This is a genomic window from Erwinia oleae (assembly GCF_000770305.1).
Taxonomy (GTDB): domain Bacteria; phylum Pseudomonadota; class Gammaproteobacteria; order Enterobacterales; family Enterobacteriaceae; genus Erwinia; species Erwinia oleae.
This window is the reverse complement of record NZ_JNVB01000042.1, coordinates 1-44,347: the sequence shown is the minus strand read 5'-3', so window position 1 is coordinate 44,347 and position 44,347 is coordinate 1. Positions and strand designations below refer to the sequence as shown.

Genomic DNA, 44,347 nt, shown 5'->3' with positions numbered 1-44,347 from the left:
CGCCCTGCGTGCGCCCAATTTCCCGGTGCAGGCTGTCGCGCGTGAACTCCGTCACCGTCAGGCCGTCCAGCGCAATGCCCAGCAGATGCCCGCTGCCGTAGTACAGCTGGCGCAGCGTCCGCCCGTCCGGCAGCGTGGTGCCCGTGCGGTTACCCAGGGCGTCACGACGGTACGCCACCGTGCCCCGGTCGCCCGTCTCCTGAATCAGCTGCCCCTGTTCGTCGTACTGAAACGTCACCACCTGCGCCGCCGCGTCCGTCACCTCGCCGGCCGCCGCCGGGTGGAACGCTGCCCGCAGCAGCTGCCCCGTCGCCGACCAGGCAAAGCGCGTCTCTCCGTCCGGCGTGCCTTTGCCGGTCACCAGGCTGCGCGCGTCGTAGCGAAAGACGTGGCTGAAGGCCGCAGGCGTGTCGGCGGCAAAGGTCCGGCGGACCACGCGCCCGACGGCGTCATACGCGTAGCGGGTCAGCCCACCGTCCAGGCCGCGCTCTTCCAGCAGCAGCGCGTCCGCGCCCCAGGTGAAGCCGTAGCGCTCGCCGTTTTCATTTATCAGGCCGGTTAACCGGCTGCGGCTGTCATATTCCCGCCGCACCTCGTCGCCCTGCGGATTACGCGTGACCACCAGCCGGCCCGCCGCATCATAACGGAACCGGCTTTCCCGCCCGTCCGCGCCACGGTGCGCCGCAGGCTGGCCCCGCTCGTTCCAGTGCAGCGACTCTTCCCAGCCCTCCGCACGCTCAAGCCTCACCGGCCGCCCGGCCGCATCGCAGGTGTGGCGCGTCGTTTCGCCGTCCGCCGCCACCTCTTCCGCCAGCCAGCCCAGCGGATGATACGCATAGCGGGTGGTGAAGCCGGAGCAGTCCGTGGCCGCCACCACCTGGCCCGCGCGGTTATAGTCGTAGCGGCTGACGCCCCCGGCCGCATCGGTGCGGCTGATGACCTGGCCGTGCTCATCACGCGCCAGCGCCTCCACGCACCCGCCCGCTGAAAACACCTGCGCCAGACCGTAGCGTTCGTCATAGATAAAGCGGGTGGCGGCCCCACCGGCGTCGGTAATGCACACGGGCAGCGCCCGCGTTTCCAGCCACTGCGTGGTGCGCACGTGACCGGCGGCATCCCGCTCTTCCACCCGGTTGCCGGCGTCATCGTAGCGAAACGACACCGCGTTGCCGGACGGATCGACCGCCCGCGTGAGCTGCTGGTTCTCGTCCCAGTCGTACAGCCAGCTGCCGCCGCGCTCATCCACATAGCGGGTGACCAGCGCCTGCGCATTCCAGACGTGCTGATGCTGACGGCCATCGGCGTGCGTCACCGTGGTCTGCCCCGCCGCCAGGTCGTAATGCAGGGTACAGCTGTCGCCCGCGCTGTCGCGGGCGGCCACCACCCGCCACGCATCAAAATACTGCCAGCGATATTCGCAGAGCATGCCGCCGGGCAGGCGGTGCGCGGTCATCAGCGCCTGCTCGTTATAGCTGAATTCGCGTGTGACGATCCCGGCCGCGTCGGTGACCTGCGCAAGCTGGCCCGAGTCGGCATAGGAATAGGTCATTAACGGCCAGGTGGTGGTGCCGTCGTAATGGCTGAGGGCGGTGACGCGTTGTGGAAAGTGCGGATCGGCATAGTCAATCTGCACGTCAATGGCGCCCGGCGCGTCATGAATTCGGACGAGGCGCCCCTGTTCGTCATAGCCCGTCTCCAGCATGTTGCCGTACTCATCGCTGAGCGAAGCCAGTCGCAGCTGCTGCGGGTTCGCGCGCAGGGGACGGTAAAGGCGCCAGACGCTGCCGTCATCATCCGCTATCGCCAGTTCGCCACCCGGACCACGACGGAAAATGAGCCCGTCGGCGGGACTGTAAAGCGGTTCGTTTTCGGCGGGCATGCTGAAGCGAAGTTCACGGCCGGACTCGTCGAACCACAGACAGTCACTGCCGGTCACTTCCAGGCGGGTATCAAAAACGGTGGTCCAGCCGGTGCCAAACAGGCCTTCTGTCGTTGAGCGACTGTTATAGTTGCGTTGCCAGGCCAGCGGGAAACGACCGGGCAGCGTAAAATCGAGATCGTTCTCATCATTAAGCACCTTGACGCCGGTGGCGGCGTGAACAGGATGGGATGATGAAAACAGGGCGTTGACCAGCATATCGGCCGCCATACCGCCAATCGCGCCTGAGACCACGCAGGGCAGGTTGCGCATGACCTGGCCGGGACGGCCGCGCAGTAAAGGTAAAACCATCATGGCCAGCGCCAGTCCGGGCGTTTTACCGCTTTTTATTTCGCGCACCACCACGCTTTCACCGCCGATAATCACGTCCGGCGAGACGTTATCGGCCACGGTGGCTTCACAGGTGGTACGGTCGCCCGCCCTGATGGCCGGCTGACCGTTTATCAGCACCGATGACGATCCCTCTGCCATAAACTGCGGGCCGGAATGTTTTTCACAGGCGGCGGTATCCTGCTGGCAGGTTTCGGTATTCTCTGCCGGGCCCGCGACAGACGGCTGCCAGAAAGCGTTGGCGATCTGCTCCAGACTGTTTAACAGTTTACGGCCGTAGTCCAGAAAGCTCAGCGGAGACTGCTCCTCCGGCGTGTCGGTTCCGGCCGGAAGCTGTTTACCGGCGGCGCGGGCCGCCATTTTTTGATTGGTCAGGACGTTGCCCGATCCGCTGGAAATTTTTCCGCTGACGGAAGGCGGAAACAGAAAATCGCCGACGCCGCTGGCGAAATGGGAAATATCGTCGGTAATGCCCGCCACATTTGCCAGCACGCCGCCAATGATGCCGCTGAGTACGCAGCTCGATCCTATCGCCGTCAACCCTGCCGCCGCGACTCCTGCACCGGCCAGCGGTGCCACCGCCGTGGCCGCCACGCCCACCGCCGCGCCAATGGCCGCATAGGCGGCGCCCTCGACGATGATACTGGTGATATCTGCAAAAATACTGGAGTGGATGAGATCGTCATCCTTTCGTGCTGCCGGTTTATTACTCATTACTCAGGCATCCTGTCCCGGATTATGAAGCATTAAGGTGTTTTTCAGTTGTTCCCAACGTACCGCATCCTCATCGGTAAAAGGGCGCAGCGCGGAAAACGTGAAGACCATCAGTGTCGGTTTTCCTTCCGCCTGTACGGCAAGCTGATGTTGATACAGCGTCTGACCGTTACGCTCGAAATGGCTGCTTACCTGTACGCCGCGAATTTGCTGGCGCTCGCCCACGTTGACGCGGACAAAGTCAGACTGTTGCAGGCCCGTCATCTGCGTGCGCAGCGTATCCCACTGGCGATGAAACTCCTGCTCGAAATCGGTGCCGTCCGGAATCGGGCCACGGCTGACCACGATCGTAATGCCATGCGCATCATCCCGCAGCACGTTCATGCTGTTGTCCAGCCAACTGCTGTTATGCAGCGAAAAAGATCCTTCATTAAGATGATATTGCATAGGTATTACCTGATTAGTGATATATGAGAAATTTCGATAGGTATAATTGATGAATTATTCAGCTTACTTATTTTTATTATTTGAAAAGAAATTGGCTCTTTCCATTGTCATTTTAAGATAACAGCTGCCTCCCAAAACCGGTCCCAGCGTACCCTTTCCTTATAAAAAACCTCCTTTAGAAAATCAGTTTATTAAAAAAACTTAAACTAATGCAGAGGGTGAAAAACCCCATCTTTCGAATCTTTATCCGTCAGCAAAGAATAGTCTTTACGACTTACTTTAAAGCTGAATAAATTAAATGAGATATTGTAATCACCTTTACAGATAGTGTCTGTATTGATCTCACGCACTCTGACAATGAAATAGTGAATATCAGAAATATCGTCAAAATCATAAGCAATACAATGATCGTTTAGCGTGGAGAGATTATATTTCTTAACCGCCTGATAAACGGCCATTACAGCGCGATCCTCATGATTTTCATGCTGCCTGACAGTTTTAACTTGTTGATACGCTTTACTTTGACAGACAGGACTTAAAAGAAACACAATAACAAAACACAGACAAAACACATTTAATTTCCCGGACATAATAAAATCATCACTTTCCCGGAGAGGGATCAATCTGTTATCAAAATAGTTACCCGGAGCATGTTAAATTTACCATCCGGCATTAATAACAAGAGCCGTTGCACTTTCAAGTGCGTAACTCGCTGAGTCAGCAGTTTATTGAGTATTAGATTCTACTTATTACCATAAGACCAGCTACCTTTTTCATCGAGCAGAACTATGCCCTTTTTATCAATAACCATCAAAGAGGACAGGTGAGTATCCAGTAGATAAACCGTACCATTGTTAACAAACCGATAAGAGTTTACAGGGCAAATATCTTTTTCACAGCGAGATCTTATTGCTTTACCTTTTAGCATCAATGTTGCGCCATCGGAACGCCGCTTCCCCTCATATAATACACTATTGCAACCAGAATCTTCTTCAGAGCAGATTAAGGTGAGGTTAATAGTGAATTTCTGACTATCGAAATGGCGAACTAACGGTTCCTCACTTATCTGATTTGAAGTATATTTTTTCTCATCAAATGAAACATTGCTGAATCGCTCCGCCCAATCTTTTATATATGAATTAACTGCTCTGCCAGATTTAACGTTAGTGCGATATTCAATCTTTCCATTCTCAGGAATCAACCAGGCCACGTATATTCCCCCGTTGGGTTCAACAACCATGGCTGAAGCATTTTCCATTCGTAGATCTTGCATCCAACCTTCGGTAAAAAAACCACCTGATGGCGTTAACTTTGGCTCACCATAAATCTCGAAATTATTGATAAAATCACTATAACACCCACCCAGTAATATTTTCATCTTCCTGTTTAACTCTTTATCTTTAAATATTAACTCCGGATTATCGGGTAAAGAAAACTGACGCACCTCGCCCACAGAGGACGCATTAAAGCTCAGAAGAAAATATAATATCAAGATTGTAATTTTTGCCAAACCCTTCATATTACATTCCCATTGTTTGACAAATTAAAAACTCATAATTTTTCATATCGCTTAACCAGACCTTTTCAATAAACATCCATCAGTTTGATGTGGTGCCATCAGGTGCTTACGATGGAGGACTAAATTATATATTATATACCAGAAAGCAGCCGTATAATATTACACCTGAATAAGCGAAAGTGTTATTTAAACCTGAATCAGATTGAATCGAAGATCACTCTTTTAAGACAATCGGGATTTCTCTCGGCAAAACTGAAGGTAAGCGTCATGCCATTAGCATCAGGTACAGTTGTGTAACTGGTTGTTTCATCCAGTGACCTACCACCAGGTGTACCTGTCAGGCTTAAATCAGGATATTTTTCTTTTACATCCGATTTAGAAATGCACTTACCTGACACCTCGAAAGATAAGAAAGCAGGTTGGACGTTTTTCCCTTTACTGACCCTGAGATCCACGTTATTAATGGCGATCTGGTCTTTTAACATCAGTGCCTGTCCAGTAAAATAAACTGTATTATTTGTTTCTCGTTGTAATTTAAAAGAAAGGCCAGCAGAGTCAATTATTTTACTTTGAGATTGCTGCAAGGTTATTTGCACAGTTTTAATAAATTCCCAAATATTTTCATTTTTCATTTCCATCCCCCAGGTTGTATTAATGTTTATTAAAAACAGAACCAGAAAAACGAATATTTTATTTGTTCGGGTAAGTTTTATCATACCAACCTCCATAATATTTTTCGTAACTGTCACCAGTAGTCGATGTAACTTCCCCTTTCCCGAAGATCCGACCAATTTGCTCTTCAGCCGTTTTTCTTCCTATTGATTTACTCACCATTTTATCGTAAATCATATTGTAGCTATCCTTATTTGCGGAGTTTCCTGCAATACCGATATCATTACCACCATTCTTTAATATTTCTCTTTGCACTTCAATATTCTTTAAAGTGGCGGCACCCTCATCGCTCAATGCACTATTGAGATATGCCTCTTTCGACGTTAAGTCTGTTTCAGGCGTATAGAGCGCATGTCCGATCTCATGTGATAAAGCCTGCACAGCCCGTTCAGGTTGTGTAAGCTCATTACTATCGATATTGACAGACTTATTACTTCTGTCAGCAAAAGTGCCTTTCCCTGCCGGACCTTCCCTAATCACCCATCTCCTTTTATCCAGTGTATCCAGATCCCTGCTCAAAGTTGGTGATTTACTCACCAAACTATCAACTTGTTTGCCAAATGGCGTAAGTTTGGGAGGATTTGCTAATGTCTGCTCCGCTTGTGAAGAGCCTGTAGCAGGCAACATCCTTTCATTCTTTTTTGCCGGAAACAGCGCCTCCAGTGCGCTGACAATATCTTTTTTATGTCCTGCCCCCGGCGCGACGTTCGCCGCGGCCGTGCCGTCGTTCAGGTTCAGCTTACCGTCTCTGGTATTGATGTAGCCGTGCCCCTCCACAAATATATTAAAACCTTTCCCGGTCATGTTTATCTGCCCGGCCGCCGTCAGCTCAATGGCGCTTTCACCACACACCAGCCGCAGCGTGGTGCCCGATGCCAGCACGTACTCATCAACCGCGGCATCGCTTTTTCTACTGCCGGTCAGCACCGTTTCATTCGCCTTCACCCCCTGAATGCGACCGCCCGCCACCCGGTGCGCTTCATTTTCACCCACGTAATGCGTGTGGTTCTTTCCCACCGACCGGCTGGCGTCCGCCTTCACGTTCACCTCCATGTCTTTCTGCGCCTGCACCCACAGCTGCTCCTCGCCCGCTTTGTCCTCAAAGCGCAGCGCGTTGGCGCTCTCCGCCGAACCGTCCTTCGAGCGGCTGAGAAAACCCATCTGCGTCGCCGCCGCCGGCAGCGCCCACGGCGGCATGCTCGCCTCGTTATAGACGCGGCCGGTCACTATCGGCCGGTCCGGGTCGCCGTTGATGAAGTCCACCACCACCTCATCGCCCACGCGCGGTATCTGCACCCCGCCGAACCCCTGGCCCGCCCACGCGCTGGACACCCGTACCCAGCACGAGCTGGTGTCGTCGCCTTTCGCTTCACGGTCCCAGTGGAATTTCACCTTAATGCGGCCGTATTTGTCGGTCCAGATGGACTCGCCCGCCGGGCCTGTCACCTTCGCCGTCTGCGGGCCGTGCGTGCGCGGCCACGGCTTGTCATACACCGGCCGGAAGGTCACCGCCGCCGGTATCACCGTGATGTCGGTGTGATGCGTGCTGTCGCCGCCGCCGCTGGCGTAGCTGTTCTCCTCAAACGCGTAGGTCGCCGACAGGATAAGGTAGTCGCCGTTGTCGGCCGGGTGCGGCGCCTTCGTCAGCGTGAAGGTGTGCCCGGGCGCCAGGCCCGACGCGGTGCCGCCGGCGCTGATGCGGCGGTGCTCTGCCTGCCACGCCTGCTGGCGGATGCGCGCGTAGGCCTCGCCGTGGTCGTGGTCGACGAAGTGCCCCGGCCAGTCATAGACGTCAATCTGCCCCGGCGAGGGCGACGCCGGGTTCTGCCGCGCATGCAGCAGCCACGCGTTCGGCTTGCGGAAGTCGTAGTCGTCGGTGCTGTAAAGCCCCGGCGTCACGCGCTCCGTGGCGAACCAGCCGGTGAGACCTTCCTCCGACGTGCTGCCGCCGGAGGCCGTGAGGTGGTACGGGATGCTTTCATAACCGGGGAAGGGTTTATGCTGCTCAGCGCTGTCCGCCAGCACCAGCGTGTGGCTGTCTGCCGCATGGCGGAAGTACCAGTAAATGCCTTCCAGCGCCATCAGGCGGCTGATGAAGTCAACGCTGTTTTCCTGGTACTGCACGCAGTATTCCCAGACGCGGTAGCGCCCGCTCAGCTGGTCCTCCACCGTCACCCCGTAGCCGCCCAGCACCGTTTTCACCATCTGCGGCACCGTCTGTCCCTGAAAAATGCGCTGGTTTTTATCGCGGGTCAGCGGCCACAGGTCGGACTCCACGATGAGGGTGTAAACGGCGTAGCGCGTGTCGTTCAGCGCCTGGCTGCCGACCGAGACGGCGGTGATTTTTCCGTTGAAATAACGTGGCGCGGTGACCAGGCCCGGCAGGGGAACGGTGACGGTGACCGGTTTGCCGAGGAGCGTCCGGCCGTCAACGCGGGCGTCCTCGCCCAGCAGTTGCAGCGTGAAACTGAAAGCGGTGGAGAGGGCCTCGCTGCCGCCGAATTTCCAGAAGCGCAGGCCCTCCACCGGCAGCTGCGCGGTAATGCGATCAAACATAATAAACTCCCTGTAGGGGTGGGCGGAAAAAGGTTAACTTTGCGGGTCGAGCAGCCAGACGCCTTCACGATCGACGTTGATGCTTTGATCGCGCGTTTTACCACTGTTGCTGATGCTGAAGCGGTAGTTGCCTGGCGGTAGCTGCAACAGCGCGAAGCCGTTCGGTGACGGCACCAGCGCCTGCGGATCGCCATTCATGGCGACTTTGTCGCCCGGCAGCAGCTTGATGTAAACCTGTGCAATCGGCTCCGGCGGCGGCGGCGGGCTGACCGGTTTTTCTACTGGTTTGGTGGTTTCAACCGGCACGGCAACGCTCGCCGTTTCAGAGGGCACCACAGGCGCGGCCGCATCGGCGCGGACAGTCGCGGTCGGCGGCGGCGGGTTGCTGTCGCCGCCGGCAATCATCGCGCCGACGCCAATGCCGACCAGCACGCCAGCAGCAATCAGTCCGGGTACGATAAAACGCTTCAGCGTCGCGCTTTTCGGCGGCACCTCTGGCTCTGCCTCAACCGGCACCAACATGGTGCCTGGCCCGCTGATTTTCACCTCGTGTATCTCATTGATATCGGTTGGCGATAGTTCCATCAGCGCGGCCAGATCGTCCACGGTTTGCGGACGATCTTCCGGCTGTAGCGCCAGCGCACGATCGATTGCGTTCAGCAACGACAGCGAATACCCCGCCGGCCGCAGCGTCATCAGCGGCTGATAGCTGTCTTCAATGCTGCGCACCACGCTGACCGGCGGCGGCGCACCCACCACCAGCGTATGCAGCACCGCGCCCAGTGCATAAATATCAGTCCAGGTGCCCTGCTCGCTTTCGTTGTCGTCGCTGTACTGCTCAATAGGCGCAAAGCCAGGCTTGAGCATGGTTTCCGTTTCGTCAGAAAGGTTGCCAATCGCCTTGCGCGCGGAGCCAAAATCCAGCAGCACCGGCACGCCGTTCTCCTGAATCTGGATATTGTCCAGCGAGATATCGCGATGCAGATAGCCTTCCTGATGGATGGTGTTAATGGCCCCGAACAGCGGCGGCAGCAGCGTGCGTATCCACGCATCGCTCACCATTTCGGGCCGTTTACTGTGCAGTTGAGAAAGTGTGGTGCCGGTATAAAAAGCGGTGCCCATATAGGCGGTATCGTTCTGCACCCAGAAGCGCAGCACATGCAGCAGATTGGGGTGATTAAAGCGGGCCAGCAGCCGCGCTTCCTGAATAAAGCTGTTCAAACCGGCAAGAAAGGTTTTGCTGAAGCGATCGCTGCGCAGCACCAGCGTTAAATCGTCATTACGCACCGCCAGCGAGGCAGGCATGAACTCTTTAATGGCGATGGTACGTTCAAGTTGGTGATCCCAGGCGCGATAGACAATGCCAAAGCCGCCGCCGCCAATCACTTCCTTGATTTCAAACTCGTTAAAGCGGTAGCCCACCGGTAAGGCCTTCGGGACTGCGTGCGGATTATCGTGTTCTGACATAATGGACAACTCTCTGAGTGTTAAGGGCTTACGCCTCAAACTGGCAGGTAAATTCGCCCTGTTCCAGGGTTACGCGCAGGCGGCGATAGCGTTCATCGCGCGCGCTGGCGGAAAGCAATATCTGGCTCATCTGCGGCAGAAGGGTATTAGTGAGAATCGCATCGACCATGCGTCCGCCGGACTCGACTTCGGTACAGCGCTGCACAATTTGCGCAATCACGCTCTCATCCACCTCGGAAACAATGCCGTGATTCTGCTCCAGGCGGCGTTGAATGCGCTTAAGCTGAAGGCGAACAATACTGGCCAGCATCTCATCGCTCAGCGGATAGTAAGGCACCACCAGCAGGCGGCCCAGCAGCGCAGGCGGGAAAACCTCCAGCAGCGGCGCACGCAGCGCGCCACTCAGCGCGTCCGGTTCCGGCATCAGCTCAGGATCGGCGCACATTGCGCTGATCAACTGCGTGCCAACGTTGGAGGTCAGGATAATAATGGTGTTGCGAAAGTCGATATGACGCCCTTCGCCATCTTCCATCCAGCCTTTATCGAAGACCTGAAAGAAGATCTCATGCACGTCCGGGTGCGCCTTTTCGATCTCATCAAGCAGCACCACGCTGTAAGGACGACGGCGCACGGCTTCGGTCAGCACGCCACCTTCGCCATACCCCACGTAACCCGGCGGTGCGCCCTTCAGCGTTGAAACGGTGTGCGCCTCCTGGAACTCGCTCATATTGATGGTGATGATGTTCTGCTCGCCGCCATAGAGCGTTTCAGCCAGCGCCAGCGCGGTTTCGGTTTTACCGACGCCGGACGGGCCGCACAGCATAAAGACGCCGACCGGTTTGTTGGGATCGTCAAGCCGCGCGCGGGAGGTGCGCACACGTTTGGCGATCAGATCCAACCCGTGACGTTGGCCTATTACCCGCTCATTAAGCGTATCGGCGAGGTTCAGTACGGCGTCGATCTCATTTTTCACCATGCGGCCCAGCGGAATGCCGGTCCAGTCGGAGACCACCGCGGCCACCACGTTGGCGTCAACGGCGGCAAACAGCAATGGCGCATCGCCCTGAAGCACCTGGAGCTGCTGCTGCCGGTCGGCCAGCGCCAGATGAAGGGCGTCAACGTCTGCCGCCTCCTCATCATGGAGCTGCGCACGCAGGGCAATAATGCCCCCGACCAGTTCCCGCTCCTGCTGCCAGCGTGTGGTCAGTGCGTCGCGCTGCACAGCCAGATCGGCCAGTTGCGCATCCAGCGCATCAATGCGCTCGGCATCGCCAATGGCGACTTTGGTCTCCCGCGCGGCAATCTCTTTTTCGATCTCCAGCGCGTGGATCCTGTGCAGGCAGTCCTCAAGCTGCGGCGGCTGCGCGCTCTGGCTGACGGCGACGCGCGCGCACGCGGTATCAAGCAGCGCCACCGCCTTATCAGGCAACTGGCGAGCAGGAATATAGCGGTGGGACAGCGTGACCGCCGCCGACACCGCCTCATCCAGCAGCAGCACGCGGTGATGTTTTTCCAGTGGCGAGACGGTGCTGCGCAGCATCAGCAGCGCTTTCTGCTCGTCCGGCTCATGCACCTGCACGGTCTGAAAACGGCGCGTCAGGGCCGGATCTTTTTCAATGTATTTTTTGTATTCCGCCCAGGTGGTGGCGCCGATGGTGCGCAACTGGCCGCGCGCCAGCGCAGGCTTAAGCAGGTTGGCCGCATCGCCGGTGCCCTGCTGGCCTCCCGCGCCAACCAGCGTATGGATCTCATCAATAAAGAGAACGATCGGCGTCGGGCTGCTTTGCACCTCGTTGATCAGCGCCTGAAGCCGCGCCTCAAATTCGCCTTTCATGCCTGCGCCCGCCTGCAACATGCCGATATCCAGCAGCCATAGCTGCACCGCCTGAAGCGGCGCGGGCACGTCGCCCGCCGCGATGCGCAGCGCCAGCCCTTCGACGACGGCCGTTTTCCCCACGCCCGCCTCGCCGGTCAGCAGCGGATTGTTCTGGCGACGACGCATCAGGATGTCGACCATTTGTCGGATCTCTTCATCACGACCGGCAACCGGATCGATTTTTCCTTCCCGCGCCCGCGCGGTGAGATCCTGCGCATACTGCGCCAGCGTGCCTTTCTGCTGCGGCGCGGCGGCGGGATCCTGTGGCGCAGCGGCCATCTGCTGCGTCTCTTTGCTGCCTTCGAACACGCTGTCGAACTGCTCAAGCAGCGTGTCGGCGCTGACGCGGGCAAACTGCGGTGAGATGCTTTTCAGCAGGTTTGCCAGGTTGAAGGTTTTGAGCAGGCCGATAATCAGATGTCCGCCGCGGATCTGCTGTACGCCAAATTTCAGCGAACCGTACACCCAGGCGCGTTCTACGGCGCTGTCGATGTGCTCCGAGAGATCTGACACCGCGCTGGCGCCGCGCGGCAGGCGATCCAGCGCGGCGACAATATCCCGCGTCAGCGCCTCTTCATCCAGTGAAAAATAACGGATCAGCTGTTGCAGATCGCCCTCCTGCTGCTGCATCAGCTGATGCAGCCAGTGCACCAGCTCCACATAGGGGTTACCGCGCAGTTTGCAAAAGGCGGTGGCGCTTTCCAGCGAAGTGAATAACAGCGTGTCCAGTTTGCCGAACAGTACGGCGCGGCTGATTTCAGACATAATGATTCTCAGTGGTTAATTTACTGATTAAGCGGAATTGCTGTGAAGTAGATTTTAAAGTCTCACTGCTGTATTAATATTTACGTCTTATCTGTTCGCCACTCTGGCGTATAAAAAAGATAAAGAATAAAGAAAAAAAGCGCTGAATATCTGACGTAAGTGTCGTCCCATATCGGATAGCCGAAGTAACGATAGACGTCGTCAATGCCATCTTGTTATATGATTAACTGAATGGTGGCCAAAAGCATAACGACACAATAAGAACGGAATTGATAATACTTTGATTGAAGGCTTATTTTAAGCTTAACCAATGTCATTATCATCATGATTAAAATTGAGATAAGAAAATGACCAAAAAAAACACAATGAGCTTTGCGAGAGAGTAACCACGCTGCGAAATTCCGTTTCCATCGAGATTCGATCCTTATCGCCTCTGCTCCAGTTGCTGGCCAGCATACTATATATTGGCATTCCCTTACTCACTGTTTTCTTGCATCAAAATCCTTCTTCATTCTGATGGGAAGAAAATAAAAATAGACTATGCAAAAAAGTAATGCAGCTAACCTGATATATAAATCGCGAGCAGGATACAGTGAGAGCAATTCATAGATATCACTCATACCAAATCTGAATATCAGGTATTGAGAAAACGCCAAAGACGGAATGGTAATAAAAACTGAAACCTTTACAGATGAGGAAGAAAAATATTTTTTCCTTTTCAATACCCAAAAGCACCAGGCGAAAATTGCAGACACTGCCATGTAGATCACGCCCAGCCACGCATTTTGCTGATAGAGAGTAACATCATCATACATCACTCATCTCCTTTACTCAGCTGATGAATTCCGTAAAGGTTAACGCCGCTACCAAATGCCTCCAGTGCCAGTAGAATTTTACCCATTGTTCTCCAGTTGCGAATAAAATCTTTGTTAGAATTTTCAGATAACTCTTGGTTATAGCTTCTAAACAATCATGGGTGTTTCCTTTTTTTTCTGCTGATTATCATTTTCCAGTCAGGCGTTAAAAACGCATACAGTACAAAAAACAAAGCAGCAAAAAGCCTTAATAAACCATCATCCCATACTTTAAAGTTAAAATAGTGATAAACTGAATCTATACCCCATAAAGCCACATAATATTGCCCTGAACTCAAGAAAATTATTATCACTATTTTAAAAAAATATTCAATTTTAGATATTTTTTTTAGACACCATAAAAATAGCCCCACTGCAATGAAAAATGAAATAGCTCCATATATCGCCATCACCTTCCATGAATCATCTGTAATAGTAACTTCACTGTACATCGTCTTTGCCCTTCTTTAGCTGGTAGACACTATAAAAAGAGTTTGTGTTGGAGGCAAATTCAAAAGTAAGAGGGATAACGCCCATTTCCCGCCACCCCTGTATAAAATCGCTATTAATTGTTCTAAAAAGACGAAAACTATTTTTCACTGGTACTTTTCTAAGCATGCTATAACTTGATAATGCTATATCAATAGCATTATAAGCGTATTCTGCATGCTCCCCACTGTATCCCAGCACCCGCGCGACTTTCCGGTAGCTTTCCCGCGTATAGCCGCTTACCTCTTTTCTGAACAGCAGGTAATAGCCATTCTCATAGAAGTTATTCAGACCATGCGCTATCAACGGGCTGCCAAAGGCGGCGCAGGCCGCGCCCATAGAAGCCATGCAGACGCCAAAACCGGCAAATATCTGACTGCCGCCGCCAACAAATCCGACCTGTTTAAGCACAAGGTTTGCCTTACCGTTTTCGCTCTTCTTCTCTACCGCCGCAAAGTGATTCACGTGTCGGGTAATCATCTGAAATTCCTGCTGCCGCAGGCTGACTATTTCCTCTTGCAGAGTTTTAACTGCGCCCTGCTGTGACATACAGTGGATATCCACTTCATGCTTTACCCAGGCAATTAACTGGTTTATTTCGTCAAAGAATTGCCGTCGGGCTTCGTGGCCGTTGATATAGTGAAAACCCAGCGCGTTGCTGACCGTTTCTAACGCCTGAACGGATTTTTTAAGTTCGCTATTTGTCGTCCTGAACATACTATTTTCCTTATAGTAATACGTCCTGAATGCGTCCTTTATATTGCTTATTCGCCGGTGCCCTCGCGTGGTTCCGGGCTGAACAACAGCTCGCCCCGTAGAGTTGACCGGGCCGCCTGCCCCAGCCAGCAGCTCAGGCCCAGCAGAGACTGGCCGCCGAGCGTTGCCCCTTTCACCTCATCGGCGCGCAGGATAAGCCGCACGTCCCAGACGTACTCAATGCCGAGATACTGCCTGACCCAGTCGCGAAGCTGCGTCGCCCAGGGTTGATCGGGCAGAAACCGCGAGTAGTCTTCCAGCGGCATCGGGCCAAGTTCGATGCGGAATTTGTGCTGCACGTCGCGCACCGCCACGCCCAAAAAGGCGGATTCTCCCAGTCTCGGCATATGCCGTCCGGCACCGAGCCTTGCCCGTTCGCGTGGGCTGACAGGCTGCCAGTGCGGTACGTTCTCAACCAGCCTGACCGGCACGTTAAAATAGTGATGAAGAATTTTCTCCAGCCCACTGGCGTCCCGCCCGTTGCGGGACAAATGGCCCGCTACCGCGTAGCGTGCATGCGCGCTCAGGCTGCCGTTGTTAAGCTGCCCCGGCTGCCCCATACCAATCAGGCTGGCAAGATAGTGTTCGAAGCGACGGTTGTCGGCGCGATCCAATGACACGGTCGGCTGTGCGTCGGCCCATGCGCGATAAAACAGCAGCGTCAGGCGATGATGAAACAGGTCGGCAAACGCCGACAGGCTGTGATCCTGATGATGATAAATGCGCTCGCGCGCGTATTCGGTGAGGTGAACCGGCAGCGGGCCGTTCGGGCCAAACAGGCCAAAGCTGTAAACAGAGACATCATGGTATGGCGTGTTCTCGCGCGGGCTCACCTTCGCCAGCGTTGACGGGGCAAACGCCAGCGAGGGTTCCTGGCCGATGCGCAACGGCTCATGACGCGGCAGCGGCGCACGGCCCAGCGGATAACGTTCGCCGCCCTGCGCATCCAGCCGACGCAGCAGTTGAAAGAGATCGTAACGCCAGGGCTTATGGCTTACCGTCTGCCAAAACGCTTTCGGCAGCCGCTGGAGAGACCAGATTTTCAGCGGCGCGGTCATATCAGCGCCCTTTTACCCATACGCGGCGCCCAGTAGCCCACTTCACCGCGCTGCTGGCTATTGAGCGTGACTTCTGTAAAGGCATTGATCGCCACCAGCCGCGCGAAAACGCGTTCCAGTACGCTGCCCAGCAGCCACGGACTGGCGCCCGAAAAGGCCTGTTCATCCACGCTCAGATCGATGCCGATGCCGCGCGCAAAAACAATCGGGCCGGGTTCCGGCACGCGCCGGTAAACCGGCTTGAGCTGACAGTGACGAATGCCGTCGATCTGCCGGGCTATTGACGGTTCGGCCAGGTTGGCATACAGGCCAAGCAGTTGACGCAGCGCCGATGCGCCCTGGCCGTCTTCGCTGTCCATCAGGCTCAGGTAGTTCATTTGCAGATGGCTTATCAATCGCCACGTCGCCATGTTTTCCGCCAGGGCCGGACGCGGCGGCGTCGGGCCTTTGCGCAGCGTCAGCTGCCCAACGGGTATGGAGTCCGCCATCATAAAGTGTCCCTGATCCTGCTGAAGCAGCATCAGCGGCAGGTCGCGGCTGGTGCACATGACTTCCGCGGTCAGATGGCGCAGATCGTCGCGCCACGGCGACTGGCGTTCATCCACCAGCGAGAGAAAAACCTCCGAGCCCACGTAGCCGGTTCGCGTACCATAGCGCCGGGCGTGTTCCGACAGCGTGCGCGGCTCGCGGCGCAGCGAGAAGTAGGCGCCATAGTCGCCTTCGTCGCGGCCGAAGGTGCTCCAGAACGGCCGGAAGACCTGCTCTTCACGGCTGTTTTCCCCGGTGACGTAAAGCTTTTGTACCGAAAAAATTTCATAATCGAGCGGCCGGATATTATCAGCAACCAGATGGTACTCATGCACGTCGTCACTGATTTTTTGCCGTTCGGCCGTTCTGGGAAAAAGGTTGATCACCGGCGTGCAGTGCAACGCCAGATGGCTTTTATCGATCACCCGCTCCAGCGAGGAATCGGCTTTGTCCAGCAGCAGAACGATCTCCATCGTTTTCACACCAGGCCCGCACTTCGCAAGCAGCGGCCTGAGCTGGCCGATGCTGACAAACTGGAAGCGCGCGGGAAAGGCAAAGTATTCCTGGAGCAGGCGATAACCGTCAAAGTTACGCAGGTCGTCCGGCAGCAGCGACTGTTCCGGCGCGAAGCCCTCCTGCCTCAGCGCGTCATCGCCCATGACGACGCGCTGCGGGTTGGCCTCCACGGTCTGGCAGAAGAAGCCGACGCTGTGCTGCATAATCAGCTCCAGCAGTTGCTGCGCCTGAATATCCGGCCCGCTGAGAAAGAACATCAGATTATCGAAGGTCAGGTTATTCAGCATCATCTCGTTACGGGTAGTCAGACGTATCCGCAACGCGCTCACCGCACCGCGCTGGCTAAGGCCCAGCGACGCCAACGGGATATCCGCCGGGACGCCGCCCAGCTCCACGCGTTCGATGCTCACCGGTTGTAGCACGACGTCATGCGCGGTGGTGTAGCTACAGGTTACGCCGTTCTTTTTCAATGCCTGGCTGTCCATCAACGTGCCGCGCGGCACCAGAAAGCCACGGGTGATGTCGCCTTTTTTGGCATCGGGATGCAGTTCCGCAATCGCCATTGATGGCGTTGTCGCCAGATAGTTCGGCGCGATCATCTCCAGCATCCGCTGAGAAAAACGGGGAAACTCCGCATCCATTTTCAACTGCACGCGTGAGGTCAGAAAGGCAAACCCTTCCATCAGCCGTTCGACATAAGGATCGGCCACTTCAATACCGCGCATGCCGAGCCGCCCGGCGACCTTTGGATAGCGTTCGGCAAATTCCGCGCCCATCTCACGCAGGTAGGCCAGTTCGCGGTTGTAATAATCGAGCAGTTTGCTGTCCATGGTTACCCTACGTCTTTAAGCTCAAAATGACCGTTTTCCAGATCGACATCGGTGCGAAACAGAAACTCCAGCGGATAAGGTACGCACCACAGCCGCCCTTTGATCTCAATCGACAGCATGTTGTGCAGCTGGATTTTCTTATCATCGGAGACGCACCGCACCGCAAGGCCCGCCGGCAAAATGCGCGGCTCGAAGTGTAAAATCGCCTGCGCGAGGTTTCGTTCAATATCGGCCCATTCAATATCCGACATCAGCTGACCGGCCAGCGCCGCCACGCCAAAATTAACCACCGAGCGCTGAACATGTGCAAACGGCTGGAGATCCTGCTGTGCTTCATTATTGATGCTGTTAAACAGCCATTGCAGATCGCGCAGGACGTTGCGGCGCAGCGCGCTGTGCGAAATCACCGTACTGCTCAGCGGCTCCTGCTGTTTATCCGGCGCGTCATCGGTGAGGCGATCCAACAGCGAAGGCTGCATTTTGTCACGTACGTTCAACGCATCCTGCTTGCTGCGATGGCGGTGACCGCCGCGCAGCAGATCCTGCTGCGGATTGCGCTCGAAATCATTACTCATGGTGCGCGGCCATCAGGGTTAAAGGTGACAACGTCCAGGTTTAACAGCGGAAAGTTGGCCTCCGCGCTCAGCCAGGTTTTCTGTCCGTGACCGATAAACTGCTCGCCGAGCGGATGCCACTCGGTGACGCTGCCCAGACGCAGCGCATCGGCGGCGTCGCTGGCAAACGGATAGCGCACCGGGATCTGGCAGACCTGCTCGCTGCCGTCGATCAGCCGCACCAGCGTGTGCCGCCAGACCAGGTCGGTCGCGCTGGCGAGCGCCTGAAAACGCAGCTCGCTGACGGCGGCAAAGGGCAGCCACGTATAGCGACCGTTTACAATCAGTTCGCATATCGGGCCAAGCCGAACGTCGCCATCAATGAGCCACTCAACGGAATGAAGCGCGTCGCTTCCCTGCTCCGTCAGCGTAACCGGATTAACATCGGCGGCCTCAAAAGCCGATGCGCGCAGCGTTTCAGCTTCACTGTGCAGACCCGCAGCATCAGCCTGCAATGCGCCCAGCAGCAAGCTGGCCCAGCCAAATGCTTCGCCAGGCATGCGCGGCTGCGCCTGACCGGCAAACACATCGGCACGTTGCATCTCGCCCGCCACCGCCTGCTCCAACAGCGTTACCGTTGGCTGCGCCTGCGGCTTCATCGCCAGCCAGGACTTAAGCTGCATCTGCGCCCGCGTCCAGTTGCCTGCCAGGCACAGCAGTTGCACAAACGCGGCGCGAAGATCGGCGTCTGCCGGGCGTCGCCTGATATCCGCTTCAATGCGCGCCAGGGTGTTTGCCAGCGTCGCGCCAGCCATCAGTTGATTAAGAGAGTGCATAGCCTTTCCTCAGCCAGACGATAAACTAATTGATGGTGCGGAACGCGCCAGCAGCGGGATCGCGCAGTTGCGGATGCAGCGCGGGAACCAGCCTGAACGACAGTGATTTGGCGTTTGCAAGATATGGCGACCACACTTTGCGGACTTCATCGAGGCGCGCCTTGAGCGCGCTTTCGTCGCTGGCCTCAGCGGGTGATATCTGTATCGCCACCGTGCCATCGGCCTGCCAGCCATTCAGCATCGGCGCATAGGGCACCAGCATCCAGCTCTGCGGCGATTTCTCATCGCTCAGCACCATGCGCTCGTTATTTACCGTGGTGATTTGCAGATCGCGTCCCAGCGCTTTCGCGCTCAGGCCGGCTACCGGGAATCCCTGAAGGAAGATCACGCGCTGGCTTTTGGCCGCGCGGGAGTCTGAACGTTCTATCTGGCTTTCGCCGCTCAGCCAGCCGTCGCTGCCGCAGGTCACGCCGTCTTTCGCCGGTACAAACAGCGCGTGGGTCTGGCCGCTGCGCCACCAGGTGCGGAAGTGGCAGCCGTCCATCAGGCTGAACTGGCTCCACGGCGTGGTGTCCGCAGGCGGGGAAAGCGTTTCCGGCGCGACCGCGGGCGCCTGCTCGGGAACGGACGCGGTGGCGGGTTCAGCAATCGGCGCCGCTGCTTCCGGCGTAACCTGCACCGCCCATTTTTGTGCTTTGCTGGCGCTGCCTTTCGCCAGCGTCTGCCCGCTGCCGTCATTCATTTGCCAGCGAATAGTGGTCAGCTTTGCGCACTGTTTCGCCAGCAGGCTACCGACTCGCGGCAGAAACTCATTCAGCACGGCGGGATCTTTGCTGCCGTTCGCCACAATGCGCAGCGGCAGCTCACTGGCGCACCAGCTTGCCGGCGCGTTGCTCTTCACGTTGTCGATCCAGATATTCAGTTTCAGCGACGGCGAGGAGACGATGTTGTAATTCTGCGCCCAGGCGCCTGACGCGATAAGCAGGGAAAACGCACCTGTTAGCCAATATTTCATAGGGTTCCTTGAAGGCCGTAATTTAATCACGAAGAGGAAAAAACTGGGCTGCTTCTGATAAAGAGTGCAGCAGCGTGGTGTCTTGCGGGTCGCCTATCCAGACGGCGACGGCGCTGTAATTGTCCTGACTACCGGAGGATTCACGATCGTTTTTACGGATCACCTCCTGCATCAGCGTCAGCCATTCGGCAGGCGTGTTAACCATGTGCAGCGACTGCTGCATATGATTCGGCGTCAGTCCATGCCAGAAGCCATCGGTACAGAGCAGAAACGCATCGCCATCTTCAATGGGTACCACGTCGCTGTAGCTGGCGTCGCGCTCTTCATCGCCCATTCCCAGTGCGAAATAGAGCATATTGCTGTTGATGCCCTCGGTGGGATGCCCGGCATCCTTCATCTGCTGCACCAGGCTGTGGTCGGTCGTGACCTCGTACAGATAGCCGCGGCGAAATAGATAGAGGCGGCTGTCGCCCGCGTGCGCCCAGTAGGCCAGCTCGTAATCTCTGTCGATGAATAAGCTGACCAGCGTGGTGCCCATGCGTTTGTAATCGCTGGTCGCCTTTTGCTGCTGGCGAATGGCGCGATTGGCATCGTTAACATAGCGACGAATGCTCTGCGCATTGAGATGCTGGTCGCCGTCGAAGCGTTCCAGGATGGTGTTGCGCGCCAGCTCCGCCGCGACATCGCCGCCGGGCAGGCCGGCCACGCCGTCACAGACCACAAAGCAGGCGGAGCGCTCGCCGATGCGCTCGCCGGTCTGGTCCTGATTGCTGTCGCGGGCGCCCTGATTCGACATAGAGGCAAGGGTGATATTCATTATTCTTCCGATCTGATTTGAGAGTCTTTGTACTGATTCACTTCCATGTCGTAAGCATGTAAGAAGGCTTCGCCAAACAGCGTATGGAAGTCATCTTCAATTTCACCTGCCGTTTCGCCGTAGCGTTTGGTGAAGTGATCCCACAGCGCGGCCTTGCGGCTGCCCGGCAGCGACAGGCGCGAGGTGATGCCCTCCTGACGCGCTTCTTCCTCAAGCTGCTGTGGGTTAAACGACTGAAGCATTGACGCGATAATGGCGCGGATCCCGGCGATCATGCCCAACTGGTGCGCCTGGAGATCCACCAGCGCATCGCGCACCGACTGTTTCGGCGGCATAAAACCCGGCATGCGGCTGCCGAACATCTGCATCAGCACCGACTTGCCCGACGGCAACAGCTTGAACGGGTTGTTGGCCTCGTCAAGGATCACCGTCATTTCTGCTTTAACGCCGCGCTTGAGGATCGAGCGCGACGAGAGCAGCGCCACGGTGCCCTGCGAAAACATGCTGAGCATCTGGCCCAGCTCCTGCATTGAGTCGCGATCGAAACGCGGCGTGGGTTGGAGATCGTTCAGTCCCATACCGCCAATCAGCGCATCAAGCAGTTCGCCTTCCAGCATGTCGCCGCTGGAAGCCGCACTGGCCTGATGTGAAACCGGCTCGGAAACCGGATCGATACGCAGACGCCCTTTCGGCGGCGGCGTGGTATTGCGGGCAACCGCCTGCGGCGTCGGCAGCGTGATGCCGCCGTAGTCGGGCTGCGCGGCGCGCTCCTCAAACAGCGGCGAGGCCTGCGGTAGCTCGTCAGCAGGGGGCGTGCGTTGGCCTGCTTCCTGCGGCTCGTTGAAAAGCGGCGAATTGCTCAATGCGTCCGGCTGCGCGGCAAAGAGCGGCGAGTTGTTCAATGCGTCCGGCTGCGCATCGAAGAGCGGCGAATTGTTCAATGCGTCCGGCTGCGCGGGAATCGCCGTTGACGACGTCCCGCCCTGGAGATTGACATCGTTGTCGGTCTGCTTCGCTGTCTGCCCTTCCGGCGGCGTCAGCGGCACCGCATTGCCCATCATCAGGCCCAGCGGGTCATCGCGGTGGGTTTGTTGAGGCGCCCCGCCGCCGCCGCCGAACAGCGCCAGCGGATCGACCTCGTCATGACCTTTTACCGGCTGTTGCGGTGTGGCGGCAGGCTGCTGAAGCAGCGTGCTTGGCGTGCTGTCATCGAAAATGCTCTGCTGTTTAAACAGAGGATCCTCGTTAAACAGCGCATCCGGCGTGCTTTCGCGGCGATCCAGATTCAGATCGGCGGAACTGAACTGCGCCAGCGGATCGACCGGATTGCGATCCGGCGTCGGCCCTTCGGTGAGCGGGTTGCCGCTGACCGGCGCGGGCTTGCTGCGGCTGGAAAGGTTATCGGTAATTGAGAACTCCTGCGCCAGGCTGTCCCAGATTTCACTGGGGATCGCGGCAGGCGTGCTTTCCGTTGCCGCCGGTTGCGGAGCGGGCTGCTGCGCGACGACAGGCTGCACTACCGGCGCAGCCTGCGGCACGCTGGCGGAGAGTTCGCTGACCTGGATACGGTACTCATCAATCGTGAGAACGTCGCCCTCCTGCAACTCCACCTGACGCCCACGCGCCAGCGGAATATCGTTGAGATGAACCTGTGTGACATTGCCGCGATTGGTGATGCGACATTCGCCCTCGGCGTTGATATGCACCAGCGCCTGAAGGCGGGAGATGGTGCGTTTATCGTCCGGCAGCACAAGGTTATTTTTAGGCCCGCGGCCTACAGTGCCGCCCGGCGGCGCAAAGTCGAAACTGCTCTGCGGCGGCTGGTGACCCGGTTTATTCGCTATTATCGTAAATCGCATAACGGATTCCTGCATTGGATGTAAAGCCTGTTCCATGAGTTACATCCATGGTGAAAACAGGCGCAAAAACGATTATTGGAGGGCGAGTACTTTATGCATTGCCGCAGCCTACGAACGGGGGTGCAGGCGGGCGATTATTTATTGATGACGCTCAGTTGGCCTGACGCGTCTTCGGTAAGATAAAATTCTGCAAGGTAGCGCACCGTATCTTCGGTGGAGACGCTATCAATGCGCATCAAGGTGCCATATTCTCCGGCTCCCCAGGGAGTACCCTCCCAGCGCGTGCATTCACCCGGTTTGACATCTCTTGCGGGCGTGGCAGCCGCTGACGGAGAGATCACCTGCCATTTCGCTCCTTCGCGGCGGGAAACCGTCACGCCATTGCTACGTAAGATTTGACCAGCGCGTGCGGCATTTTCAGGGATTAAAAAACAGGGTTGGTTATTTTCAATCTTCACCTTCATGACCCCGTACCTGGGTTCGCCAAAGTGGCATCCTGCCAGCAGGAAGATGATTGCCGGAACCATGCAGATGCATTTCATAAAAGTCCTTTTTTTGCCCCGAGATTGTAAAAGGGCGAGTTCTTCAGGCACCACAGCTCGTTTCAGGCAGGCAGTTATTTATTAATGACGCTCAACTGACCAGAGGCGTCTTCGGTAAGATAAAACTTTACTGCGTAGCGCACGGTGTTTTCGGTGGAAATATTATCAACACGCATCAGAGCCGAATATTCCCCGGCAGTCCAGGTAGTCCCCTCCCAGCGCGTACACTCGCCCGCCCTGACGTTTCTTACTGGAGACGTTGTCGATGGTGGTGAGATCACCTGCCATTTTCCTCCCTCATGACGCTCGACCATAACGCCATGGCTTTGCAGAGTTTCATCAGCACGGGCTGCATTTTCAGGGATTAAAAAGCATGGCTGGTTATTTTCAATCCTGACTTTCATAACAGTAAACCAGGGACGTTCGAGGTGGCATCCTGCCAGCAGGAATATTGTTACCAGAATAATGTATTTGATTTTCATAAAAATGCCTTTTTATCACCCGGATTTGCAAGAAATACGCTGAGACTGTTTCTGTATTTATCCAAAAGATCTGGCCCGACAATGCCCTCAAAGCTCATTATTTCTTGAAAATTATCTTTACCGAAGTGCGTCAGATAAAAGTAGTCAGCAATAATAGAAGCCTGCTGCTCCATCCCATACTCTGATAAAATCTTATCTGGTGGTAATGTGTATTTATAGTTTACTGCCCAACTAAACGCGCCACGCGTTCTGACATTCATACCAAGCTGGTGTTGAAGCACATGCACCATTTCATGAATAAACCAGTGAATATATCGCGATTCTGATGTCGAGAAATCATCCATATAGTGTGGTTCTCTGAAGTAAATTTCACCATTTGGTGTCATTGCCACATCCTGAGACTGCATATTGAAGGGCAGATAACTGCCGTTATGAATTTTGACCGACTGATAATGTATTGCATCACCAAATATTTTCATCGCCAACAATTTCTCACCCGCGGTTAACGCTCTGGAGTTTCCTTCTTTCAGTATTGGCATAGTTACTCCCTGTTGATTACAAGCTTGAAATTATAAAAAAAATGCCTGCCGTCTTAAATTTTGATATAAACATTTGCAATATTTAACTAATGTAAAACTACTATAAATTATTTTATATTGAATATATTCGGCATTTTACAGGCAGCAGACTTATGGATAACCAATTTATCAAGCCCCAGCTCAGAAATTAGCAAGGCATTCATTTTAGAAAATAAGCTCTCTCGCTGTTAGTTCTCACGATGCAATCGTTTACAGCAGTATCATGTGCAGCAGTTAATTAGCTCACTGACGCCCTTTTCATAACTACTGATACCAGGCGTACTTTCGATATAACTTATTAAAGCCTCGCTATTATTAGTCATTCCAGACTCCATTGGTCGCCTACCTTTTGTAAATCCTTGATAAAATATCGACGAGAATGTCTGTAATTACGGATTTGAAAATAACCCCTATAACAGTCATTTTATCACACGTTCCTGTCTCCCATAACCCGTAACCCGTAACCCGTAACCCGTAACCCGTAACCCGTAACCCGTAACCTATTTTAGGGATAACATCCGGTACATTCCTATCTACTGAGTACCACCTGATAAAAAAACTGATTTAATGTTCTGTATCATTCCAGATAGAGGAGTAATAGATCCTATCTCGCCCTTATTATTAAAAAGTTGAAAAAAAGATGACCATCAAGGAATATTTACAATCTATTTATATTCAGGGGGATTATTAACTCAGCGCAATCTGTGCTGTCGTGAATATAAAGAAAACGGCCAGCAGAGAAGTTTTTAAATATCTCATTTATTACGTTCACCTGTCAATTACCTATAAAGATCACTCAGTAAGACGCAATTGCTCACATTTTAAGCATAAAAATCGAAGTTAGTTAACATTACTATTGGTCAATAAAATTATATCTATCTCACCTAAATACCCCACAAGTAGCTTACAAAAAAGTCTACCTTTTTAGAAAACCTCATCGAAATAAAATAGTTAAAGCACTTTTAAGTAACACTTTCATAAAAATATCTACGTTAAAATACTTTATAAAACCTTCTGAGTTCAACGATATTTTTTATGTTTTTCCCCTGTATTTTCTCTGTAAGAACTTTATCCATGCTCAGGACAAAATTAACAGTATTTAAGTTGAAAATCACTACGGTCGATCCTTCTGAGCTGTTTGAATAAACATTATATATAACACCTATTTTAACATCAGCATCATTGCTATTTGAAATAACCCCTATACCAGTAACTTTATCACAGGTTACAGTTTCCCATAATCCGTAACCTATGGTAGGGATTACATTCGGCAAATTTTTACCTACCGATGACCACCGGATAAAGCAAACTGATTTAATGTCCTGCATCATTCCAGATACAGGAGTAATAGACCCTATCTCGTCCTTATTATTAAAAACATCGAACGATTGCTTTGCATCCACTTCAATATTTTTAATATTTACAAAGGCATCTTCGTTTTCAATATTTCTCTCGATATTATTTGGTGTACCAGGCTTTAAAATTATCGTCGCCATAGATATTGGGGAAAAAAAACATAAAAAAATAAATATTGGGGATATAAGTTTCATACGGAACATCCTTTTATTGGTGTAATGACTTTTCATAGTTCCTGCCCATTTTAGCATCATACTTGTTTTTTTTGTACCCAGGACCATTATAATACCTTGCAAAAGCACTCCAATTCTTACTTTGTAACGAATGTAGTAAAACTGGTGTATTCTTAACATGGTTTACAAATGCAAAAAGTTGTCCGCCGATGGTTTCCATTCCTTTTACAAAAGATATAATATCAGAATAACCTGATGAGCTGTAATTTTCCCCCATAATTTGAAAGGCGCCCCATGAGGCTGACTTATAAGCAGCTAATTTATCAAGCTCCATGGCCGCATAAAGCTTTTTATATTGTGATGAAAAAGTCCCGTAATCCATTGTTGCGGGTCCAGATATAGTCGGATGAGAAGCATCATATTTCTTTTGAGTCAACCGACTAAAATAATGTTTTTCAAAAAGAATTGTTGGTCGATCTTGATCATCGAATGGCCCCCTAATCTCTGTCTCAGTCATGACAATAGCTTTAATTGCCGCGACTTCGCAATTCAAGGCTTTTGCAGCACTAATGTACATATCTTCTGTGAGGACTTTCTCATTCGCATTAAATGTCATTGAGACATGAGAAGTAGAGTGATTATGTAAATTGCGCATCGTTGGACCATGGGGTGAAACGATACCATCAGGACTTTTGAGTTTTACAATTTTTTCCTGAAACTCTCTAATTCTGGCAATGGTTTTCTCCCCAATAAATCCGTCTATTACCAATGAATTTGATGCATTGGTAATAACCTTATTACTGTTCAGTAGTGACTGCACAGTTTTAACATCCTGCCTTTTATTTATTTGCCCAACCCCTACCGGATGACTAATTTTTACGGTACTCATTTTCAACTCCTTCTAAAATACCTTAGTAAACATCCATGCTATGTTATCAAAAATGGCCTCCTCTATGAGGAGGCGGATTTATTATGCTTCTTTATTTTCTTTAATATTCCACCCTGCGCTACTTTCAGGGCCCTTCCCACCGGATGAACTTTGCTCCCAGTATTGTTGTTTCACTTTTGATGCCTGGAATGTATATGTCATCGTTAAAGTATCACCATTGTCTGTTCTATTGTAATTCATGGAAGTAACCAGAACATCTTCCAGCGTAACACGAGCATATTCAATTTGAGCCCCCCCGGCCTTACAAACTGAAACTTCAACTTTGGCAATATGTTTACCACTGGAACAGAACTTTAAAAGTGCGGTTGTAGACTTGTCGATAAGAGCTTCAATGCGTAAATCGTTAAAATTTACTTTACCCGCACCGCCACCACCACCAACATTCATATTACCCGGCTGCGTCGCGCCCCATGAAAATGAAGTGATATCTGTCCAACCATTATGATTAGAATCCTTAGATTCACCCGTAACACCGTCAACTTTTAAAAACATATCAATAGCCATGATTATCTACTCTTCATTAGTTGAAATTTGCTTTAGATAAAGCACTGATATGGCAAACAGGAAAGCATAGGGCTGAATAAAACAGTCCATGTTTTACCTCTGCCTTGCTTTTGAATAGATCAAAATGGAGTCTTTCAGATCCTTAAAATTATTTTCTGATTGCAAATAACTATATATAAGATTTATTATCCTGAAAAAATCAGGATATGGATAGCCGAAAATGACTTCGCAAATGGCATCAATTCTCACCCTGCATTTGCACTCCTCACAGCACCATCTTTGATTTTTTTTCAGTAGATACTTGTGCTGTATATCTTGCAAGCGTTATCCCTATTACGAGTTGCCTGTAAGGAATTTCTTTATAAAATCGACGGGATCTATTTTTTAATACCTTAACCTGATAGCTCGATCTAATGAAAATTATCACAATATTTTTTTATCGTGATAGGATCAAAAATATAGTCTGGCATAAGCGTTATAAATTATGTCTTCATCAACGACACATCTTGAATGAGAAAAAAATGAAATAAGCCACTTACTCTTTTATCACTTGTGCATAGTGGTTTTCTTTACCGCAATCCCCCTTTGAAAATTCCCCTCTATAAGTTACGCTTCCATATTTCTCTATATGCCCCCCTTAAAATTAAAGAAACCATCAGGTATTCTTTCAAATGTCGAATGTATGAGTTTTATTGTGGTAGGATTGTTAAAGTCTGTTTCAGCAGGGATATTGTTTTTTTCGTCTTTTACTTTATAAAATTCGATAACTTTTTTACTACTTTTATTTTCTTCAAAAAACCTTAGCATCAGCTCCGCCTTACCTTTTGAACCATCGTCGTTAACAACCGGATACCAATATGCCTGAAGAATACCATTTTTTCATTGGTTCTGTTACTAATAGCCTCTGCGAAACTTACTGTCGAAAACAGAAACATTGAAACCGTTAAGCATAAAATTTTATTATACATTTCAATCCATCTAATTCTCAGAGTTGTAAAAACTAAGCGATAAATGTGTCTGTCAAGTGATCACCTTGCTGCAAAATTTAGTCTGTAAGAAAAATTTAAATTTGCGTCAATATTTTCATAAACTCTGCATTAACCATCATATGGGATTTTTCTTAACTCATCAATTCTCGCCTTGTTGATTTTATTTGCGCAATCATTAGTAAATAAAATATAAGGATTACTGCTTTTATCTGCAACATGCGCATAAATTTTGCACTGATTTTCTCGGTATGTGAGCCATCCGCGCTGGGATTCTAAAAATATTTTTTGATATTGTTTTTTTATTTCTGGCTCACTTGAAAAAACTTTCTCAATCCTCTTTCTGGCTTCAGCATATTCATAATTGAGTTCTTTTTCTGTGATTGCTCTATTTTTTTTAACACAGGAAAATAGTTCGGGATCGTTTGTTGATTTTGAACAGTCATCATCCGCTCGAACAGATACACTCATCAATGACAAACCAATTATAAAAATATTAATTATCTTCATTTCCATTCATGTTTTAATTAGAGAAATTTCTTTAAGTAAGCGGCTCTTTTTCTAGCCACCTCATATTTGTAGACTTGATGATCATTTTAAATAAAATGAAATAGCATGATGATATCGTTACTCATACAAGCTTCCATCGTACGAATAAACCCTAAGCCTTGATATCGCAATTCAATAAAAATACGAAAGAAAAGAAAAACGATTCACATATTACACTTTCACAGACCATTAAATTTTATCTAAATTGAGTCTAACACAGGTCAAGCCATATACTATCTACCATCCCCTCACACCCTTGAATATCATCACCCTCAACTTACTGGATATTTAATACTTAAAGACTGAGAGTTTTGCTTACTTCCATTGATTACTTTCCCCCTAAAAACATATACTACCTGGATTAATCTTCTAACATAATTATCCAACGTTAGCAGAAAGAGCTATTTTTTTAATGCTCTCCTGAGATCTTGTATATTTTTCGCATCCGAATAAACTACTTTTTGCGTACTCATTTTATCAATAGTTATATTTTTACTACCCTTATCAATATTAAGAATAACATACTCCAGGCCTTCGATATCTCTTCCAAGCACGTTGTATATGATACCTATTTTAACATCCATATCAGCACCAGAGGAGACAATACCGATAGCGGATACGTTTTTACATGCTGGTATTTCCCACTCATCAAAACCTATAGTAGGTATGAATGATTGGATATCTTCACTATTAACAGACCATCCAATAAAGCATGCTGAGTTATGTATAATTTTACCTTTACCGGGAATAATTATACCAATATTCTTGTCTTCGTCGACAAGAGCGAATGTTTGATCTTGAAAGACAAACGGCTTTTCAATATTTAAAGTCAATGCTTTTTGATAAAGTGCATTTTCATACGGCTTTGGATCGGCGGGTTTGAGGGTTGTTTTAGCAACTGCACAGGCTGAGACCATGGCCAACATAACTAATAAATATTTCATTTTTTTCCTTATCTGTGTAATGCGCGATCATAATTATTTGACATTGTAACATCATATCCTTTTTCTTTATATGCTGGCCCATTATAAAGCCTTGCAAATCTCGACCAATTTTTATTAATTATAGCATTATTAAGCGCTGGGATATTTTTAACATGATTTACGAAGGCATATAATTGACCGCTTATGGTATTCATACCTTCCACGAATCCGCCAATACTACTAAATCCAGCCGTTGGATAATTATCACCCATTATTTGAAACGCTCCCCAAGATGCAGAACGCCATGCAGCCTCTTTATCCAACTCCATTGCCTTATAGAGTTTAGTATACTGTTCGCTAATACGGCCATACTTTACATATCTTGGACCTGAGACTTCAGGATGAGAAACGTCATATTTCCCTTTAGTTAACCTGCTAAAGTAATGCCTTTCATATAAAATCGAAGGACGGCCTTTGTTATCAAATGGACCGGTAATCTCTGTCTCAGTCATGACAATAGCTTTGATTGCAGCGACTTCGCAACTCAAGGCTTTTGCAGCACTAATGTACATATCTTCTGTGAGGCCTTTCTCATTCGCATTAAATGTCATTGAGACATGAGAAGTTGAGTGATTATGTAAATTGCGCATCGTTGGACCATGGGGTGAGACGATACCATCAGGACTTTTAATTTTTACAATTTTTTCCTGAAATTCTCTAATTCTGGCAATGGTTCCCCCCCCCCATAAATCCGTCTATTACCAATGAATTTGATGCATTGGTAATAACCTTATTACTGTTAAGTAGTGACTGCACAGTCTTAACATCCTGCATTTTATTTATTTGCCCAACTCCTACCGGATGACTTATTTTTACGGTACTCATTTTCAACTCCTTCTAAAAATACCTTAGTAAACATCCATACTATGTTATCAAAAATGGCCTCCTCTATGAGGAGGCGAATTTATTATGCTTCTTTATTTTCTTTAATGTTCCATCCTGCGCTACTTTCAGGACCCTTCCCACCGGATGAACTCTGCTCCCAGTATTGTTGTTTCACTTTTGATGCCTGGAAAGTATAGGTCATCGTTAAAGTATCTCCGTTGTCTGTTCCATTGTAATTCATGGAAGTAACCAGAACATCTTCCAGCGTAACACGAGCATATTCAATTTGAGACCCTCCTGCCTTACAAACTGAAACTTCAACTTTGGCAATATGCTTACCACTGGAACAGAATTTTAAAAGTGCGGTTGTAGACTTGTCGATAAGAGCTTCAATGCGTAAATCGTTAAAATTTACTTTACCCGCACCGCCACCACCACCAACGTTCATATTACCTGGCTGAGTTGCACCCCATGAGAATGAAGTGATATCTGTCCAACCATTATGATTAGAATCCTTCGATTCACCGGTTACACCATCAACTTTTAAGAACATATCAATAGCCATGATTATCTACTCTCAATTAGTTAAATTTTGCTTAAGATAAAGCACTGATATGGCAAACAGGAAAGCATGGGGCTGAATAAAACAGTCCATATTTTACCTCTGCCTCACTCTCGAATATCGCTACATGGAATATTCAGAGGATCGCTGGAATATTGCGGTAATATTCCCACGAATTTATTCAGAGGTAACTGCCGTCACCTCTGTAAAATTGATTACGCGTTATCCGCCTTCAACGACGGCAGCTTAGAGACCAGACGCAGTGATACCGTCAGGCCTTCCAACTGATAGTGCGGACGCAGGAAGAACTTGGCGGCGTAATAGCCCGGGTTGTCCTCGATCTCCTGCACCTCAACGTTCGCAGCAGCAAGCGGCTTGCGGGATTTGTCCTGCTGGGATGAGTTAGCCGGATCGCCATCGACATAGTTCATAATCCAGTCGTTCAGCCAGCGCTGCATTTCATCACGCTCGCGGAAAGAACCGATCTTGTCGCGCACGATGCACTTCAGATAGTGCGCAAAACGGCAGCAGGCGAACAGATACGGCAAACGTGAAGCCAGACGCGCGTTGGCGGTGGCGTCTGCGTCGTGATATTCCGCCGGCTTCTGCAACGATTGCGCGCCGATAAAGGCAGCAAAGTCGGAGTTCTTGCGGTGAACCAGCGGCATAAAGCCGTTTTTGGCCAGCTCGGCTTCACGACGATCGCTGATGGCGATCTCGGTCGGGCACTTCATGTCCACGCCGCCGTCGTCGCTCGGGAAGGTATGGCAGGGCAGATTTTCTACCGCGCCGCCGGACTCAACGCCGCGAATGGCGGTGCACCAGCCGTACTCTTTGAACGAGCGGTTGATGTTGGCAGCCATGGCATAAGCCGCGTTGGTCCAGGTGTAGTTGGCGTGGTTGGCGCCTTCAGTCTCTTCCTCAAAATCAAAGCTGTCGACCGGGTTGGAGCGAATGCCATAAGGCAGACGCGCAAGAAAACGCGGCATCACCAGCCCCAGGTAGCGCGCGTCCTCGGATTCACGCAGGCTGCGCCAGGCGGCGTATTCGCTGTTCTGGAAGATTTTGGTCAGATCGCGCGGGTTCGCCAGCTCCTGCCAGGACTCCATCTGCATCACTTCCGGCGCGGTGCCGGTGATGAACGGACAGTGCGACGCAGAACCAATGCGCGCCATTTCTCCCAGCAGCTCCACGTCCTGCGGGCTGTGATCGAAGTAGTAATCGCCCACCAGGCAGCCAAACGGCTCGCCGCCGAACTGACCATATTCCTCTTCGTAGATTTTTTTGAAGATCGGGCTCTGATCCCAGCCCACGCCTTTATAGCGCTTCAGCGTGCGGCCCAGTTCCTGCTTGGAGATGCTCATAAAGCGAATTTTCAGCATCTCGTCGGTTTCGGTGTTGTTCACCAGGTAGCTCAGTCCGCGCCACGCGCCTTCCAGCTTCTGAAAGTCTTCATGGTGGATGATCTGGTTGACCTGCTGAGACAGCTTCTCATCAATTTCACCGATAAGCGCCTGAATGGTGCGGTAGGCATCGCTGGAGACGGTGACGCTGTTTTCCAGCGCCTGCTGCGCCAGCGTTTTTACCGCACTTTCAACCGCCGAGCGCGCGGTGTCGGTTTTCGGACGGAACTCTTTGTTCAGCAATGAACTGAACTCGTCCTGGCTCCAGCCCTGCTGCTGTTCCTGCTGCTGCTGCTGTGATGGATTGCTCATCGTTTATGCCTCCCCGCCTTTGTTCTCAGCATCATCCTGCTTTGGCAGATGGCTGAGCGACTTAAGCAGCGTTGGATCCTGCAAAATTTTCGAGATCAGCTCTTCCGCGCCGTTTTTGCCATCCATATAGGTCAGCAGATTAGAAAGCTCGGTACGCGCTTCCAGCAGCTTATTCAGCGGCTCAACGTTGCGCGCCACGGCATCTGGCGAGAAGTCTTCCATGCTGTTAAAGGTAAGGTCGATATTCAGACGGCCTTCGCCGGTCAGCGTATTGTCGGCCTGAAAAGCCACGCGGGGCTTCAGCGCCTTCATACGCTCATCGAAATTATCGATATCGATCTCCATGAATTTTCGCTCATCGACGGCGGGCAGGCCTTCGACCGGCTTGCCGACCAGATCTGCCATGACGCCCATAACGAACGGCAGCTGAATTTTGCGTTCCGCACCATAGATCTCCACGTCGTACTCAATTTGTACGCGCGGCGCGCGGTTACGGGCGATAAACTTCTGCCCACTGGATTTACTGATTGCCATGGTGTTCTCCATTGGTATGCGCGGTAAAAAGGGTGAACGCCGGGGTTATCCGTCGCGGCGTCCGAAAATGTTTTCCAACTGATGAACGCCGTCCGGAGCCAGGTCGCGAATGATGTCCATAAAGTCCATTTCGATCATCCGCTGTACGCGGTCGATCATCAGCGGAGCCGGATGGCTTGGCTCATGCTGCACAAAGTACTGCTTTACTTTTTCTAACATCAGTTGTGCATCCGCGCGCGAGGTGGGCTGCGCGCTGCGCCAGTCAACGCCGTGACTCACCTTTTTTTGCACCGGTCTTTCCGACGCGGTTTCCAGCGGTTGGGCGGCAGGTATCAGCGTTGAAAGATCGGTGGCGACGCACGCCTCCACAACGGTCTGAACGGTTTTCATCAACTGCGCCATTTCAGGCACACCGGTTTCACCTAAATGGCTGACCAGCGTGGCCCGTATGGTTTGCAAACGCTCACTTATATCCAGCAGAGCCTCAACGCCAGGCTGGCCGCCGCGCGCCAGTTCGTCGATTAAACGCGCGCGCCCGCCCGGATAGTCCGGGCAGTCTGTTTTGCTACCGTCCAACAGCGCGCAGGCGTCACGCAGCGAAATCTCATCGGAGGCGCTGCGTAGCAACGGCGCCTGACGCACAGCGTTAGTAAGCGCTGACTTATCACCAAGCGCGCCCAGCGCATTGATTCGATAAAAAGGGTCGTGATGCCCATCCTCCTCCAGCATCGGCCAGAGCGGCGTCCACCACTGGTTCAGCGCCTGCTCGATCAGCGCAAGCCCGTTAGCGTAACCGGGCAGCCCTTTGAGCTGTGTTCTGGCCCGCGTCAATGCCAACATCACCCGCAGATCTTTGGTACGGGTGAGTAGATCGCTCGCCAGCCGCTCCACTTTGTTCCAGTCCGGCGGCTCGGCAGGAATGATGGTTGTGCCAAACTGCTGCTCGGCTTTGCCTTCGCTGGCCTGATCCATCGCCATGTAGTCCGCGTCATATTCCAGATTCTCGCCGCAGGGGCGGTCGTCACTGACCGGTACGAGAAGCGCATCAATATTCATCGTGATTCCTTATTCAAACATCGGCGGGTAGAGGCCGTGCCGCCCCGGTTTAGCCCCTGCCGCCGGGTCGAACAACATCGTAAAGAGCTGGCTGGTAAAGTTGCCGCTGTGAATGTGGGTATAAAGCGGATAGCCGTCGGTCTGATTCGTCCACCAGAAGCTGGTTGGTCGCTGCGGATCGAAGCTCTCGCACGCCTGCCGCCAGCTCAGCGTGCAGGGCCGATCGCCGCGTCCGATGACGTCCAGAATTTCCGAACGCTGCGCATCGGAAGGCACCTGGGGCGTGGGAACCGACAGCAATGCCTCGTCCAACTGCGTGGCGGAATAGCCTTCGCGCACCGCCTGTATCAATACGCGCCCCAGTTGTTGATACCATTCTCCGGCCATCGACAGCTGCGAAAGCGCCCAGCTCTGCGGCGAAAAGGTCATCAGCGCGCAGACCGGATACTGCCGCCCGACGCTGTCACGCGCAGGAAGCAGGCAGCCCATCTGCACCAGCTGGCTGCCGAGCATCGGCGGCACGATAAAATTCCAGACGGGCGCACTGCTGAACTTTTGTTCGCTGTCAGGGCGCTGCTCTTCGTTCTGTTGCCAGTTAAGTAACCCTACCTGAAACCAGTGGGTCCACTGCTGCCAGATGGCATCAGGAAAACGGCGCTTTAAGAAATCACCGGCACTGGGCAATTTTCCATACCAGCCAATCGCGGGCGTCTGGCTCATCATCATTTCCTTGCAGTTATGGGCATGAGAACCCGGGAAGCTGAAACGGGTTGCGAATACTGTTCGGGGTGAATTCCAGCACCACGCGGTGGCCGTTGACGTTAAATGTCGCCTGACGGCTGAGGCTGCCTGCGCCGCGTGCTTGTTGGGCGCGATCAAAGAAACGGTTCAGTGCCCAGGGGCCGTTGGTGACCAGCGTCGCGGTCGTGCCATCGGCCAGACCGAGTTGCATTCTCACCTGACTGGTGCCGCCCGGCCCCGGCCAGTTCATCAGCTGTACCGCCTGCGGCCCGTGACTGTAGCGCAGCAGCTGACCATCAACGTCCAGCGAAAGCGTGAGAATATTGTTATCCATTTGCACCGTGCGTACCGTCACGCGAAACGCGGGCGAGGCGGCGCCGTTGGCGAAAAAAGCGTCGCGAATGCTTTGCGCCTGCTGAAACGGTCGCAGCACGCTTTCGCCGCCGGGCAGCGTTTTGCCGTCGATGCCTGGGGTAAAGCGCCAGTTCGCCTGGGTGGTATCGACCTTGTTCGCCAGGTTATCGCGAAAGAAGCTGTCCATCAGGCCAGTGCCTGGCGCAAACATGCGCGCCAGGTCGTCCGGCGTCACTTCCGCGCGGCCATTGCGCGAAAGCGGATAGCGTCCGGCAATCGCCTGGCGGCAGAAGCTGCCGACTTCCACGTTGATGCGCTTGCGCACGTTATCAAGATCGCGGCGCTGCGTGTCGCTGCTGGCGCCCACCGCCATGCTGGTGAACATGTTTTGCAGGGCGCCCGGCAGCCGTCCCGCACTGGCCTGAAGACGGCTGATCGCATCGCCGGCAGGCGGCGGCATACCGCTGTTTGCCGCGTCCTGCACCGCCGTCAGATAGCGATAGAGATCGTCGATCTGCTTCAGGAAATCATCAAAGGCGATGGTTTTACCGCCTTTTTCCAGCGGCTGCGCCAGCTCGATGATCGGCGCAAAGTGAGCAGTTACTGACTGTTCAGGCGCCTGCTGCTGGCTGGTATCGGTCGTGTTCTGTCGGGAACGGAACAGCGCGTCGAGCGTATTGCTTGCCATGCTGCCGGTCTTGTTTTCCGCCTGGGTTTTGTCGTCCCCAGGCGCTGCTTTTTCCAGTACCAGATAGTGACTGAGGTTAATCACCAGCTTGCGCAGCGGCGAGTTGCTGCCGGAAAGCAGGCGCGCGGCGTTGATGCGCTGGGAGAGATCCGCGCTGCTGTTCAGTTGAATATCCTGTAACAGCGCATCCCATTGCCGCATGTAATCGGCCATGTAGAGTTGACGCACGGCGAGGTCGGTCTGCGCTTTGGTTTCGCCGCCAACCTGTCCGCCCAGCACCCAGCGATCGTCGTCGTGCAGCGCCGCCGTCACGCTGTCGATATTCTTATCGAAACTGTTCCAGTAGCCGTCCGGCGTGAACAGACCGGGAATGCCGTCGCCGATGGATTTACCGCTTTTGCGCGCCAGCACCAGCTCACTCTGCGGACCGCCCAGCGAAGCCAGCGATACCGGTTTCAGGCTTTCATCCCTTTGTAGCAGGCGCCTGAGGCGTCCGTAGACCCGCTGCGACAGCGGCATCTGATTAATCAGCGCCTGCTCGCGCTTTACCAGCGCATCATCCCGCGCGTAAGGGGACGCCTGGATCTGCGTCTCCAGCAACTGCATCAGGTGCCATTCGAGCTGTTTGGTCTGCTCACGCGTCACGTTCTGCGGCTGATTGCGCTGGATATTGAGCATCACCCACGCATGCAGAAATTTGCCGTCGTAATGCTTCGGTTGATAAAGCATCTGGTAAGCCTTCAGCGCTTCGTAGCTGTAATCCGCATCGCTGCCGTTGTCGTTACGCAGCCAGGTGGTGATCATCCTGGCAACCTGCGGCATGAGTAACTGTTGCAGTGATTTCTGATACAGCGCCTGGGTGGCATCGGTCACCTCCACGCCGCGATACAGCCCCATGCGCCGGGTGATCGGCGGATCGTTCAGATCGAAATCGTCGCTTTCAGGGAGTTTCACCACGCCGTTGAGGAAGGGAAGTAGCGCATAGAGATCGCTCAGATCGCCGGCCTCCAGGTTGCGGCTCAGTTGCACCACCTTCGGCACTTTCGCATTCACGGCGTGCAGATAGGCTTTATTGTTACGGAAGCTGGTTGTCCACAGCAGCGCCGCAATCACCAGCACCGCCGCCAGCAGCAGATAGCCCGACCACAGCACCGCGCGGTTGCGCAGTTCCCACCAGCGGTTACTGCCCGCCAGGCCCGCTTCCTGAAAGATGACGTTTTGCAGCAGATCCTTAAGGAAAAAGCTCTGGCCTTTGTTGGCCGGGATCGGCGCCTCTTTGTTGACGTTGTTCCAGTTGCCGCTGGTGCCGCTTTCGGTATCAGGAAGCTGTAGCGCGCGGCTCAGCTCGCCCATGACCCGGTCAAACGGCAGGCCTTCCTGCGTGCCGCTGGCAAAGTAGATACCGCGCGGCGAAAACTGCGTTTCAAAGTTGGAACGGGCAAATACCGTATCAAGGTAGTCATGAAGCAGCGGGCGAAGCGCGGCAAACTCCTGCGGGAAGAGATAGCTCTCTGCGCGTGTCCGGGCGTCGCTCTCCTGAAGCAGCGTGTCCGGCAGTCCGGCGTCCAGCCGCTGCTGAAGGAGCGCGAACTCCTGCGTGAAGGTGCTTAACAGGTCAAAATCCGCATGCTTCGAGCGCTCCCACGGAAAGGTGAAGCCCCACACCTGGTCGCGCTGCGCCTTATCGAACTTTGCAAAATAGGCGCGAAAGCCCTTCAGCAGATCGGTTTTCGTTACCAGCACGTAGACTGGAAAACGAATGCCGAGTTGTTCGTGCAGCTCGGTCAGCCGCTGGCGCAGCGAAATCGCCTGCTGCTGCGAAGTCTCTGCGGATTGGGTGAGCAGATCGGATACGCTAATGGTGACGATCACGCCATTGATCGGCTGACGCCCGCGGTATTTGCGCAGCAGGCCGATAAAATTGTTCCATTCGCCCGCGTCCTGCTGCTCTTCACTTTGCTGCATGGTGTAGCGGCCTGCGGTATCCAGCAGCACCGCTTCATTGGTGAACCACCAGTCGCAGTTGCGCGTTCCACCGATACCGCGTAGCGCCGCCTTGCCAAAGCGGTCGGCAAGCGGAAACTGAAGCCCGGAGTTAACCAGCGCGGTGGTTTTGCCCGCGCCGGGCGCGCCAATGATCACGTACCAGGGAAGCTGATAGAGATACTGGCGACTGAAGCGTTGCGTCCAGCGGCGGTTGCCTGCACGGCTGAAGTGCGCTTTTTTCAGCAGATCTGACGCTTCGGAGAAGCGCTCGGCCAGCACCCGATCCTCATTAGTCAGACGTTTGCGATCGGGATCGGCGCTCTCTTCTGAGGTGGATTTCAGGCTGCCCATCAGCTTGCGGTTGAGCCAGGCGTTGTAGAGCCGCGGCACAAGATTACTCAAACCCCAGACGATATAGAGCAGCGCGATACTGATTTGACGGTTGACTTCCGGTTCGAGCGGACGTGAGTCGACAATAGAAAACACCGGCCCGATCACCCAGATGATAAAGGAGAGCGCGGTGATACCGACAAATCCCCACATCAGCCGGTTAGTCATAATGGCGAAAAAAATATTCAGCATCCGTTAATTTCCTTGCTGCAAGCCGTTGATCTCCGCACGCGTATTCTGCGGAGAAACTAACAGCGTGATGTCCACCCGGCGGTTGCGCGCGCGGTTTTCCGCCGTGGTGTTGGGCACCAGCGGATTGGTTTCGCCTCGTCCTTCCGCCTTCACGCGCTGCGGCTGGCTCAGATGCTGTTGCAGCCGCTCCTGTACCGACTGCGCACGCGCGAGGGAAAGTTCATAATTGGAGGCGAAGCGGGCGCTGCGGATCGGCACATTGTCGCTGTAGCCCACCACCAGAATACGGCCGTTAACGTTGTTCATCGCCTGGGCAATGCGATCAAGCACCTGCTCATAGCGCCCGCGTACGGCGGTCGAGCCGGAGGTGAACAGGCCATCGCCCTTCAGCGTCACCACGCTGCGATCGGCCTCATCGCGAACCGCCACCAATCCCTGCTCAATTTCAGGGCGTAAAAAGGCCTTCAGGTTGAGCGCAGCCGGCGGCGGCGGCGCCGGGTTATTGATGGTCACTTCCGGCAGCGGCGTTTGATAAACGGCGGCCAGCACCGGACTGGTCGCGTCGCCGAGACGCCAGTTGAGCAGGATGTAAAACAGACAGGCGAGGAAACCAACCAGCGCGGCGCAGGCCCACAGCGGCACGACTGGTCGCCACAGTTTGCGCATAACGGGATGATCTTCCGGATGGGGAGAGAGCGGCGGCGCGTAACCGCCACGCACGGAGCGGATCATCTGCAACAGACGCTGTTTGATGGTTTCCAACTGGGAGCGACCATTGTCCAGCACGCGGTAGCGGCCTTCAAAACCCAGTTGCAGGCAGTAGTTGATCAGTTCCAGCAGTGCAATCTGCTCGCGCGGATTTTGCGAAAGTTTGGCGAGCAGTTGAAAAAACTTTTCGCCGCCCCAGGTTTCATTATGAAAGGTGACCAGCAGCCCCTGCCCCGGCCAGACGCCGCGGCTGCCCCACGGCGTGAGCGCGGCGGCTTCGTCCAGCGCGGTGCAAAGACAATAGCGTGCGCCAATAATGACCTCATACGGCAGCGACGCCCGCTGGCAGTTCATTTCGAACTGACGGATTTCATCAATCAGTCGCTGGCGCAAACCTGCGGGATCGTCATGAGTGACCGAGTGACGAATTTGTGGAATGGCGTTGAGCAAACCGTTTGCCGCCGCCACCAGCGGATTGCTGCTGCTGGCGCCGGTAAAGAGATCGTTCTGAGTAGCCTGTCGTTCCTGCATCTTTTCTGTTCCCTGCGTCAGGCTGAGTGATTACGAACGGCCCAGAACTCCATGGTCAGGCCAGGGAAGTCGCCGGCGAGATGGAGCGCAAAGGTGCCGGATTTTTCCATCTCCAGCCACAGTTCGCTCCCCTTCTCCAGCTCGAAGTAGCTGTAGCCGACATGCCAGGGAATTTGCGGCGGCGCGGCAGGCATAGCGCGCAGCACCATACCCGGCAGTTGGAGCTGAACCAGATCGCGGATTTTGGTTACCGGCGCCACCTTCATCTGTGCGGGGAAGTGCGTTTGCAACATGTCGCCCGGCACGTTGGCGCGAACGGCCAGTACAAAACCGAAATCGTGCACCATGGAGCTGGTCGGCACCGTCGCCACGTTCAGGCCGTGGGAACGTTCGGTCAGCGGCAGTTGGATCGCGTTCTCTTCCATCACCAGCGACAATCCCTGACGCAGCGTCAGCATCAGTTTGCTGAAGCAGCGCGCCAGGTCGTCATGGTCATAGACCGGCAAGGCGTCCGGGGTACGCGACGGCGTGTACGTGGTCAGTTCGCAGGCGAAAGCCAACCAGTGGGCGAAGAGCTTTTCAGGATGGAGCAGCGGCAGATTTTTAAGATGGCTGGCCTGCCCGACGTGGTGGTTAATCAGCGCCAGCAGCATAAAATCGACTAAATCGGCGGTATTGAAGCGTCCCGGCTGTTGCAGGCGCTGACCGATCTGCTGGCTTCGCTGCATCAGCAGGCCGGCGATATCATTGAGCCAGCTATCGAGCTGCGAATGAGCCCCGCTGTGCAGCATCGGCGGAATGTAGCTGCTGTCGAGCTGTACCTGATTGTCGCTGCGTTTTTCCGCCACGCTGACCACCGCCATCGCCGTCCATTCCGCCGACAGCTCGCTCTCCGGCATCAGCCGCAGGCGTAGTTTACCGAACTGTACCGCCGCCGCGCCGACGGACATGGCGTTGAAGTCGTCCACTTCCTGTTCGAAACTGACGTAGCGCGCGAGGGAGTCGGCTGTTTCGCTAAAGATGACTTCTTCGCGTCCGTTGCGCCGCGCGGGTAGCGCCAGCACGACTTTCTCGCCGATCTGATTGTCGGCAATCTCAATCGGAGGCGGCGCGCCGTTCGCGTCACGAAAAGAGAAAAACGTTCCGTCAGGCAGCAGTCCGCTGGCAGAACTGAGTGCGATTTTCCCCTGTTGCAGCATCCCTTCGTCAATTTCATAATCGAGAAAGCCCCACATCCACGGGCGCTGCGCGCTGCCCCACTGGCGGAGCGCGCTGAGTTGGTAACTTTCTGACTGCTGGAAATGATGCGGGCGCAGAAACATGCCCTCGGTCCAGACCACTTTCTTGGCATTATTCATAATGGCTTCCGTTTACAGTCAATGCTTATTGGCCCACGACGCGCAAACCGCCAATATCGGCGATGATTTCCGCTTTCAGCTCGTCCGTCGAACTCTGCCAGAATTTGTAAAAGCTGGCGCTTCCCGGCGCGGGCAACGGCAGAGAGAGTCGCCATTTTTTCCCGTCAAGCGTTTGATATTCTGCCAGAATGCCGATGTAACGCGCTTCCGGGATGCTTTGTCCGCTCACCGTTTTGTTGAGTTGTCCTGGCATCAGGAAGAACTGTTCGCTGTTAAGCAGGTTGCCGCCCAACAGGGCAGCGGCATTGTTTTGCAACGAATAAAAATCAGCGGACATGAAGTCGGCATCCGACTTCAGCAGCATGACCCTGACTTTGAGCGGCGCAGCATTATTGACCTGCGGGTGAGCCTGAAACATCAGGTTGTATTGAGAAGGATCGCTGTGTGAAGAGGAAGAACAGCCCGTCAACAGGCCGAACGTGATAAGGAAAAGCGCCTGAAGGATCAGGCGCTGAAACAGGTTTATTTTCATCATATTACAGCCATAAGCGCATGTTTATTCGATGATCCAGGTGCCATTGTTATTGTTCTGGCAGGCCTTGCTGTCGCCATCGACGGCAACACAGGTTTTTTTCGCTGGCGTCCGGGGACGTTTGCGGCGCGAATCGGCCTTTACCGTGCTGTTATAAAGATCGCTCTTTACAACCGCACGCAGCGGAACATACCCAAGCAGTTGCTCCTGATCCTGCTCCGCAATGGCGAACCAGTTATTTTCAACGCTGCCAAGCACCGTATAGGTTTTGCCGGTCTCCAGATAGCTCACCACCTTGCCGCCAAAGTCTGGCCGCGTCATGACCGACGCGCTATATAACGCGCGATACGCCTCATTCACTGGCGTAAATGTTTTGGGTGGCTGTACAGCATGGCGGTGAGTGAGCTTAACGCCATCAACCGTGCTGGAGACGACAGTGTCATCCGTCATCGGCGGCGGTGGCGTTTTACATCCGGAAACCATCAAAACAAAAAGCAGGCTGAGCGCAATTCGACTATTCACCATGATCCTCATGTAGTTTTAGAGAGTAAAAAAGCGCCGCTCCGGCTGGAGCTTCGCCATAACCATCGCCAGAGGGCAATAGCGTAACGGTATCGATTAATCCATATAAATCATACCAGTAAGATATCGCGCAGTGCCATAGCTACCGCACGAGTACGCACGTGACGCACTACGCGATGACAACGCTACAGCTCAATGAGTAATTTCATGCAAGTTTACAGAGTCACGCTGTTTATTCAAGATTGCTGGTAGCACAACAACAAGGTTAAGCGAATTTTAACTGAGAGAAATAAGGTAAATTCTTGTGAATTGGCCCTGAAAATCGCACATTAACCATAATCACACGCTAATTTAGCCCTTGCTTTATTTCTTTGTAAAATATAAATAGCATTTTTTATATCAATAAATTATATAAGAAGGGCTTAAATATTTCTTTTTGGATACATATTTACAACAACTGAGATATTGAGACAGCCGTCTCCAGAGAAAAATGAGGTTTTTCTTGATATGAAAGCGCCTTTTCAGGATTTAACACCAGAAAATAGCGCCTTATAGAGGATAACTATTCGGAAAAAGCAAACTTAAGTGATAAGAATCGTTTCCAGTTCTTTCAGCGTTTTTACCTGCCAGGTCGGATGAATTCCCTCTGGCAAAACGCGTCCGTCGGCGTTGAGCCAGCAGGTCGCCAGGCCTGCATTCATGCCGCCCAGAATGTCTGAATCCGGATTATCGCCCACCATCAACACGCGATCGCGGGGCGGGTTTCCCATTTTTTCCAGTGCATAGTTGAATATTGCCGGATGCGGTTTGGCATGCCCAACCTGTTCTGAAATAACCAGCAGATCAAAACAGTCGATAAAGCCGGTACGTTCCAGACGGGCCTGCTGAAGCGCGGTAAAGCCGTTGGTGATGATGCCCATATTGACGCGCCCTTTCAGGCTGTTGATCAGGTTCACCGCGCCCGCAAGCGGAACACAAACCTCCGCCATCGCCGCCAGGTAACCGCTGTTCAGATCGTGCGGCATCACGTTCAGCCGATCCGCCCAGCCCTGAAAGCGCTGATGCTGGAGTTGGAGCGCCGTAATGGCGCCGTTCTGATAATCAACCCACAGCGGTTTATTGATCGCCTGGTAATCGTCGTAATCCTGTGCGGTAAAGGTCACGTCATACTGCTGGAACAGGCGCTGCAAACCAGCAAACGCGTCGAAGTGAAACAGCGTGTCGTCTGCGTCGAAGAGGATCCAGTCCCACTCATTTAACATGTTGATAAACCCTTTTTTAAATAATCAGCGCCATAATGACGGCGTCTTCCCGACCGTTGGCTGCGGGATAATAGTTGCGGCGCACCGTGACCTCATTGAAATTCAGCCTGGTATAAAGAGCAATAGCCGGATGATTGGAGGCACGGACTTCCAGCCAGAGCGTATGCACATTGCGCTGCGCCAGTGCAGCAATCACATGTTGTAGCAGCTCCTGCCCAAGACCCTGGCGCTGAAAGGTGGGATCAACCGCAAGGTTAAACAGCGTAGCCTCATCCAGCACAATTTGCGTGATAGCGAAAGCCGCTATTTTACCGTCAACGTCCAGCCGATAATTCAGATATCGCTCGCCCTGATTGCTGGCCAGCGTTTGTTCGGTCCACGGGAAGGCATGCGCGCGCTGCTCAATGGCAAATGCGGCGTCAAGATCGTTCTGCGTCAGTAAAGAAATCGGATTCATAGTGGGAAATCTGCTGCCAGAGCGCCTTTTTAGCGTTGGGGTTGTGGTAAAGCTCCGCAAGCGCAGGCGAAGCAATCTGCGAGCCCGCAAGGGAAACCGGCGCGTCAAGGCCAAGGCACCAGCTAACGCAGCGCGTCTCATCGGGCAGCATCGCGAGTTGTTCAGGCGTCAGCACCATTACCTGCGGTTCTTTCACCTGCATTGCACGCAGCACATCACAAAGTAGCGGATCGGAAAGCGGTGGCGGCACGCTGGCAACAATCAGCAGGCGCGTCTCTGACGCAAGCGAGATGGACACCTCGCCCTGAAGCGCGCGCGGACGCCGCAGCGTATACTGCGTAATGCCCATTTGCTGTAATAACCGGTCGCGTCTGGAAGACATCGTTTACTTTCTCCGCCCGAATACGTCGCTATGCTAACAAACCCACTGGCCTG

Annotated in this window: 42 protein-coding genes; all 42 read right to left on the bottom strand. The window is 53.1% G+C overall.

Features of this window, described 5'->3' with window-relative positions; translation table 11 throughout:
* The coding region (locus GS12_RS14350) for a DUF6531 domain-containing protein (protein WP_034948224.1) at positions 1-2,983 on the bottom strand (2,983 nt) is incomplete at its 3' end.
* Between the two features lie 3 nt (positions 2,984-2,986).
* Entirely contained in the window at positions 2,987-3,430 is a 444-nt protein-coding gene (locus GS12_RS14345; RefSeq protein WP_034948223.1) for a DcrB-related protein, read from the bottom strand.
* 206 nt (positions 3,431-3,636) lie between these two features.
* Positions 3,637-4,020: a hypothetical protein gene (locus tag GS12_RS14340; protein WP_034948220.1), complete on the bottom strand. Its 384-nt coding sequence runs from the start codon at positions 4,018-4,020 to the stop codon at positions 3,637-3,639.
* A gap of 152 nt (positions 4,021-4,172) precedes the next feature.
* Positions 4,173-4,949, bottom strand: a complete 777-nt coding sequence (locus GS12_RS14335) for an amidohydrolase family protein (protein WP_034948219.1) — start codon at positions 4,947-4,949, stop codon at positions 4,173-4,175.
* A 197-nt stretch (positions 4,950-5,146) separates the two neighbouring features.
* On the bottom strand, positions 5,147-5,665 hold the full coding sequence (locus GS12_RS23030; RefSeq protein ID WP_052118471.1) for a hypothetical protein: 519 nt from the start codon (positions 5,663-5,665) through the stop codon (positions 5,147-5,149).
* Positions 5,640-8,177, bottom strand: a complete 2,538-nt coding sequence (locus GS12_RS14325) for a type VI secretion system Vgr family protein (RefSeq protein WP_034948217.1) — start codon at positions 8,175-8,177, stop codon at positions 5,640-5,642. Before GS12_RS14325 ends, GS12_RS23030 begins: the two co-directional genes overlap by 26 nt.
* 33 nt (positions 8,178-8,210) lie before the next feature.
* The gene (locus GS12_RS14320) at positions 8,211-9,644 is read right to left on the bottom strand and encodes a serine/threonine protein kinase (protein WP_034948215.1); all 1,434 of its coding nucleotides are present in this window, start codon (positions 9,642-9,644) and stop codon (positions 8,211-8,213) included.
* Between the two features lie 28 nt (positions 9,645-9,672).
* The gene (tssH, locus tag GS12_RS14315) at positions 9,673-12,285 is read right to left on the bottom strand and encodes a type VI secretion system ATPase TssH (protein WP_034948213.1); all 2,613 of its coding nucleotides are present in this window, start codon (positions 12,283-12,285) and stop codon (positions 9,673-9,675) included.
* 479 nt (positions 12,286-12,764) lie between these two features.
* Positions 12,765-13,100 carry a hypothetical protein gene (locus GS12_RS14310; protein ID WP_034948211.1) on the bottom strand — a complete coding sequence of 112 codons (336 nt, stop codon included), beginning with the start codon at positions 13,098-13,100 and terminating at the stop codon, positions 12,765-12,767.
* Positions 13,100-13,255 carry a hypothetical protein gene (locus GS12_RS24960; RefSeq protein WP_235421185.1) on the bottom strand — a complete coding sequence of 52 codons (156 nt, stop codon included), beginning with the start codon at positions 13,253-13,255 and terminating at the stop codon, positions 13,100-13,102. Before GS12_RS24960 ends, GS12_RS14310 begins: the two co-directional genes overlap by 1 nt.
* Entirely contained in the window at positions 13,256-13,591 is a 336-nt protein-coding gene (locus GS12_RS14305) for a hypothetical protein (RefSeq protein ID WP_052118469.1), read from the bottom strand.
* Positions 13,581-14,345, bottom strand: a complete 765-nt coding sequence (locus GS12_RS14300) for a DUF4225 domain-containing protein (RefSeq protein ID WP_034948210.1) — start codon at positions 14,343-14,345, stop codon at positions 13,581-13,583. The genes GS12_RS14305 and GS12_RS14300 overlap by 11 nt, the downstream gene beginning before the upstream one ends.
* A gap of 47 nt (positions 14,346-14,392) precedes the next feature.
* Positions 14,393-15,442: a type VI secretion system baseplate subunit TssG gene (tssG, locus tag GS12_RS14295; protein WP_034948208.1), complete on the bottom strand. Its 1,050-nt coding sequence runs from the start codon at positions 15,440-15,442 to the stop codon at positions 14,393-14,395.
* Positions 15,439-17,316 carry a type VI secretion system baseplate subunit TssF gene (gene tssF, locus GS12_RS14290; RefSeq protein WP_034948205.1) on the bottom strand — a complete coding sequence of 626 codons (1,878 nt, stop codon included), beginning with the start codon at positions 17,314-17,316 and terminating at the stop codon, positions 15,439-15,441. The genes tssG and tssF overlap by 4 nt, the downstream gene beginning before the upstream one ends.
* A gap of 2 nt (positions 17,317-17,318) precedes the next feature.
* Positions 17,319-17,891 (bottom strand): type VI secretion system baseplate subunit TssE, encoded by a 573-nt coding sequence (gene tssE, locus GS12_RS14285; RefSeq protein ID WP_034912056.1) that lies wholly within the window; start codon positions 17,889-17,891, stop codon positions 17,319-17,321.
* Entirely contained in the window at positions 17,888-18,706 is an 819-nt protein-coding gene (locus tag GS12_RS14280; RefSeq protein WP_034948202.1) for a type VI secretion system accessory protein TagJ, read from the bottom strand. The genes tssE and GS12_RS14280 overlap by 4 nt, the downstream gene beginning before the upstream one ends.
* A gap of 25 nt (positions 18,707-18,731) precedes the next feature.
* Positions 18,732-19,721 (bottom strand): hypothetical protein, encoded by a 990-nt coding sequence (locus tag GS12_RS14275; RefSeq protein WP_034948199.1) that lies wholly within the window; start codon positions 19,719-19,721, stop codon positions 18,732-18,734.
* A 22-nt stretch (positions 19,722-19,743) separates the two neighbouring features.
* Entirely contained in the window at positions 19,744-20,538 is a 795-nt protein-coding gene (locus GS12_RS14270) for a PP2C family protein-serine/threonine phosphatase (RefSeq protein ID WP_034912051.1), read from the bottom strand.
* Positions 20,538-22,397 (bottom strand): type VI secretion system-associated FHA domain protein TagH, encoded by a 1,860-nt coding sequence (gene tagH / locus GS12_RS14265; protein ID WP_034948196.1) that lies wholly within the window; start codon positions 22,395-22,397, stop codon positions 20,538-20,540. Before tagH ends, GS12_RS14270 begins: the two co-directional genes overlap by 1 nt.
* 134 nt (positions 22,398-22,531) lie before the next feature.
* A complete protein-coding gene (locus tag GS12_RS14260) occupies positions 22,532-22,990 on the bottom strand; it encodes a putative T6SS immunity periplasmic lipoprotein (RefSeq protein ID WP_152601415.1) in 459 nt (152 codons plus the stop codon).
* A 23-nt stretch (positions 22,991-23,013) separates the two neighbouring features.
* On the bottom strand, positions 23,014-23,421 hold the full coding sequence (locus tag GS12_RS14255; protein WP_034948190.1) for a putative T6SS immunity periplasmic lipoprotein: 408 nt from the start codon (positions 23,419-23,421) through the stop codon (positions 23,014-23,016).
* Positions 23,418-23,960, bottom strand: a complete 543-nt coding sequence (locus GS12_RS14250; protein WP_034948187.1) for a hypothetical protein — start codon at positions 23,958-23,960, stop codon at positions 23,418-23,420. The genes GS12_RS14255 and GS12_RS14250 overlap by 4 nt, the downstream gene beginning before the upstream one ends.
* A gap of 1,031 nt (positions 23,961-24,991) precedes the next feature.
* The gene (locus GS12_RS14245; RefSeq protein WP_034948185.1) at positions 24,992-25,549 is read right to left on the bottom strand and encodes a hypothetical protein; all 558 of its coding nucleotides are present in this window, start codon (positions 25,547-25,549) and stop codon (positions 24,992-24,994) included.
* 13 nt (positions 25,550-25,562) lie between these two features.
* Complete coding sequence (locus tag GS12_RS14240) at positions 25,563-26,417, bottom strand: N-acetylmuramidase domain-containing protein (RefSeq protein ID WP_034948182.1); 855 nt, start codon at positions 26,415-26,417, stop codon at positions 25,563-25,565.
* 81 nt (positions 26,418-26,498) lie between these two features.
* Entirely contained in the window at positions 26,499-26,981 is a 483-nt protein-coding gene (locus GS12_RS14235; RefSeq protein WP_034948179.1) for an Hcp family type VI secretion system effector, read from the bottom strand.
* A 624-nt stretch (positions 26,982-27,605) separates the two neighbouring features.
* Entirely contained in the window at positions 27,606-27,788 is a 183-nt protein-coding gene (locus tag GS12_RS14230; protein WP_034948176.1) for a hypothetical protein, read from the bottom strand.
* A 290-nt stretch (positions 27,789-28,078) separates the two neighbouring features.
* Positions 28,079-28,477 carry a lysozyme inhibitor LprI family protein gene (locus GS12_RS14225; RefSeq protein ID WP_235421183.1) on the bottom strand — a complete coding sequence of 133 codons (399 nt, stop codon included), beginning with the start codon at positions 28,475-28,477 and terminating at the stop codon, positions 28,079-28,081.
* A 440-nt stretch (positions 28,478-28,917) separates the two neighbouring features.
* The gene (locus GS12_RS23025) at positions 28,918-29,460 is read right to left on the bottom strand and encodes a hypothetical protein (RefSeq protein ID WP_052118467.1); all 543 of its coding nucleotides are present in this window, start codon (positions 29,458-29,460) and stop codon (positions 28,918-28,920) included.
* An 8-nt stretch (positions 29,461-29,468) separates the two neighbouring features.
* Complete coding sequence (locus GS12_RS14215; protein ID WP_235421181.1) at positions 29,469-30,089, bottom strand: N-acetylmuramidase family protein; 621 nt, start codon at positions 30,087-30,089, stop codon at positions 29,469-29,471.
* Positions 30,090-30,406: 317 nt separating this feature from the next.
* On the bottom strand, positions 30,407-30,889 hold the full coding sequence (locus GS12_RS14210) for an Hcp family type VI secretion system effector (RefSeq protein ID WP_034948174.1): 483 nt from the start codon (positions 30,887-30,889) through the stop codon (positions 30,407-30,409).
* Positions 30,890-31,101: 212 nt separating this feature from the next.
* On the bottom strand, positions 31,102-32,601 hold the full coding sequence (gene tssC / locus GS12_RS14205; protein ID WP_034948173.1) for a type VI secretion system contractile sheath large subunit: 1,500 nt from the start codon (positions 32,599-32,601) through the stop codon (positions 31,102-31,104).
* 3 nt (positions 32,602-32,604) lie between these two features.
* The gene (tssB, locus tag GS12_RS14200; RefSeq protein WP_034912039.1) at positions 32,605-33,135 is read right to left on the bottom strand and encodes a type VI secretion system contractile sheath small subunit; all 531 of its coding nucleotides are present in this window, start codon (positions 33,133-33,135) and stop codon (positions 32,605-32,607) included.
* A gap of 45 nt (positions 33,136-33,180) precedes the next feature.
* Entirely contained in the window at positions 33,181-34,191 is a 1,011-nt protein-coding gene (gene tssA / locus GS12_RS14195; protein WP_034948172.1) for a type VI secretion system protein TssA, read from the bottom strand.
* Between the two features lie 9 nt (positions 34,192-34,200).
* Entirely contained in the window at positions 34,201-34,911 is a 711-nt protein-coding gene (gene tagF / locus GS12_RS14190; protein WP_034948171.1) for a type VI secretion system-associated protein TagF, read from the bottom strand.
* A 16-nt stretch (positions 34,912-34,927) separates the two neighbouring features.
* Complete coding sequence (tssM, locus tag GS12_RS14185) at positions 34,928-38,542, bottom strand: type VI secretion system membrane subunit TssM (protein ID WP_034948169.1); 3,615 nt, start codon at positions 38,540-38,542, stop codon at positions 34,928-34,930.
* Between the two features lie 3 nt (positions 38,543-38,545).
* The gene (locus tag GS12_RS14180; RefSeq protein ID WP_034912033.1) at positions 38,546-39,781 is read right to left on the bottom strand and encodes a DotU family type VI secretion system protein; all 1,236 of its coding nucleotides are present in this window, start codon (positions 39,779-39,781) and stop codon (positions 38,546-38,548) included.
* Between the two features lie 17 nt (positions 39,782-39,798).
* Positions 39,799-41,139: a type VI secretion system baseplate subunit TssK gene (gene tssK / locus GS12_RS14175; RefSeq protein WP_034912032.1), complete on the bottom strand. Its 1,341-nt coding sequence runs from the start codon at positions 41,137-41,139 to the stop codon at positions 39,799-39,801.
* A gap of 25 nt (positions 41,140-41,164) precedes the next feature.
* On the bottom strand, positions 41,165-41,671 hold the full coding sequence (gene tssJ / locus GS12_RS14170; protein ID WP_051937374.1) for a type VI secretion system lipoprotein TssJ: 507 nt from the start codon (positions 41,669-41,671) through the stop codon (positions 41,165-41,167).
* 24 nt (positions 41,672-41,695) lie between these two features.
* Positions 41,696-42,193 (bottom strand): SH3 domain-containing protein, encoded by a 498-nt coding sequence (locus tag GS12_RS14165; RefSeq protein ID WP_162834964.1) that lies wholly within the window; start codon positions 42,191-42,193, stop codon positions 41,696-41,698.
* 581 nt (positions 42,194-42,774) lie between these two features.
* The gene (gene yjjG / locus GS12_RS14160) at positions 42,775-43,455 is read right to left on the bottom strand and encodes a pyrimidine 5'-nucleotidase (protein ID WP_034912030.1); all 681 of its coding nucleotides are present in this window, start codon (positions 43,453-43,455) and stop codon (positions 42,775-42,777) included.
* Positions 43,456-43,471: 16 nt separating this feature from the next.
* Positions 43,472-43,912, bottom strand: a complete 441-nt coding sequence (gene rimI, locus GS12_RS14155; protein ID WP_034948166.1) for a ribosomal protein S18-alanine N-acetyltransferase — start codon at positions 43,910-43,912, stop codon at positions 43,472-43,474.
* Positions 43,875-44,294, bottom strand: coding sequence for a DNA polymerase III subunit psi (locus GS12_RS14150; RefSeq protein WP_034948163.1), 420 nt, complete (start codon positions 44,292-44,294; stop codon positions 43,875-43,877). Before GS12_RS14150 ends, rimI begins: the two co-directional genes overlap by 38 nt.
* Between the last annotated feature and the right edge of the window lie 53 nt (positions 44,295-44,347).

Bases quoted from the DNA above. Each gene is read 5' to 3' on its own strand.
- GS12_RS14345 (WP_034948223.1), bottom strand. From the start codon at position 3,430: ATGCAATATCATCTTAATGAAGGATCTTTTTCGCTGCATAACAGCAGT.
- GS12_RS14340 (WP_034948220.1), bottom strand. From the start codon at position 4,020: ATGTCCGGGAAATTAAATGTGTTTTGTCTGTGTTTTGTTATTGTGTTT.
- GS12_RS14335 (WP_034948219.1), bottom strand. From the start codon at position 4,949: ATGAAGGGTTTGGCAAAAATTACAATCTTGATATTATATTTTCTTCTG.
- GS12_RS23030 (WP_052118471.1), bottom strand. From the start codon at position 5,665: ATGATAAAACTTACCCGAACAAATAAAATATTCGTTTTTCTGGTTCTG.
- GS12_RS14325 (WP_034948217.1), bottom strand. From the start codon at position 8,177: ATGTTTGATCGCATTACCGCGCAGCTGCCGGTGGAGGGCCTGCGCTTC.
- GS12_RS14320 (WP_034948215.1), bottom strand. From the start codon at position 9,644: ATGTCAGAACACGATAATCCGCACGCAGTCCCGAAGGCCTTACCGGTG.
- tssH (WP_034948213.1), bottom strand. From the start codon at position 12,285: ATGTCTGAAATCAGCCGCGCCGTACTGTTCGGCAAACTGGACACGCTG.
- GS12_RS14310 (WP_034948211.1), bottom strand. From the start codon at position 13,100: ATGTATGATGATGTTACTCTCTATCAGCAAAATGCGTGGCTGGGCGTG.
- GS12_RS14305 (WP_052118469.1), bottom strand. From the start codon at position 13,591: ATGTACAGTGAAGTTACTATTACAGATGATTCATGGAAGGTGATGGCG.
- GS12_RS14300 (WP_034948210.1), bottom strand. From the start codon at position 14,345: ATGTTCAGGACGACAAATAGCGAACTTAAAAAATCCGTTCAGGCGTTA.
- tssG (WP_034948208.1), bottom strand. From the start codon at position 15,442: ATGACCGCGCCGCTGAAAATCTGGTCTCTCCAGCGGCTGCCGAAAGCG.
- tssF (WP_034948205.1), bottom strand. From the start codon at position 17,316: ATGGACAGCAAACTGCTCGATTATTACAACCGCGAACTGGCCTACCTG.
- tssE (WP_034912056.1), bottom strand. From the start codon at position 17,891: ATGAGTAATGATTTCGAGCGCAATCCGCAGCAGGATCTGCTGCGCGGC.
- GS12_RS14280 (WP_034948202.1), bottom strand. From the start codon at position 18,706: ATGCACTCTCTTAATCAACTGATGGCTGGCGCGACGCTGGCAAACACC.
- GS12_RS14275 (WP_034948199.1), bottom strand. From the start codon at position 19,721: ATGAAATATTGGCTAACAGGTGCGTTTTCCCTGCTTATCGCGTCAGGC.
- GS12_RS14270 (WP_034912051.1), bottom strand. From the start codon at position 20,538: ATGAATATCACCCTTGCCTCTATGTCGAATCAGGGCGCCCGCGACAGC.
- tagH (WP_034948196.1), bottom strand. From the start codon at position 22,397: ATGCGATTTACGATAATAGCGAATAAACCGGGTCACCAGCCGCCGCAG.
- GS12_RS14255 (WP_034948190.1), bottom strand. From the start codon at position 23,421: ATGAAAATCAAATACATTATTCTGGTAACAATATTCCTGCTGGCAGGA.
- GS12_RS14250 (WP_034948187.1), bottom strand. From the start codon at position 23,960: ATGCCAATACTGAAAGAAGGAAACTCCAGAGCGTTAACCGCGGGTGAG.
- GS12_RS14245 (WP_034948185.1), bottom strand. From the start codon at position 25,549: ATGAAACTTATATCCCCAATATTTATTTTTTTATGTTTTTTTTCCCCA.
- GS12_RS14240 (WP_034948182.1), bottom strand. From the start codon at position 26,417: ATGAGTACCGTAAAAATTAGTCATCCGGTAGGGGTTGGGCAAATAAAT.
- GS12_RS14235 (WP_034948179.1), bottom strand. From the start codon at position 26,981: ATGGCTATTGATATGTTTTTAAAAGTTGACGGTGTTACGGGTGAATCT.
- GS12_RS14230 (WP_034948176.1), bottom strand. From the start codon at position 27,788: ATGCTAAGGTTTTTTGAAGAAAATAAAAGTAGTAAAAAAGTTATCGAA.
- GS12_RS14225 (WP_235421183.1), bottom strand. From the start codon at position 28,477: ATGAAGATAATTAATATTTTTATAATTGGTTTGTCATTGATGAGTGTA.
- GS12_RS23025 (WP_052118467.1), bottom strand. From the start codon at position 29,460: ATGAAATATTTATTAGTTATGTTGGCCATGGTCTCAGCCTGTGCAGTT.
- GS12_RS14215 (WP_235421181.1), bottom strand. From the start codon at position 30,089: ATGCGCAATTTACATAATCACTCAACTTCTCATGTCTCAATGACATTT.
- GS12_RS14210 (WP_034948174.1), bottom strand. From the start codon at position 30,889: ATGGCTATTGATATGTTCTTAAAAGTTGATGGTGTAACCGGTGAATCG.
- tssC (WP_034948173.1), bottom strand. From the start codon at position 32,601: ATGAGCAATCCATCACAGCAGCAGCAGCAGGAACAGCAGCAGGGCTGG.
- tssB (WP_034912039.1), bottom strand. From the start codon at position 33,135: ATGGCAATCAGTAAATCCAGTGGGCAGAAGTTTATCGCCCGTAACCGC.
- tssA (WP_034948172.1), bottom strand. From the start codon at position 34,191: ATGAATATTGATGCGCTTCTCGTACCGGTCAGTGACGACCGCCCCTGC.
- tagF (WP_034948171.1), bottom strand. From the start codon at position 34,911: ATGAGCCAGACGCCCGCGATTGGCTGGTATGGAAAATTGCCCAGTGCC.
- tssM (WP_034948169.1), bottom strand. From the start codon at position 38,542: ATGCTGAATATTTTTTTCGCCATTATGACTAACCGGCTGATGTGGGGA.
- GS12_RS14180 (WP_034912033.1), bottom strand. From the start codon at position 39,781: ATGCAGGAACGACAGGCTACTCAGAACGATCTCTTTACCGGCGCCAGC.
- tssK (WP_034912032.1), bottom strand. From the start codon at position 41,139: ATGAATAATGCCAAGAAAGTGGTCTGGACCGAGGGCATGTTTCTGCGC.
- tssJ (WP_051937374.1), bottom strand. From the start codon at position 41,671: ATGAAAATAAACCTGTTTCAGCGCCTGATCCTTCAGGCGCTTTTCCTT.
- yjjG (WP_034912030.1), bottom strand. From the start codon at position 43,455: ATGTTAAATGAGTGGGACTGGATCCTCTTCGACGCAGACGACACGCTG.
- rimI (WP_034948166.1), bottom strand. From the start codon at position 43,912: ATGAATCCGATTTCTTTACTGACGCAGAACGATCTTGACGCCGCATTT.
- GS12_RS14150 (WP_034948163.1), bottom strand. From the start codon at position 44,294: ATGTCTTCCAGACGCGACCGGTTATTACAGCAAATGGGCATTACGCAG.